This is a genomic window from Microbacterium sp. MF43 (assembly GCF_012847295.1).
GTDB lineage: Bacteria > Actinomycetota > Actinomycetes > Actinomycetales > Microbacteriaceae > Microbacterium.
Genome location: NZ_JABBDY010000004.1, coordinates 57672 through 113084, shown reverse-complemented (window position 1 = coordinate 113084; position 55413 = coordinate 57672). Strand labels below are relative to the sequence as shown.

55 protein-coding genes and 3 tRNA genes (2 of these 58 running past the window's edge) are annotated in these 55413 nt (G+C 68.7%); 32 read left to right on the top strand and 26 right to left on the bottom strand.

Annotated features, from left to right (window positions below; all coding sequences use genetic code 11):
- Positions 1-90: the 5' end (the start) of a cold-shock protein gene (locus HF323_RS12565; protein ID WP_135062416.1), read on the bottom strand. Its footprint begins 117 nt before the window's first position; the window shows 90 of its 207 coding nt (coding positions 1-90); its start codon is at positions 88-90; its stop codon lies beyond the left edge, outside the window.
- A 367-nt stretch (positions 91-457) separates the two neighbouring features.
- Between HF323_RS12565 and HF323_RS15640 the strand changes: the two genes are divergently transcribed.
- Together HF323_RS15640 and HF323_RS12555 are read left to right on the top strand one after the other, a co-directional pair.
- The gene (locus HF323_RS15640; RefSeq protein ID WP_169582951.1) at positions 458-1096 is read left to right on the top strand and encodes a GntR family transcriptional regulator; all 639 of its coding nucleotides are present in this window, start codon (positions 458-460) and stop codon (positions 1094-1096) included.
- Positions 1097-1143: 47 nt separating this feature from the next.
- Positions 1144-1635, top strand: a complete 492-nt coding sequence (locus tag HF323_RS12555) for a GNAT family N-acetyltransferase (protein WP_169582950.1) — start codon at positions 1144-1146, stop codon at positions 1633-1635.
- Positions 1636-1691: 56 nt separating this feature from the next.
- Here HF323_RS12555 and HF323_RS12550 read toward each other — a convergent pair.
- Positions 1692-1775 (bottom strand) — tRNA-Leu (locus HF323_RS12550).
- A 156-nt stretch (positions 1776-1931) separates the two neighbouring features.
- Between HF323_RS12550 and HF323_RS12545 the strand changes: the two genes are divergently transcribed.
- The 7 genes from HF323_RS12545 to pknB all read left to right on the top strand — a co-directional run bounded on the left by HF323_RS12545 (position 1932) and on the right by pknB (position 10836).
- Positions 1932-2678 carry a DUF3662 and FHA domain-containing protein gene (locus HF323_RS12545; protein ID WP_169582949.1) on the top strand — a complete coding sequence of 249 codons (747 nt, stop codon included), beginning with the start codon at positions 1932-1934 and terminating at the stop codon, positions 2676-2678.
- On the top strand, positions 2675-3208 hold the full coding sequence (locus HF323_RS12540; RefSeq protein ID WP_169582948.1) for an FHA domain-containing protein: 534 nt from the start codon (positions 2675-2677) through the stop codon (positions 3206-3208). Before HF323_RS12545 ends, HF323_RS12540 begins: the two co-directional genes overlap by 4 nt.
- An 18-nt stretch (positions 3209-3226) precedes the next feature.
- Positions 3227-4465, top strand: a complete 1239-nt coding sequence (locus HF323_RS12535) for a PP2C family serine/threonine-protein phosphatase (protein WP_169582947.1) — start codon at positions 3227-3229, stop codon at positions 4463-4465.
- Complete coding sequence (locus HF323_RS12530) at positions 4462-5862, top strand: FtsW/RodA/SpoVE family cell cycle protein (protein WP_169582946.1); 1401 nt, start codon at positions 4462-4464, stop codon at positions 5860-5862. Before HF323_RS12535 ends, HF323_RS12530 begins: the two co-directional genes overlap by 4 nt.
- Before the next feature lie 3 nt (positions 5863-5865).
- Entirely contained in the window at positions 5866-7323 is a 1458-nt protein-coding gene (locus HF323_RS12525; protein WP_169582945.1) for a penicillin-binding transpeptidase domain-containing protein, read from the top strand.
- Positions 7320-9059 (top strand): serine/threonine-protein kinase, encoded by a 1740-nt coding sequence (locus tag HF323_RS12520; RefSeq protein ID WP_169582944.1) that lies wholly within the window; start codon positions 7320-7322, stop codon positions 9057-9059. Before HF323_RS12525 ends, HF323_RS12520 begins: the two co-directional genes overlap by 4 nt.
- Positions 9060-9141: 82 nt before the next feature.
- A complete protein-coding gene (gene pknB, locus HF323_RS12515; RefSeq protein ID WP_169582943.1) occupies positions 9142-10836 on the top strand; it encodes a Stk1 family PASTA domain-containing Ser/Thr kinase in 1695 nt (564 codons plus the stop codon).
- A 16-nt stretch (positions 10837-10852) separates the two neighbouring features.
- On the opposite strand, the gene HF323_RS12510 is transcribed toward pknB, so the two are convergent.
- The 3 genes from HF323_RS12510 to HF323_RS12500 are packed head-to-tail and all read right to left on the bottom strand — an operon-like array spanning position 10853 to position 12430.
- Entirely contained in the window at positions 10853-11482 is a 630-nt protein-coding gene (locus HF323_RS12510; protein WP_169582942.1) for a gamma-glutamyl-gamma-aminobutyrate hydrolase family protein, read from the bottom strand.
- Positions 11483-11492: 10 nt separating this feature from the next.
- Complete coding sequence (locus HF323_RS12505) at positions 11493-11648, bottom strand: hypothetical protein (RefSeq protein ID WP_169582941.1); 156 nt, start codon at positions 11646-11648, stop codon at positions 11493-11495.
- The gene (locus HF323_RS12500; RefSeq protein ID WP_169582940.1) at positions 11648-12430 is read right to left on the bottom strand and encodes a class E sortase; all 783 of its coding nucleotides are present in this window, start codon (positions 12428-12430) and stop codon (positions 11648-11650) included. Before HF323_RS12500 ends, HF323_RS12505 begins: the two co-directional genes overlap by 1 nt.
- A gap of 54 nt (positions 12431-12484) precedes the next feature.
- Between HF323_RS12500 and HF323_RS12495 the strand changes: the two genes are divergently transcribed.
- On the top strand, positions 12485-12724 hold the full coding sequence (locus HF323_RS12495) for a cell division protein CrgA (protein ID WP_169582939.1): 240 nt from the start codon (positions 12485-12487) through the stop codon (positions 12722-12724).
- 141 nt (positions 12725-12865) lie between these two features.
- Here HF323_RS12495 and HF323_RS12490 read toward each other — a convergent pair whose 3' ends face one another.
- Together HF323_RS12490 and HF323_RS12485 are read right to left on the bottom strand one after the other, a co-directional pair.
- Positions 12866-13756 carry a rhomboid family intramembrane serine protease gene (locus HF323_RS12490; RefSeq protein WP_169582938.1) on the bottom strand — a complete coding sequence of 297 codons (891 nt, stop codon included), beginning with the start codon at positions 13754-13756 and terminating at the stop codon, positions 12866-12868.
- Positions 13757-13769: 13 nt separating this feature from the next.
- Positions 13770-14342 (bottom strand): peptidylprolyl isomerase, encoded by a 573-nt coding sequence (locus HF323_RS12485; RefSeq protein ID WP_169582937.1) that lies wholly within the window; start codon positions 14340-14342, stop codon positions 13770-13772.
- A gap of 97 nt (positions 14343-14439) precedes the next feature.
- Between HF323_RS12485 and HF323_RS12480 the strand changes: the two genes are divergently transcribed.
- Together HF323_RS12480 and HF323_RS12475 are read left to right on the top strand one after the other, a co-directional pair.
- Positions 14440-14952: a DNA helicase gene (locus HF323_RS12480; protein ID WP_169582936.1), complete on the top strand. Its 513-nt coding sequence runs from the start codon at positions 14440-14442 to the stop codon at positions 14950-14952.
- Positions 14953-14954: 2 nt separating this feature from the next.
- Positions 14955-15437, top strand: coding sequence for a YbaK/EbsC family protein (locus HF323_RS12475; protein WP_169582935.1), 483 nt, complete (start codon positions 14955-14957; stop codon positions 15435-15437).
- A 10-nt stretch (positions 15438-15447) separates the two neighbouring features.
- Here HF323_RS12475 and HF323_RS12470 read toward each other — a convergent pair whose 3' ends face one another.
- Both HF323_RS12470 and HF323_RS12465 read right to left on the bottom strand, forming a co-directional pair.
- A complete protein-coding gene (locus tag HF323_RS12470; protein WP_169582934.1) occupies positions 15448-15873 on the bottom strand; it encodes an NUDIX hydrolase in 426 nt (141 codons plus the stop codon).
- Positions 15874-15931: 58 nt separating this feature from the next.
- Positions 15932-16651 (bottom strand): Pr6Pr family membrane protein, encoded by a 720-nt coding sequence (locus tag HF323_RS12465; RefSeq protein ID WP_169582933.1) that lies wholly within the window; start codon positions 16649-16651, stop codon positions 15932-15934.
- A gap of 159 nt (positions 16652-16810) precedes the next feature.
- Between HF323_RS12465 and HF323_RS12460 the strand changes: the two genes are divergently transcribed.
- Entirely contained in the window at positions 16811-17371 is a 561-nt protein-coding gene (locus HF323_RS12460; protein ID WP_169582932.1) for a hypothetical protein, read from the top strand.
- 537 nt (positions 17372-17908) lie between these two features.
- On the opposite strand, the gene HF323_RS12455 is transcribed toward HF323_RS12460, so the two are convergent.
- Together HF323_RS12455 and HF323_RS12450 are read right to left on the bottom strand one after the other, a co-directional pair.
- Positions 17909-17981 (bottom strand) — tRNA-Ala (locus HF323_RS12455).
- An 11-nt stretch (positions 17982-17992) separates the two neighbouring features.
- Positions 17993-18066: transfer RNA gene (locus tag HF323_RS12450), tRNA-Ile, on the bottom strand.
- Between the two features lie 151 nt (positions 18067-18217).
- Between HF323_RS12450 and HF323_RS12445 the strand changes: the two genes are divergently transcribed.
- On the top strand, positions 18218-18931 hold the full coding sequence (locus HF323_RS12445; protein WP_169582931.1) for a VIT family protein: 714 nt from the start codon (positions 18218-18220) through the stop codon (positions 18929-18931).
- A gap of 26 nt (positions 18932-18957) precedes the next feature.
- Here HF323_RS12445 and HF323_RS12440 read toward each other — a convergent pair whose 3' ends face one another.
- From HF323_RS12440 to dnaA, 7 genes are all read right to left on the bottom strand, one after another.
- Positions 18958-19362 carry a DUF3566 domain-containing protein gene (locus tag HF323_RS12440; RefSeq protein ID WP_169582930.1) on the bottom strand — a complete coding sequence of 135 codons (405 nt, stop codon included), beginning with the start codon at positions 19360-19362 and terminating at the stop codon, positions 18958-18960.
- Positions 19359-21914: a DNA gyrase subunit A gene (gene gyrA, locus HF323_RS12435; RefSeq protein ID WP_169582929.1), complete on the bottom strand. Its 2556-nt coding sequence runs from the start codon at positions 21912-21914 to the stop codon at positions 19359-19361. Before gyrA ends, HF323_RS12440 begins: the two co-directional genes overlap by 4 nt.
- Positions 21915-21987: 73 nt before the next feature.
- The gene (gene gyrB, locus HF323_RS12430; protein WP_169582928.1) at positions 21988-24027 is read right to left on the bottom strand and encodes a DNA topoisomerase (ATP-hydrolyzing) subunit B; all 2040 of its coding nucleotides are present in this window, start codon (positions 24025-24027) and stop codon (positions 21988-21990) included.
- 123 nt (positions 24028-24150) lie between these two features.
- Positions 24151-24669, bottom strand: coding sequence for a DciA family protein (locus HF323_RS12425; RefSeq protein ID WP_169582927.1), 519 nt, complete (start codon positions 24667-24669; stop codon positions 24151-24153).
- The gene (gene recF, locus HF323_RS12420) at positions 24662-25819 is read right to left on the bottom strand and encodes a DNA replication/repair protein RecF (RefSeq protein WP_169582926.1); all 1158 of its coding nucleotides are present in this window, start codon (positions 25817-25819) and stop codon (positions 24662-24664) included. The genes HF323_RS12425 and recF overlap by 8 nt, the downstream gene beginning before the upstream one ends.
- A gap of 39 nt (positions 25820-25858) precedes the next feature.
- Positions 25859-27010 carry a DNA polymerase III subunit beta gene (gene dnaN, locus HF323_RS12415; RefSeq protein WP_169582925.1) on the bottom strand — a complete coding sequence of 384 codons (1152 nt, stop codon included), beginning with the start codon at positions 27008-27010 and terminating at the stop codon, positions 25859-25861.
- A gap of 429 nt (positions 27011-27439) precedes the next feature.
- Complete coding sequence (gene dnaA, locus HF323_RS12410) at positions 27440-28876, bottom strand: chromosomal replication initiator protein DnaA (RefSeq protein WP_169582924.1); 1437 nt, start codon at positions 28874-28876, stop codon at positions 27440-27442.
- A gap of 311 nt (positions 28877-29187) precedes the next feature.
- Here dnaA and rpmH point away from each other — a divergent pair, with 311 nt between their 5' ends.
- From rpmH to HF323_RS12365, 9 genes are all read left to right on the top strand, one after another.
- The gene (gene rpmH / locus HF323_RS12405) at positions 29188-29325 is read left to right on the top strand and encodes a 50S ribosomal protein L34 (RefSeq protein ID WP_036304730.1); all 138 of its coding nucleotides are present in this window, start codon (positions 29188-29190) and stop codon (positions 29323-29325) included.
- Positions 29326-29335: 10 nt separating this feature from the next.
- Positions 29336-29674 carry a ribonuclease P protein component gene (rnpA, locus tag HF323_RS12400; protein WP_169582923.1) on the top strand — a complete coding sequence of 113 codons (339 nt, stop codon included), beginning with the start codon at positions 29336-29338 and terminating at the stop codon, positions 29672-29674.
- Entirely contained in the window at positions 29671-30027 is a 357-nt protein-coding gene (gene yidD / locus HF323_RS12395; protein WP_169582922.1) for a membrane protein insertion efficiency factor YidD, read from the top strand. Before rnpA ends, yidD begins: the two co-directional genes overlap by 4 nt.
- Before the next feature lie 8 nt (positions 30028-30035).
- Positions 30036-31139 (top strand): membrane protein insertase YidC, encoded by a 1104-nt coding sequence (yidC, locus tag HF323_RS12390; protein WP_169582921.1) that lies wholly within the window; start codon positions 30036-30038, stop codon positions 31137-31139.
- 33 nt (positions 31140-31172) lie between these two features.
- Entirely contained in the window at positions 31173-31691 is a 519-nt protein-coding gene (locus HF323_RS12385; RefSeq protein WP_169582920.1) for a R3H domain-containing nucleic acid-binding protein, read from the top strand.
- Between the two features lie 24 nt (positions 31692-31715).
- The gene (gene rsmG / locus HF323_RS12380; RefSeq protein ID WP_169582919.1) at positions 31716-32342 is read left to right on the top strand and encodes a 16S rRNA (guanine(527)-N(7))-methyltransferase RsmG; all 627 of its coding nucleotides are present in this window, start codon (positions 31716-31718) and stop codon (positions 32340-32342) included.
- A 506-nt stretch (positions 32343-32848) separates the two neighbouring features.
- Positions 32849-33172, top strand: a complete 324-nt coding sequence (locus HF323_RS12375) for a GIY-YIG nuclease family protein (protein ID WP_169582918.1) — start codon at positions 32849-32851, stop codon at positions 33170-33172.
- Positions 33173-33809: 637 nt separating this feature from the next.
- Positions 33810-34772 (top strand): ParA family protein, encoded by a 963-nt coding sequence (locus HF323_RS12370; protein WP_188241717.1) that lies wholly within the window; start codon positions 33810-33812, stop codon positions 34770-34772.
- Positions 34772-35761, top strand: coding sequence for a ParB/RepB/Spo0J family partition protein (locus HF323_RS12365; protein WP_169582916.1), 990 nt, complete (start codon positions 34772-34774; stop codon positions 35759-35761). The genes HF323_RS12370 and HF323_RS12365 overlap by 1 nt, the downstream gene beginning before the upstream one ends.
- Here the strand turns inward: HF323_RS12365 and HF323_RS12360 are convergent.
- Positions 35746-37017, bottom strand: a complete 1272-nt coding sequence (locus HF323_RS12360; protein WP_169582915.1) for a sigma-70 family RNA polymerase sigma factor — start codon at positions 37015-37017, stop codon at positions 35746-35748. The two genes, HF323_RS12365 and HF323_RS12360, sit on opposite strands and share 16 nt — an antisense overlap.
- Positions 37018-37088: 71 nt before the next feature.
- Between HF323_RS12360 and HF323_RS12355 the strand changes: the two genes are divergently transcribed.
- Positions 37089-37436: a tryptophan synthase subunit alpha gene (locus HF323_RS12355; protein ID WP_169582914.1), complete on the top strand. Its 348-nt coding sequence runs from the start codon at positions 37089-37091 to the stop codon at positions 37434-37436.
- A gap of 10 nt (positions 37437-37446) precedes the next feature.
- Here the strand turns inward: HF323_RS12355 and HF323_RS12350 are convergent, their stop codons facing one another.
- From HF323_RS12350 to HF323_RS12330, 5 genes are all read right to left on the bottom strand, one after another.
- Positions 37447-37863, bottom strand: coding sequence for a YciI family protein (locus HF323_RS12350; RefSeq protein WP_169582913.1), 417 nt, complete (start codon positions 37861-37863; stop codon positions 37447-37449).
- A gap of 194 nt (positions 37864-38057) precedes the next feature.
- Complete coding sequence (gene trxA, locus HF323_RS12345; RefSeq protein WP_169582912.1) at positions 38058-38381, bottom strand: thioredoxin; 324 nt, start codon at positions 38379-38381, stop codon at positions 38058-38060.
- A 78-nt stretch (positions 38382-38459) separates the two neighbouring features.
- Positions 38460-39446, bottom strand: coding sequence for a thioredoxin-disulfide reductase (gene trxB, locus HF323_RS12340; protein WP_169582911.1), 987 nt, complete (start codon positions 39444-39446; stop codon positions 38460-38462).
- Positions 39447-39578: 132 nt separating this feature from the next.
- Complete coding sequence (murJ, locus tag HF323_RS12335) at positions 39579-41189, bottom strand: murein biosynthesis integral membrane protein MurJ (protein ID WP_169582910.1); 1611 nt, start codon at positions 41187-41189, stop codon at positions 39579-39581.
- Complete coding sequence (locus HF323_RS12330; protein WP_169582909.1) at positions 41186-43408, bottom strand: DUF6049 family protein; 2223 nt, start codon at positions 43406-43408, stop codon at positions 41186-41188. Before HF323_RS12330 ends, murJ begins: the two co-directional genes overlap by 4 nt.
- 115 nt (positions 43409-43523) lie before the next feature.
- Here HF323_RS12330 and HF323_RS12325 point away from each other — a divergent pair, with 115 nt between their 5' ends.
- A complete protein-coding gene (locus HF323_RS12325) occupies positions 43524-45044 on the top strand; it encodes a methyltransferase (protein WP_169582908.1) in 1521 nt (506 codons plus the stop codon).
- Positions 45045-45075: 31 nt separating this feature from the next.
- Positions 45076-46503: a CCA tRNA nucleotidyltransferase gene (locus tag HF323_RS12320; RefSeq protein WP_169582907.1), complete on the top strand. Its 1428-nt coding sequence runs from the start codon at positions 45076-45078 to the stop codon at positions 46501-46503.
- 2 nt (positions 46504-46505) lie between these two features.
- Here the strand turns inward: HF323_RS12320 and HF323_RS12315 are convergent, their stop codons facing one another.
- Positions 46506-47558, bottom strand: a complete 1053-nt coding sequence (locus tag HF323_RS12315; RefSeq protein WP_169583290.1) for an NAD(P)-dependent alcohol dehydrogenase — start codon at positions 47556-47558, stop codon at positions 46506-46508.
- 134 nt (positions 47559-47692) lie between these two features.
- Here HF323_RS12315 and HF323_RS12310 point away from each other — a divergent pair, with 134 nt between their 5' ends.
- The 3 genes from HF323_RS12310 to HF323_RS12300 all read left to right on the top strand — a co-directional run bounded on the left by HF323_RS12310 (position 47693) and on the right by HF323_RS12300 (position 51123).
- A complete protein-coding gene (locus HF323_RS12310; RefSeq protein WP_169582906.1) occupies positions 47693-49024 on the top strand; it encodes a GAF domain-containing protein in 1332 nt (443 codons plus the stop codon).
- Between the two features lie 91 nt (positions 49025-49115).
- On the top strand, positions 49116-50666 hold the full coding sequence (locus tag HF323_RS12305; RefSeq protein WP_169582905.1) for an aldehyde dehydrogenase family protein: 1551 nt from the start codon (positions 49116-49118) through the stop codon (positions 50664-50666).
- Between the two features lie 64 nt (positions 50667-50730).
- Entirely contained in the window at positions 50731-51123 is a 393-nt protein-coding gene (locus HF323_RS12300; RefSeq protein WP_169582904.1) for a DUF779 domain-containing protein, read from the top strand.
- Between the two features lie 15 nt (positions 51124-51138).
- Here HF323_RS12300 and HF323_RS12295 read toward each other — a convergent pair whose 3' ends face one another.
- A complete protein-coding gene (locus HF323_RS12295) occupies positions 51139-52335 on the bottom strand; it encodes a hypothetical protein (RefSeq protein ID WP_169582903.1) in 1197 nt (398 codons plus the stop codon).
- A gap of 462 nt (positions 52336-52797) precedes the next feature.
- Between HF323_RS12295 and HF323_RS12290 the strand changes: the two genes are divergently transcribed.
- The 3 genes from HF323_RS12290 to rpsF all read left to right on the top strand — a co-directional run.
- Entirely contained in the window at positions 52798-53991 is a 1194-nt protein-coding gene (locus HF323_RS12290) for an acyl-CoA dehydrogenase family protein (protein WP_169582902.1), read from the top strand.
- A gap of 67 nt (positions 53992-54058) precedes the next feature.
- Positions 54059-55246: a CoA transferase gene (locus HF323_RS12285; RefSeq protein WP_169582901.1), complete on the top strand. Its 1188-nt coding sequence runs from the start codon at positions 54059-54061 to the stop codon at positions 55244-55246.
- Positions 55247-55375: 129 nt separating this feature from the next.
- Positions 55376-55413, top strand: partial view of a 30S ribosomal protein S6 gene (gene rpsF / locus HF323_RS12280; protein ID WP_169582900.1) — the start only. It continues 346 nt past the right edge of the window; only the first 38 of its 384 coding nucleotides appear in the window; it begins with the start codon at positions 55376-55378; the stop codon falls past the right edge of the window.

Here is a 55413-nt window from a genome sequence, read left to right as displayed (position 1 = left end):
CGCGAAAACGTCCGCGCCACCCTCATCCGGAGCGATGAAGCCGAAGCCCTTCTCCGAGTTGAACCACTTGACGGTGCCCTGCGTGCTCATTACTTGCCGTTCTTTGGGGATGCCCGCGCTCATGCCACGAGTCCAGTCCAAAGTAACGGTCCGCGCGCTCGACGGCGAGAGTCGATTCTGATGGTGACAGAAATGTTGCACGGCGCTCGCGCGCGATCCCATCGGACGCCCGGGCTGAGCTGAAGCTCGAAGCCCGGGCGTCGACGGATCCCCCCGGATAGGCCACGCAGAAGCGTGACACGCTCATGGTACCGATATATCGGCCCTACCGGGAGGCTCCCGCGCTGTCCGATCCGGCCTCCCGTCGCACCGATGACACGCGCGAATCCGCCGTTCTCCACCGCGAGATGAGAAGCCTGCATGCGTCTGAATCGGCCGTCGTACACTTGTCGCACCCATGACGACCCCCCTCGCTCCCCTCGTCCCCAGCGGTGCGGTCCTCGGCGACGAGGTGTACACCCGCCTGGGTGAGGCGATCCTCGACGGCACGCTCGCGCCCGGCGCACGCCTGCGCGACCACGAGCTCGCCGAGTGGCTCGGGGTGTCGCGGACTCCGGTGCGCGAGGCCCTGCAGCGGCTCGAGCGCGTGGGGCTGGTCGAGGTGTCGCCTCACCGCTATACCCGTGTCTCGATCCCGAACGACAAGGCGCAGTCCGACACGCTCGAGTTCGTCGCCTATCTCATGGGCAATGCGGCGCGAATGGCGGTGAGGGATGCCTCGGACGAGCAGCTCCACGACGCCCTGGCCGAGCTCGAGGCCGTCATCGCCGCGTCGCGCGCCGACGACTACGCCGCGCTGCTGCGCACGAGCCACGTCTTCTTCGCGAAGCTGACACGCGCCACCGGGAACGTCGCGATCATCCGCTTCATGCGCGAGGCGGAGCTGGCGATCCGCCGCAACATCTCGACGTGGCGTCCGCTGATCGAGTGCCCGCTGGGTCGAACCGCCGCGTACGAGGACTTCCGCGACGCGATGCGCGAGCGCGACGGCGTGCGCGCCGAGGCCCGGCTGCGCGAATTGCACGGGCTCTCCTGACACGCAAGACCCGCTTCTCAGTCCGCCGCGCTCGCTACGGTGGTCGTGTGAGCCACATCGAGCTGCGGGACATCGACGAGGACGACTTCGACGCGATCTTCGACATGATGCGCGACCCTGAGGGCGTCGCCCTGGCGGCGTTCACCGCCGACGACCCCGACGATCGTGCCGCCTTCGACGCGTGGATCGCGCGCGAGCACTCCGCCGAAGGAGTGCTCTACCAGGTGGTCACCGAGAACGGCGGCTTCGCCGGCACCGCCGCCGCGTTCAACGTCGGCGGCGACCGCGAGGTGAGCGTCTGGATCACCCGCAATGCGTGGGGCCGCGGCGTCGCGACCGCCGCGCTGCGTCAGCTCGTCTCGCGTGAGCCGATCCGCCCGCTGTACGCCCGGGTCGCCGCCCACAACGAGGCCGCGATCGCGGTGCTCAAGAGCTCCGGCTTCACCGAGGTGTCGCGCAACCGGGTGTTCGCGCCGGGTGTGGGCCGCGACGTCGACGAGCTCGTCTTCACGATGGTGCCCGCGCTCGACGGGATGTAGACCCGCCGGACACGAAGAAGGCCCCCGATCGCTCGGGGGCCTTCTTCTTCTGTCTGTGCGCGAGGGGGGAGTTGAACCCCCACGCCCTTTCGGGCACTGGCACCTGAAGCCAGCGCGTCTGCCTATTCCGCCACTCGCGCGAGTCGAGGCATCCGGAGACACCACGAACTCAACTTCCCGAGGATATCACGGGCGACCAGAAGCCCCGAACCGGAGCGAACCCGACCGCATGTCCATGGGCAACCCAGGGTGTGCAACTAGCATGTACCAACCGGAACCCCCGTCCGAGGAGCCCCGTGGGACTACTTGACAGCTTCGAGAAAGGTCTCGAGCGCGCCGTGAACAGCGCGTTCGCCAAGACCTTCCGCAGCGGCATCCAGCCCGTCGAGATCGCCTCCGCCTTGCGCAGCGAGCTCGACAAGAAGGCTGCCGTCGTGAGTCGCGACCGCATCCTCGCGCCCAACACGTTCAGCGTGCGGCTCTCTGCCGCCGACGACGAGCGCATGAGCGCGCTCGGCGGCGCGCTCGTGCACGAGCTCGACACCCTCGTTCACAAGCACGCGAAGGCGCAGGGCTACTCGTTCGCGGGCCCCGTCACGATCACGCTCGAGCGCGATGAGCAGCTCACGACGGGAACGCTGCGGATCGACTCGTCCACCGCCCAGGGTGGACGAGTGTCGTGGCGCGGGGTCGTCGACATCGCGGGCAAGAGGCATCCGCTGGTGAAGGGGCGCACCGTCATCGGGCGCGGCAGCGACGCCGACATCACCATCGCCGACGCGGGCACGAGCCGCAAGCACGTCGAGATCCTGTGGGACGGCGAGCGCGCGATGGTCCGCGACATGAACTCCACCAACGGCACGCTGCTCAACGGGCAGAAGGTGAAAGAGGCGGCCCTGCCCCCGGACTCGACCGTGACCATCGGCCGCACCGACATCGTCTTCCACGTCGTCGCTCAGGCCGCGCCGCCGCCTCGACCCCGCGTGTCGGCCGAGGACGCCACCCGCGCCTACGACGTCCGTGACGGAGGTCCGCTGGCATGAGCGAACTGACTCTGCTGCTCCTGCGCATCGGCTTCCTCGTGCTGATGTGGGGGTTCGTCTTCGCCGTCGTGTACTCGCTGCGCGCCGACCTCTTCGGCGTGAAGGTGCGCCGCATGCCCGAGGCTGCGCCTGCGGGCGCGGCACCGGTGGGCGCGGCATCCCGATCCGGCGCCACCGCGCCCGTCGCATCCGCTCCCGCGGCGCCCTCCGGGCCGAAGGGCGGACGTGCCACCGCCGGCGCGGTGTCGCGCATCGTGATCACCAGCGGCCCGAAGGCGGGCATCGAGCTGCCGCTCGGCAACGAGCCCCTCACGATCGGCCGCTCGAGCGAGTCGGCCCTCGTCATCCGCGACGACTACACCTCGAGCCACCACGCGCGACTCGTGCTGTGGGGCGACCAGTGGATGATCCAGGATCTCGACTCGACCAACGGCACCTGGCACGACGGCGTCCGCGTGACCTCCCCGGCACCCGTGACGGTGGGCGCTCCCATCAAGGTCGGCGCGACGACCTTCGAGCTGCGGAAGTAGCGGGCGGAACCACCACCTATGGTCTTCCAGGGCTCGAGCGCCGCCATCTCGCACACCGGCAAGGTGCGCTCCAACAACCAGGACTCCGGCTACGCCGGCTCGAACCTGTTCGTCGTCGCCGACGGCATGGGCGGCCACGCCGGCGGTGATGTCGCGTCGAGCCTCGCGATCGCCCGCCTGGAGAGCCTCGACCGGCCGTACCAGTCGACGGCCGAGGCCGAGCGCGAGCTGAGGAATGCGATCTCGGATGCCGCGACTCAGCTCATCGACACGGTGAACGAGCGACCGGAGCTGGCCGGCATGGGCACCACCGTGAGCGCGCTCGTCATGGTCGACGACTACGCGGTCATCGCCCACATCGGGGACTCCCGGATCTACCTGTTCCGCGACGGCGCCCTCACGCAGATCACGACGGACCACACGTTCGTCCAGCGCCTGGTGGACTCGGGCCGCATCACGCCGGAGGAAGCGCGCTACCACCCGCGTCGCTCCGTGCTCATGCGCGTGCTCGGCGACATGGATCCCGACCCCGAGCTCGACACGTTCATCATGCCGACCCAGCCGGGCGACCGCTGGCTGCTCTGCTCGGACGGGCTGTCCGGCGTCGTCGACGATGCCCACACCTCGAAGGCCCTCGCGATGGGTCTCGCGCCGGGCCGCACCGCCGACAACCTGCTCAAGCAGGCCCTCGACGGCGGCGCCCCCGACAACGTCACCATCGTGCTCGTGGACGTCGGCGGGCAGCATCCGCTCTTCTCCGGCACTCCGACCGTCGTCGGTTCGGCCTCGAACCCCGTCGGCGTGGAAGTGCCGGCGGCCCGGCCGGGGCGGACGAGCTGGCTGCACCCCAACCGCCAGGCAGCGAACGAGCCGACGCACTTCGAGCCCGCACCCGAGTTCCTCGAGGAGCTCATCGAAGAGGACCGCCGTCGCGTGCGGCGACGGCGCATCGGATGGTTCGTCGGCGCCGTGCTGGTGCTGGCGATCATCGCGGGCGCGCTGTGGATCGGGTACCAGTGGACGCAGACGCGCTACTACGTCGGCGCCGATGAGGACACCGTCGTGATCTTCCAGGGGGTCCAGCAGGGGATCGGGCCGATCTCCCTCTCGACTCCGTACGAAGACACGGAGATCCCGCTCGACTCGCTGCCCGAGTTCGCGCGCGCCACCGTGGAGCAGACCATCTCGGCAAGCTCCCTCTCAGACGCGCGCCGTATCGTGGCGACCATCCTGGAGACCTCGGGAGGAGGCGGATGAGCGGCTCGACGAGCACGGCGACCGAGGCCGTCTCCACCGACACCGCGGTCGTGCGGGCGCTCAAGCGCATCCGCGTGCCGCAGACGCAGCGCAACCGCGAGCTCGCGCTGCTCGTCTTCGCATTCGCGATCAACGGGTCGGCCGTCGCGCTCGTGCAGCTCGGCGCGATCGGCGCCATCGACTGGACCTTCCTCGTCTACTGCGGCGGCCTGACCGCACTCGTGGTGGCGCTGCACATCGTCCTGCGCCTTCGGGCGCGGGATGCCGATCCCTTCGTCGTGCCGATCGCCACGCTCCTCACGGGGCTGGGGCTGGCCATGATCTACCGCATCGACATCGCGCGGGACCGCCACGGCTGGGAGGCGTTCTCCACTCGGCAGCTGGCGTGGGCCGCGATCGCGATCGTCGGAGCCGTCACCGTGGTGCTGCTCCTGCGCAACTACCGCGTGCTGTTCCGCTACACCTACATCTTCGGCTTCGCCGGCATCGGCCTGCTCGTCCTGCCGATCATCCCCGGTCTGGGAACCGACGCGAACGCCGACGTGTGGGTGTCGCTGGGCTTCTTCAGCTTCCAGCCCGGCGAGCTGGCCAAGATCGCGCTGGGCATCTTCTTCGCCGGGTACCTGGTCCGCACGCGGGAGAGCCTCACGTCGGTGGGAACGAGGTTCCTCGGCATGACGTGGCCTCGGGCCCGTGAGCTGGGACCGCTCCTCGTTATCTGGCTGATCTCGCTGGGGATCATCGTCATGCAGCGAGACCTCGGAACGGGTCTGCTGATCTTCGGAATGTTCGTCGCCATGCTCTATGTGGCGACCGGCAAGACCAGCTGGGTGCTCATCGGTGTCACTCTCGCGGCGGCCGGCGCCCTGATCGCCTCGCAGGTGCTCTCCTATGTGAACGGCCGATTCACCAACTGGCTCGACGCGTTCAACCCCGAGGTCATCGACGCGGACGGCGGCAGCTACCAGCTCGTGCAGGGCCTCTTCGGCCTGGCGCAGGGCGGACTCATCGGCACGGGCCTGGGGCAAGGTCGCCCGCACCTGACCCCCGTCGCCGAGAGCGACTACATCCTGCCGGCGCTCGGCGAGGAGCTCGGGCTCGTCGGCGTGTTCGCGATCCTCTGCCTCTACATGGTCTTCACCAGCCGGGGCATCCGGATCGGCCTCGCCGGCCAGGACGACTTCGGCAAGCTCCTCGCGACCGGCCTGTCCTTCACGATCGCCCTGCAGGTCTTCATCATGGTCGGCGGCGTCACACGCGTGATCCCGCTGACCGGTCTCACGACGCCGTTCCTCGCCGCCGGCGGGTCGTCGCTCGTGGCCAACTGGATCATCGTCGCCCTGCTGTTGCGGATATCGGATGCCGTTCGCAGCCGACCCCGGGTGGTGATCGGCTAGCCCATGACCAAAGAACTCCGACGTCTGAGCATCCTGATGCTCTTCATGTTCCTGGCGCTGTTCGCGTCGACCAGCTGGATCCAGGTGATCAACGCCGAGCAGCTGGCGCAGAACCCGCGCAACACGCGTGCGCTCTACGACTCGTACGAGGTGCAGCGCGGTTCGATCATCGCCAGCGGCTCGGCCATCGCCTCCTCGGTGGCCTCGGACGACGTGTACAGCTGGCAGCGCGTCTACACCGACGCCGACATGTGGGCACCGGTGACGGGGTACATCAACCCGGCGCTCGGCTCGGCCACCGGCATCGAGCAGGCGATGAACTCGTACCTGAGCGGCACCGCCGGGTCGCAGTTCCTGTCGCGCCTCGAGCGCATCTTCACGGGTCAGCCGCCGCGCGGCTCCAACGTCGCGCTGACCCTCGACGCTTCGGTGCAGCGCGCCGCGTACGAGGCCCTCGGAGACCTCGAGGGCGGCGTGCTCGCGATCGAGCCCTCCACGGGGCGGGTGCTCGCGATGGTCACGAGCCCGAGCTACGACACCAACCTGCTGGCGGCCCACAACACGACCGAGGTGAACGCGACCTACGACACGCTCGTGGCCGACCCGCTCCAGCCGCTCTCCAACCGCGCCATCGGCGGCGACCTCAACCCTCCGGGATCGACTTTCAAGCTCGTGATCGCATCGGCGGCGCTCGCGTCGGGCGAGTACACCCCCGAGTCGACGCTCCCCAACCCGGCGACCTACACGCTGCCGCAGTCGAGCGCCGTGATCTACAACGACACCAGGGGCACGTGCGGTCCCGGCGCGACGGTCACCATCGCGGACGCGCTGCGGCTCAGCTGCAACATCCCGATGGCCGAGCTGGCTGTCGAGCTCGGTGATGACGCGATCCGCGAGGAGGCCGAGAGGTACGGCTTCAACCGCTCCTTCGAACTCCCCCTCGTCTCGACGCCGTCGAGCTATCCGCGTGCGCTCGACGACGCGCAGACCGCCCTCACCGGATTCGGACAGGGTCAGGTCACGGCGACGCCGCTGCAGATGGCGATGGTGTCGGCGGGGATCGCGAACGGCGGCGTGGTGATGAGCCCGAGGATGGTCGATCGTGTCATCGCCCCGGATCTCTCGGTGCAGGAGACGTACGACGACGTCGAGTTCGGCCGGGCGCTCGATGAGGAACTCGCCGATCAGATGGTTGCGATGATGGTCGCCAATGTCAGTGAGGGAATCGCGACGGGTGCAAGAATAGACGGCGTCGACGTCGCCGGTAAGACCGGCACCGCCGAGAACGGTCCTGATCAGCCGTACACCCTCTGGTTCACAGGGTTCGCGCCCGCCGAGAATCCCGAGGTCGCCGTCGCGGTCGTCGTCGAGAACGGCGGCGGTCAAGGGCAATCGGGCAGCAGCAATCTGATTGCGGCGCCCATCGCAAAGAAGGTCATGGAGGCGGTGCTGAACAGATGAGACCGACGCAGGGAGTGACCTTCGGCGGCCGTTACGAGCTGGACTCGCGGATCGCGATCGGCGGCATGGGCGAGGTGTGGGAGGCCACCGATCACGTCATCGGCCGGACCGTCGCCATCAAGATCCTCAAAGACGAGTACATGGGCGACCCCGGTTTCCTGGAGCGCTTCCGAGCCGAGGCGCGGCACGCCGCACTCGTCAACCACGAAGGCATCGCGAGCGTCTTCGACTACGGCGAGGAGAACGGCAGCGCCTTCCTCGTGATGGAGCTCGTCCCCGGCGAGGCCCTCTCGACCATCCTCGAGCGCGACGGCTCATTGTCGACCGATAAGACCCTCGACGTCGTCGCGCAGACCTCGGCCGCTCTGCAGGCCGCCCACGCTGCGGGTCTCGTGCATCGCGATATCAAGCCAGGAAACCTGCTCATCACGCCCGACGGCCGCGTCAAGATCACCGACTTCGGCATCGCGCGCATCGCCGACCAGGTGCCGCTCACCGCGACCGGCCAGGTCATGGGAACGGTGCAGTACCTGTCTCCCGAGCAGGCGTCCGGCCACCCGGCGTCGCCGGCCACCGACACCTACTCGCTGGGCATCGTCGCTTACGAGAGCCTCGCGGGCAAGCGCCCGTTCACGGGAGAGTCGCAGGTCGCCATCGCGATGGCGCAGATCAACGAGCAACCGCCGCCGCTCCCGCCGACGGTCGCCGTTCCGGTGCAGAACCTCGTCATGGCGATGATCGCCAAGAAGCCCGAGGATCGCCCGGCCTCCGCGGCCGCGGTCGCCCGGGCCGCCACCGCACTTCGCCGGGGCGATGTGGCTGCGGCCGCCGCGGCGGTGCCCGCCGTCGCCGGCACCGCCGACGAGGCGACGCAGCTTCTCACGACGGGTGCCGACACGTCTGCCGCGACGCGCGTGCTGCCCGCCGCGGGAGTCGTCACGACCGAAGAGGTCGTCGAGGACGAACCCGAGAAGAAGAAGCGCAGCCCGTGGACGTGGCCGCTCATCGCGCTCATCGTCCTGCTCCTCCTGGTGCTCGGCGGCACGATCTGGGCTCTCCTCGCCAACCAGGGCGACCCCGACGCCGGCCCGACGACGCCATCGACGTCCGCGAGCATCACGCCCTCCAGCACTCCGACGCCGTCGGAGACGCTGATCTCGATCGACGCCCTCGGCCTCGTCGGCATGAACTGCGACGATGCGCTCGTGACGGCGACGGAGGCCGGCCTCCGCCCGACGCGCGCCAACGGATCCGCTGCGCCCTCGGCCGGCCAGGTCGGAACGGTCGAGTCGACGGCTCCTTCGTCGGGCAACGCGGAGGAGGGTTCGGCAATCACCGTCACGTGTTTCGGCGACCAGACCTCGATCCCGGCTCCCGGCAGCGGCCCGGTCATCAACGGCGGTGCGCAGCCGGTGCAGGGGACGACGGTGAACCTCACCTGGCAGACGGCCGCGTGCCCGCCGGGTACCGGCTCGCTCAGCGGATTCACCGTGACGATCAGCGGCGCGACGTTCGTCGCCGGCGGCTCGACGACGCGCGACTTCGCCGCCAACGAGCTCTCCGCCGACATCTCCGTCACCAATCAGCCCAACGCCCAGGTGACGGCCAACTACACCTACACCTGCGCCGCCGATGGCGGGTCGCGACCGTCTGCGCCGTCCCCGACGTCGAGCACGACGACGCTGGCCACTCCGGCGCCGGAGCCGACGCCCACCGACGGGGGCACCACGCCGTGACCCGTGCCGGAACGGGTCGCGGGAGATCGGCGACTCGTTCCGGCTCGGATAGTCTGGCCGTTGGTCCACGCAGGGAGTGACTGTGACAGCTGAGCCGCGCGTGCTTTCGGGGCGCTATCGCATCGACGAGCCGATCGGTCGCGGTGGCATGGCCAGCGTCTACCGCGGCTACGACCTCACGCTGGGTCGTGCCGTGGCGATCAAGATCCTCGACCGCCAGCTCGCCGGCGACAACGCATTCCGCACGCGCTTCCGCCTCGAGGCGCAGGCGGCGTCGCGCATGGCGCATCCGACGATCGTCCGCGTCTTCGACGCCGGAGAAGACACCGAGACGAACCCAGACGGCACCACGAGGCCGGTCCCGTTCATCATCATGGAGCTCGTCAAGGGCGCGCTTCTGAAAGACATCATCTCGCGCGGCCCGGTGCCGGTGACGGATGCCGTGCGATACGTCGACGGCATCCTCGAGGCGCTCGAGTACTCGCACCGCGCCGGCGTCGTCCACCGCGACATCAAGCCCGGCAACGTCATGGTCACGGATGCCGGACAGGTGAAGGTGATGGACTTCGGCATCGCCCGGGCGGTGTCGGACTCATCGTCGACCGTGGCTGAGACCACGGCGATTCTCGGGACCGCGGCGTACTTCTCCCCCGAACAGGCGAAGGGCGAGCCGGTCGACGCCCGGGCCGATCTCTACTCCGCCGGGGTCGTGCTGTACGAACTGCTCGCCGGCCGCACGCCGTTTCGCGGCGAGACGCCGGTCGCCGTCGCCTATCAGCACGTGAGCGAGGCCCCGCTGCCTCCCTCCGAGGTGAACGAGACGGTGCCGCGCTCGCTCGACGCGGTGGCTCTGCGCGCCCTCGCGAAGGACCCGTTCCAGCGCTACCAGGACGCCGCGAGCTTCCGGGAGGCGCTCGACGCCACCATCGACGGGCGCTCTCCGTCGAAGAAGCAGGTGGGCGCGCTCACGAGCGAGCTCTACGGCCCGAACCCGAGGCAGGCCGCCGACACGGCGCGGTCGCTCCGGCAGCTCAGCACCGACACCACGATGAAGCGCACACAGGCGGGCCCCCCGGTCGCCTGGATCTGGGCCGGCGTCGGCGTGATCGCCGTGCTCCTCATCTCGATCCTCTTCTGGGTGCTCCGCATCGACCCGCAAGACAATGTGCCGGCGAACGCGCGACTCGTTCCGGACCTCTCCGGGATGACCTACGAGCGGGCGAATCAGGAGCTGCTCGAGGCGGACCTGCTGGCGATCCGCGTCGATGAGGAGAACCCCGACGTCGCCGAGGGCGTCGTGATCCGCAGCGAGCCCGATGCGGGCACGTCGGTGAACCAGGGTCAGCGGATCAACGTCTACGTGTCGCTCGGCGCCGAGATGGCCGCGGTCCCGGTGCTGGAGGGACTCGGGCAGGATGCCGCGGCCGCCGCGCTCACGCAGGCGGGCCTGAAGCTCGGGACGGTGACGCAGCGCAACGATCCGGCCCTCGCGGGCGGGACGGTGATCTCCTCCGATCAGGCCGCCGAATCCGAGGTTCCGGTGGGCACCGTCGTGAACCTCGTCGTGGCATCCGGCAAGGTCACGATCAACGACGTCCGCGGCTACACCGTGGAGGCGGCCAAGCGCGAACTCGAGGCGCTCGAGCTCACGGTCACCACAGCGGAGGACGCGTCCTGCGCGGCGACCTCCCCGCAGACGGTGACGACGCAGTCGCTGGCGCCCGGCGACGTGCCGATCCACTCCGAGATCGTGCTCGGTTACTGCACGGGGGGCTGACGCTGCGGGCTCGCCGTCAGCGACGCGGGCTCAGCGCGGCGCCTCGGACCGAGGCATCCGCGAATCCAGCGCTTTCGAGCCAGTTGCCCAAGAGCCTATGCCCGCCTTCGGTCAGCACGCTCTCGGGGTGGAACTGCACGCCGACGATGGGAAGTGCGCGGTGGGCGACGCCCATCACCACTCCCTCGGCAGTGCGGCTGGTCACGGTCAGTCCCTCGGGAATCGTCTCGGGCACGATGGCCAGCGAGTGATACCGGGTGGCCACGAACGGATCCGGCAGTCCCGCGTACAGCGGTCCACCATCGTGATGCACCAGCGAGGTCATTCCGTGCATGAGCTCTGGCGCCGTCGCGACCGTGGCGCCGAACGCCTCGCCGATCGCCTGATGACCGAGGCAGACGCCGAGCAGAGGCATCCGGAGCCGTGCCGCCGCGTGGACGACGTCGATCGACGCACCCGCGCGGGCCGGTGTGCCCGGTCCGGGTGAGACGAGGACCGCGCGGTACGGCGCGATCAGCGCGTCGGGGTCGTCGATCGAGTCCGCCTCGATCAGATCGGTGCGGACTCCGAGCTCGTGGAGGTAGCCCTCCAGGGTGTGGACGAAGCTGTCGTGGTTGTCGACCACCAGGACGGGAGCGACGCTCATCGGCGCCGTCTCACCCGACGGTGACGTCGAGCGGGTTGACGAACTGGCTCACCCACGGGAAGACGTAGAACAGCAGCCCGTACAGCACGGCGGCGGCGAGGACGAGAAGGATGAGCACGCGGATCCACCACGGGCCGGGAAGGACCCGCCACAGTGCGCCATACATCAGGCGACTCCCTCGGTGAGCGAAGCCGGCGGACCTTCGGAGCGCGGTGTGAAGGACTCGAACACGCCGTACGCGATGATGCGCTCCCACATCCAGTGGATGGGGCTGCAGCTGGTCATGGTGATGTAGCGCGTGCCGGCCGGGACTTCGGGCGCCTGCGGGACCGGGAGGAGCACATCGGTCTGGGAGGGCTTGACGTACTCGAGGGTGCGGAAGCGGTAGGTGAACCAGCCGTCCTTGGTCTCGACGACGATCGCGTCGTTGAGACGGAGTTCGGCGATGCGGCGGAAGGGCTCGGCCCACGAGGTGCGGTGCGCCGCGACGGCGAAGTTGCCCGCCTCGCCCGGCATGCTCGTTCCCATGTAGTGGCCGATGCCGATGGGGTTGAGCGTGCGCTCGCGGCTGACACCGCCCGCCATGGGCACGGCATAGTCCGCCCCGAAACGGGGGATGTGCATCACGCCGAACTTCTCGCCGTCCGCCGGCTCGGGGAGGATGATCGGGTCAGCCGTCGCGGGCTCCGCGTCGGGAGCGGGCTCGGGCTCGTTCGTGCCCCCGTAGGCCTCGGCCCATTCCTGCGAGAGCCGGTCGCCCTCGGTGTTCGCCTCCACGCCGTAGATGGTGGGACCGACCCACAGCTGCCACACGACGTACAGCAGCACGATGACGCCCGCGGTGATGAGCAGTTCCCCGATGACGCCGAGCACCGAGGCGCCGCGACGGCGCGAAGGGACCGGTCGCGCCCGGCCTCCTCCGCTCGGAGCGGCGAGAGCTTCATCCACAGCCGCATTGTAGTCTCCGCGCGCTGGAGGGCGGCTGGCAGTTAGACTTCTGGCATGGCACGACCCGGCAAAGAAGACGACTCGCTCGTCGAGCGCGCAGAAGGCGAAGCTGCACCCAACCCGGTGTGGTTCAAGCCGATCATGATCGGCCTCATGCTGATCGGTCTCGTGTGGGTGCTGGTGTTCTACCTCAGCGGCATGCAGTACCCGATTCCCGGCATCGCCGGATGGAACCTCGTGATCGGCTTCGGCATCGCCTTCCTCGGCTTCCTCATGACCACGCGCTGGCGATAGCGCCAATTCCCCTTCGAACCGAGAGCCCCGGCCTGACCGGGGCTTTCTCATGTTCGGGGGTTGTTAACAATGTTGTTAACACCTGTGAATTACACGGATGTGATTCATCCCCATGTGTGGATGAACCTGTGGATAACTCCGTCAGCGAAGCACCAGTTGGGGAACCAGGACGGGAACGAGCAGGAGTGCGATGAGCCCGACCCCGACCGCGACGAGCAGCGCGATCTGCAGGCCGCGCTGACGTGAGGAGCGAGTACGCGTGAAGATGAAGCCGACCAGGAGACCGACCACGAGGCCGCCGATGTGGGCCTGCCACGACACGTTGAAGTTCGGCACGAAGCCGATGACCAGGTTGATCCCCAGAACGATCGCGATGCCCGCGATGTTCGCCCCGATGTGCCGCCCGATCACGAGCAGCGCGCCGAAGAGCCCGAAGATCGCTCCGGATGCCCCGACCACCGGCGTGAGGAACGACAGCAGCGCCACTGCCACCGATCCCCCCAGCGCGCTCAGCAGATAGAGCGTGAGGAATCGGGCCTTGCCCAGCAGCGGCTCGAGACTGCTGCCGATCATGAACAGCGCGAGCATGTTGAGCGCGAGGTGGAAGAACCCGCCGTGGACCAGGGCCGTGGTCAGCAGCCGCCAGGGCTCGAACCTGCCGGTGAGCTCAGGGTAGATCGTGGGAGCGAAGAAGAGCAGGGTGTCCTGGATGCTGGTGCCGATCCCCGGGATCAGGGTGAGCAGGTACACGAATGCCGTGAGGGCGATGATGACGTAGGTCACGATCGGTCGCGACCCGCTCACCGTGAGGGCCCGTGGTCGTGACCACCGACGCTCGGCCTTCCGCTGCGCGGGCGAGGCCGCCTTCTGCTGGTCGCGCAGGCACTCCGGGCAGATCACGCCGACGGCGGCCGGGGTCTGGCACTCGGGGCAGATCGTGCGCAGGCACCGCTGGCAGAGCACGAAGCTCTGCCGGTCGGGATGCCGGTAGCAGAAGTTGTCGCTGTTGCGACGCAGATCGTCGGCGGTCACGAAAGGCGGATGCCTAGACCGATGCGATCTCGACCGACTGCAGCACCACGGGCTCGATCGGGCGGTCGCCGGCAGCCGTCGGGACTTCGCTGATCGTGTCGACGACGGCCTTCGAGGCATCGTCGGCCACCTCGCCGAAGATCGTGTGCTTGCCCTGCAGCCACTCCGGACCGCGACCGCCCTGGCCGGGGACCGTGATGAAGAACTGCGAGCCGTTGGTGCCCTCGGCCTGACCGGTGATGGCGTTGCGGCGCAGGCCGGCGTTCGCCATCGCGAGCTTGTACGGCTCGGTGAAGGTGAGCTCGGGGCTGATCTCGTCGTTGAAGGTGTAGCCCGGACCGCCCACGCCCTGACCGAGCGGGTCGCCGCCCTGGATCATGAAGCCCGAGATGATGCGGTGGAAGACCACGTCCTTGTACAGCGGGCCCTCGCCGGGCTTGCCGGTGGCGGGGTGCGTCCACGACCCGGTGCCGTCGGCGAGGCCGATGAAGTTCTGGACCGTACGCGGAGCGTGGTCTCCGAAGAGGTTGACGACGATGTCGCCGTAGTTGGTGTGGAAAGTGGCGACAGCGGTGGGAATCGGCATTGCTACATTCTTCCAGAGTTCTGTGCAACCCCTCCCGCCCCAGCACACGTCTGGCAAGATGGGTCGAACCAGATCTCCGCTCGATCAGGAGGGCACCGTGAGCCTCAGCCGCAAGCGCAAGAAGGAACTCCGCAAGCTCCAGTCGCAGGCCAGCAACCTGTGGGAGTCGCAGCAGGTGCTGGTCGGTGAAGCCGCCCACGTCGCGCGTGAAGCGAGTCGCCAGCTCGGCCACCTCGGCCGCGAACAGGTTCGCCCTCGCATCCAGGCGGGCTACGAGACCTACGCCGCGCCGTACGTCGCGAAGGGCAAGGACGTCGTCAACCACACGATCGTGCCGGCCGCCGGCGCCGTCGTCGGCTCGGCGATGTCGGTGTGGGATGCCGCGAACGACACTCGCTCGCGCCTCGCGTCGGGCCGCGGTCTCGACCTCTCCGCCTTCCGCAAACCGGCCCCCGCGCCGGTGAAGAAGGGGATCGGCGCAGGTGGCGTCATCGCCATCATCCTGGGCGTCGCCGCCGCACTCGGTGTGCTCTATGCCGCGTGGCAGACGCTCCGCGCTGACGACGAGCTCTGGGTGGCCGACGACCCGCTGCGCGCGCCGGACGCCTGAGCGTGACCGAGGGCGCTTCGGGCGTCGAACGCGTCAAGGAAGCGGCATCCGCTCGAAACCTCGACATCGAGATCCGCGAGCGTCCCGCCGCGAAGAGCCTGCCCGAAGCAGCCGCGCTGCTGGGAATCGACCCTGCGGGAATCGTGAAGACCCTCGTCGTCAAGCGCAGCGACGACACCTTCCTCTTCGCGCTGATCCCGGGCGATCGAGCGATCTCATGGCCGAAGCTCCGTGCCGTCGTGGGCGTGAACAAGCTGCAGCTGCCCGATCCCGATCGCGCGTTCGAGGCGACGGGATACGAGCGCGGCACCATCGTTCCGCTCGGGAGCACCAACGACTGGCCGGTGTACGCCGATGAGCAGATCGTGGGCAAGCGGATCGCGATGGGCGCGGGGGCGCACGGCTACAGCCTGTTCGTCGACGCCGACGACCTCATCGCCGCTTACGGCGCGACGATCGCCGATATCTCGCAGCCGACGGGCTGAGGCATCCGCTTCACGCGTTCTTGGCCATCTCGAGCGCGATGTCGACCAGCTTGACCCGCTGCAGTGAGGGCACTGCGCTCAGCGGGAACCACTCCGCCTTGTCGGTGGACCCGTCGGTTTCGTTGCGGAGCCGGCCACCGACCACGTGGGCCCGGTAGATGATGCGGAGCGTGTGCAGCGGCTCGGTCACGCCCGGGGTCAGGCGCCTCCCCGGCGGGATCACGCGGGAGTGGATGCCGAGGAGCTCGTCGATCTCGACCCTGTAGCCGGTCTCCTCGCGCACCTCGCGACGCGCCGCGACCTCGGGATCCTCCCCCGGCTCCAGGCCTCCGCCGGGCATCGTCCAGGCTGCGCGGCGGCCTTCGTTCCAGTGCGCCAGGAGAAGGCGGTCGTCGGCGTCGACGATGACGGCGTAGGCCGCGACGCGCAGATCCATGCTTCACCATAACCGCGGCCCGCCCCCGGATCGGGGACGGACCGCGGTGTTCGGCTCGTCAGTGATGGACGGCGGCCAGTGCCGCAGGCTGCGTTCGACGCACGGCGCGCCGCTCCCGGTAGCGCCCGATCGCGACGATCGCTGCCCCGATCGCGACGAACGCCGCGAAGATGGCCGCGATGTACATCAGCGCCGAGCCCCACCCTCCGGCGCCGTGCGGGTCGAGGAACGGGTACGGGTACCACCAGTCCGCCACCCCCGACGGGTCGGCCACGAGCTCACCCCGCGTCATCGTGTACATCAGCCACAGCAGCGGGTACACGAGCAGGACCGGCAGGCCCCACCACGGCAGGCCCCGGCGGCGCGTGGCGAAGAGAAGGTCGGCGAGGAAGTACAGCGGCAGCACCACGTGCAGCACCTCGATCGCGTACGCGTCGAGCATCGCGATACCGGGCGAGTCCGCCGCCGCCACCTCGGAGGGCACACCCCGCAGCAGCGCGTTGTAGACGACGCCGAGCAGCAGCATCGGGCCGGTGACGACCGCGAGCGCGAGGGCGATTCCCAACGGTTCGCGGGTGCGCTCGGGGTGCATCCGCGTCCACGTCGCCGCGGCGAACAGTGCGCCGGCGCTCAAGAGCGTCGACACGATGGTGAACATGCTGAAGTAGTTCGCCAGCACGAGCGCGAGGCTCTGTCCTTGCCTCGTAGCGCGGTCCACATTCACGATGTAGCCCGCGGCCACCGCTGACACCCCCATGCCTGCGGCAGCGGATCTCATCCATGACCAATGCATGATCTCCCCTTCCCAGTGTGATCGACACCCCCAACGGTGTCGGTGAGGAAGGTTTAGCGCGGCGACTGCCGGGACCGCCGAGATCATGTCGCCGAAGAATGGCGAACGAATGCGTGCGGCCGCGGTCCTTTGTAGGATACATACATGCTGTCCACCAGATGGGGGACGAACTCTACAAGCGCTTGCACCGGACGCTCCGTTGAGATCGGCAATGGCGCGACCTCGCTGAAGCTGAACACGGATGGTACTGTCGCTGTCTTGAACGAGAAGGGCACTCAGGTCAACTTCCTCCGCAAGCCTTGGGCCACGGACGCCAACGGTAAGGAGCTCGCGACGCACTACACCATCAAGGGCAACGTCGTCACTCAGCACGTCGACTTGGAGGGCGCCGCCTACCCCGTGACAGCCGACCCCACCTTCGGATGCGGGCTGAACTGGTGCTCGATGTATTTCAACCGCAGCGAGACCAAGACGATCAAAAGCGGCGGCCCTGCGGCCATGGCCATCATAGCCGCGGCTTGTGGTGGGCTCGGCTGGGGCGGAGTCGCCGTGTGCACCGCGGCATCGGGCGCGATCGTCGGTATGGCGGAGATCGCCTACAACCATGGCAACTGCGTCGGTGTCGTGGGTTGGTGGGTACCACCGCTGCCCGCGCCCGGCTGGAACCCGTTCATCGAGAAGAGGGGCACCGTGCACTGTCGATGACTGCAACGCCTTCCGCTAGCCTGCCAGGCATGACCAAGCGCACGTATCTCTACGGGCTAGGGCTGCTGATCCTCCTAGGACTGGTCCTGGTCTGGATGGTCTTGGCCAACGTAGTGCCGTCCTGGACGGGCTGGATCCTGTTCAGTGTCGTACTCGCTTGGGTCGGTCAGTACGAGTGGTCCAAGCGAAGACCTCCCGGCACACGACGACAGACATGAACAGCCGAACGGCCGCTGGCATCAGTCAGCGGCCGTCTCGGTGCATGGAGATCAGTTCCGGTTCGACCCGTGCATTCGCGTGTCCAGGGCAGTCTTGTAGTGACTGTCAGCCGCATCGATCCGTGGAGTGGGCGTCGCCGGGTCGAAGACGCGTAGCAGCGACCACCGCGCCGGGCTCGCTCCGCTCGGTCCAGATCTATTCTGGCAGTTGGAGGGGCCAGTTAATGGCACATGGATGGCACGTCGGGCTTTTGGACCGGGCCGTTGGCCAGCAGGTCGGAGCAACAGAACCGGCGCTGACCGGGGATTTATAGATTTGTGGAGCCTAGGAGATTCGAACTCCTGACATCCTGCTTGCAAAGCAGGCGCTCTACCAACTGAGCTAAGGCCCCGGGGCTGTGTGTGGGGCTACCAGGACTTGAACCTGGGACCTCTTCATTATCAGTGAAGCGCTCTAACCGCCTGAGCTATAGCCCCGTCGTTGCGACGCTGACGCGCCGTTCAACCTCCAAGACTTTACCTGACGCCCGCGGTTTTCACGAATCCGGGATGCCGGGGCATCCGTCCCTCCCCGACTGTTTCGCCGCGCCTGTCGCGGGCGGCCCGCTCAAAGGAGTTGACTGTCGCCATGGCGGAAAGCACACATGCCGGCGAGCCGCACGGCAATGGCGTGGGTCAACGGCTCAACTGGCTCCGCGCCGGAGTGCTCGGTGCGAACGACGGCATCGTGTCGGTGGCAGCGCTCGTCGTCGGTGTCGCCGGTGCGACCACCGACACGGCTGCGCTCTTCCTCGCCGGCATCGCCGGTCTCGTCGGCGGGGCGATCTCGATGGCGCTGGGCGAATACGTGTCGGTCAGCAGTCAGCGCGACAGTGAGCGTGCGCTCATCGCGAAGGAGACGCGCGAGCTGCGGGAGATGCCCGAGCAGGAGCTCGATGAGCTGACGGGGCTCTATCGGGCCCGCGGTCTCTCGGAGACGACGGCACGCCGCGTCGCTGAGGAGCTCACCGCCCACGACGCGCTCGCGGCACACCTCGAGGTCGAGCTGCACATCGACCAGGAGGACCTCGCCAATCCCTGGCACGCCGCGATCTCGTCGGCGATCGCGTTCACCCTCGGGGCGATCCTGCCGCTGCTCGCGATCCTGCTTCCGCCGCCCGACTGGCGCGTGCCGGTGACGTTCGTCGCGGTGCTCGTCGCCCTCGCCGTGACGGGGAGCTTGTCGGCCTATCTCGGTGGATCTTCGAAAGCGCGCGCAACCGTCCGGCTCGTCCTCGGCGGCGCGCTCGCCCTCGGTGTGACGTGGGCGATCGGCACCCTGCTGGGGACGACGGTCGTCTGAGATGCCGGCGGTGCCGGCATCCGGAATCAGTTCGAGGTGAAACCGACCAGGAGGCCGCCGGTCACCTTGACCGCCAGGTTGTAGATGCCCGCGAGCACCGCACCGAGAACGGTGACGACGACCAGGTTCAGGATGGCGACGACGGCTGCGAACGCGAGGACCTGCGGGAGGCTCACGAACTGCGACAGCAGGATGCTGCCGTCGGTGAAGTTGCCGAAGAACTCGTCAGCGCGCGCGATGAGCCCGGTCGCCTGAACGACGAGGTACACCAGCACGAACGCGACGACCGTGACGACGGCGAGAGCGATGGCGGCGAGGAAGGACAGCTTCACGGCCGACCAGAAGTCGACGTAGACCAGACGCAGGCGCACCTGCTTGGCGCTGGTCTTGTGGCTGGACTTCTTGGCGAGCTTGTCGGCTACGGTGCTCATGCGTCAGTACTCTCTTCGGGGGTCTCGGGAGAGGCGTCTTCGGGGGTGCCGTTCTCTTCGGCGGCCTCTGCGTCATCGGCGAGCCCTCGCTCTCCGTTCCGCGCGATCGCGATGATGCGATCCTCGTCTGCGGCCCGGGCGAACACGACACCCATGGTGTCGCGGCCCTTGGCGGGGACCTCGGCCACGGCAGAGCGTACCACCTTGCCGCTGGCAAGAACCACCAAGACGTCGTCGTCCTCGCCGACGATCAGACCGCCCGCGAGATCGCCGCGATCCTCGCTGAGACGGGCCACCTTGATGCCCAAACCGCCACGGCTCTGACCCCGGTACTGGCCGACCGCGGTCCGCTTGGCGTACCCGCCCTCGGTGACCACGAAGACGTATCCGTCGTCCTTCACGACCGACGCCGACAGCAGACTGTCGCGTCCGCGGAACGACATGCCCTTCACGCCCTCGGTGGCACGCCCCATCGGACGCAGCGCCTCGTCGGTGGCGGTGAAGCGCAACGACATGCCGTGCCGGCTGATGAGGAGCAGATCGTCGCCCTCGTCGACGAGCAGCGCGCTGACGACCTCGTCGTCCTCGCGGAGTCGGATCGCGATGACGCCGCCCTGGCGGTTCGTGTCGTAGTCGGTGAGGCGCGTCTTCTTCACCAGGCCACCGCGGGTGGCCAGCACGAGGTACGTCGCGACGCTGTAGTCGCGGATGTCGAGGATCTGCGCGATCTCCTCGTCGGGCTGCAGGGCGAGCAGGTTCGCGACGTGCTGACCCTTGGCGTCGCGGCCGGCCTCGGGCACCTCGTAGGCCTTCGAACGATAGACCCGGCCCTTGTCCGTGAAGAACAGCAGCCAGTGATGCGTGGTCGTGACGAAGAAGTGCTCGACGACGTCATCGGCACGCAGCTGGGCGCCCTTCACGCCCTTGCCGCCGCGGTGCTGCGAGCGGTAGTTGTCGCTCCGGGTGCGCTTGATGTATCCGTCGCGCGTGACGGTGACGACCATCTCCTCCTCGGGGATGAGGTCTTCGATCGACATGTCGCCATCGAAGCCCTGCAGGATCTGCGTGCGGCGATCGTCGCCGAAGCGCTCGACGATGCCCGTGAGCTCGTCGCGGATGATGGTGCGCTGGCGCTCGGGCTTGACGAGGATGTCGTTGAGGTCGGCGATCTGCGCCTCGAGCTCGTTGGCCTCGTCGATGATCTTCTGGCGCTCGAGCGCGGCGAGTCGGCGAAGCTGCATGGCGAGGATCGCGTCGGCCTGCACATCGTCGATCTCGAGCAGGTCCTTCAGACCCTCGCGCGCGTCGTCGACCGTCGGGGAGCGGCGGATGAGCGCGATGACGTCGTCGAGTGCATCGAGCGCCTTGAGGTAGCCGCGCAGGATGTGCATGCGCTCTTCGGCCTTGCGCAGGCGGTAGCGCGTACGCCGGACGATGACCTCGATCTGATGCTCGATCCAGTACGAGATGAACCCGTCGAGTGGCAGCGTCCGCGGCACGCCGTCGACGATCGCGAGCATGTTCGCGCCGAAGTTCTCCTGCAGCTGGGTGTGCTTGTAGAGGTTGTTCAGCACGACCTTCGCCACGGCGTCGCGCTTGAGCACGATCACCAGGCGCTGGCCGGTCCGGCCCGACGTCTCGTCGCGGATGTCGGCGATCCCGGTGATCTTGCCATCGCGGGCCAGGTCGCTGATCTTCACCGCGACGTTGTCGGGGTTGACCTGGTACGGCAGCTCGGTGATCACGAGGCACGTGCGGCCCTGGATCTCCTCGACGTTGACCACCGCGCGCATGGTGATCGACCCGCGCCCTGTGCGGTAGGCCTCCTTGATGCCTCGGGTGCCGAGGATCTGAGCAGACGTGGGGAAGTCGGGGCCGGGGATGCGCTCCATGAGCGCTTCGAGCAGCTCCTCGCGCGAGGCATCCGGGTGTTCGAGAGCCCAGAGGGCACCCGACGACACCTCCCGCAGGTTGTGCGGCGGGATGTTGGTGGCCATTCCGACCGCGATGCCGACCGACCCGTTGACGAGAAGGTTCGGGAAGCGCGCCGGCAGGACCGTTGGCTCCTGCGTCTGGCCGTCGTAGTTGTCCTGGAAGTCGACGGTCTCCTCTTCGATGTCGCGCACCATCTCGAGCGCGAGGGGAGCCATCTTGGTCTCGGTGTACCGGGGGGCGGCCGCGCCCTGGTTGCCGGGAGAGCCGAAGTTGCCCTGGCCCAGGGCCAGCGGGTAGCGCAGCGCCCACGGCTGGACCAGACGCACGAGAGCGTCGTAGATCGGGGCGTCACCGTGCGGGTGATAGTGGCCCATGACCTCGCCGACGACACGCGCGCACTTCGAGAACGACTTGTCGGGGCGAAACCCGCCGTCGTACATGCCGTAGATCACGCGGCGGTGGACGGGCTTGAGTCCGTCACGCACGTCGGGCAGCGCGCGCCCGACGATCACGCTCATCGCGTAGTCGAGGTAACTGCGCTGCATCTCGAGCTGCAGGTCGACCTGATCGATCTTGCCGTGCTCGTGGTACGGGGCGGGGCGTTCTTCGTCAGCCATTCGCGTGTCTTTCTCCGTGTCGTTTCGTCTCGCTTCGCTCGCTCAGCGGCCGCCGGCCGCCGAGACGAAACGGCTAGATGTCGAGGAAGCGCACGTCTTTGGCGTTGCGCTGGATGAACCCGCGGCGGGATTCGACATCCTCACCCATGAGGATCGTGAAGATCTCGTCGGCCGCCGCGGCATCGTCGATCGTGACCTGACGCAGCGTACGGGTCTGCGGGTCCATCGTCGTCTCCCACAGCTCGTGGTCGTTCATCTCACCGAGACCCTTGTACCGCTGGATGCCGTTGTCCTTCGGGATGCGGCGCCCCTGGGCGATGCCCTCCGCGATCAGGGCGTCTCGCTCACGGTCGGAGTAGGCGTACTCGTGCGGCGAGTTGGACCACTTCAGCCGGTACAGCGGGGGCTGAGCGAGGTAGACGAAGCCGGCCTCGATGAGCCCGCGCATATAGCGGAAGAGCAGCGTCAGCAGCAGCGTCGTGATGTGCTGACCGTCGACATCGGCATCGGCCATCAGCACGATCTTGTGATATCGGGCCTTGTCGATGTCGAAGTCCTCGCCGATGCCCGTGCCGAAGGCCTGGATCATCGCCTGGACCTCCTTGTTGCCCAGCGCACGGTCCAGTCGTGCCCGCTCCACGTTGAGGATCTTGCCGCGGAGGGCGAGGATCGCCTGCGTGTGCGGGTCGCGGCCCTGGACGGCCGAACCGCCGGCGGAGTCTCCCTCGACGAGGAAGATCTCGCTGATCGACGGGTCCTTGCTCGTGCAGTCCTTGAGCTTGTCGGGCATGGCCGCCGACTCGAAGACGCTCTTGCGACGTGCGGTCTCGCGCGCCTTGCGAGCCGCGAGGCGTGCGGTCGCGGCGTCGATCGCCTTGCGGATGACGTTCTTCGCCTGCACCGGGTTGCGGTCGAGCCAGTCGGCGAGCTGATCGCCGACGACCTTCTGGACGAAGGCCTTCGCCTCGGTGTTGCCGAGCTTCGTCTTGGTCTGGCCTTCGAACTGCGGTTCGGAGAGCTTGACCGAGATCACCGCGGTGAGACCCTCGCGGATGTCCTCACCCGTGAGGTTCTCGTCCTTCTCCTTCAGGAGGTTCTGCGCTCGCGCGTACGCGTTGATGCGCGTGGTCAGTGCCGCACGGAACCCTTCTTCGTGGGTGCCGCCCTCGTGGGTGTTGATGGTGTTCGCGAACGTGAAGACGTTCTCGGTGTAGCTCGTGGTCCACTGCATCGCCAGCTCGAGTGAGATGTGGCGGACGGTGTCTTCCGCCTCGATCTCGATGATCTCGTCGTTGACGACCTCGGCCTTGCGCACCTTGTTGAGGTATTCGACGTAGTCGACGAGCCCGCGCTCGTAGTAGAAGTCGTCGTGCGGCCGGCGCTCTTCGCTGCCGCCGCCCTCGGTGTCGACCACGTACGCGGAGTCAGGACGCTCGTCGCTGAGGGTGATGCGCAGCCCCTTGTTGAGGAACGCCGTCTGCTGGAAGCGCGTGCGCAGCGTGTCGTAGTCGAAGTGGACGGTCTCGAAGATGGTGTCGTCGGGCCAGAACTCGATCGTCGTGCCGGTCTCTTCGGTCGCCTCTTCCTGTGCGAGGGGTGCCTGCGGCATACCGCCGTCGCGATAGGACTGCCGCCATGCATACCCTTGACGCTTCACCTCGACGTCGAGGCGCGTCGAGAGGGCGTTGACGACCGACGAGCCCACGCCGTGGAGTCCGCCCGAGACTGCATAGCCGCCGCCACCGAACTTGCCACCGGCATGCAGCACCGTGAGGACGACCTCGACGGTGGACTTGCCCTCGGTGCGGTGCATGTCGACCGGGATGCCTCGGCCGTTGTCGACGACACGGATGGCGCCATCGGGCCGGATGGTGACGTTGATGGTGTCGCAGTACCCTGCCAGAGCCTCGTCGACGGAGTTGTCGACGATCTCGTAGACCAGGTGGTGGAGGCCGCGCTCACCGGTCGAGCCGATGTACATGCCCGGGCGCTTGCGAACGGCCTCGAGGCCCTCGAGCACCTGGATGTCGTCTGCCCCGTACTCGTTCGGAACCGTTTCTGCGGGAGTTGCTTCGGGTTCTTCGGGAACGCTGTCGGGGTTCACGGACGTCATAGGTCAGAGCGCTCCAGATCGTACGGCGGGGGGCACCGACAGTCTATCAAGCGCGCGCATGCTCACGCGGGTTATACGCCGCTGTGGCGAACGGAAATCGTTCCCGACGCTATCTGACGTGCCTCAGCCGTAGGTATCGCGCGGGCCACGGCCTGGAATCGTTCTGGGACCCCATTTCCAAGAGGGGACGTCCGGCCCGATGAAGCGGATCGCGTCGATGCCCGCGTCGGGAAAGCGGCGAACGATTTCCGAGAGGATGTGGGCGCGCATCAGCTGGAGCTGCTTCGCCCATGCCGTCGAGTCGGCCTGAACCGTCAGCGTGCCCTCCGAGAAGGCGACGGGCCGCGTGTGCTGCGCCGTGTTGTCGCCTGCCACGTCCGACCATGCCCGCACGACGTCTTCTCGCGCCAGCTCCTTGTCCCACCCGGCTTCTCGGGTCAGCTGCGCGAGCACGTCGCCCATGCCCCGGGGGTCGCGGCCCGGGGTGAACGGCACGTTCTCGTCGTCCTCGGTGCGCCGGCGCTTCTTTCGGAAGCTGCGTGCGGACGGCTCGAGTCCCCGCAGTCGCAGATACGTGGCGACGGTCTCGGGAACGGCGGGGACGGATGCCTCGCCCCCCGGGCCGGCGCTGGGCTCAGGCATCCGTCGACTCCAGAATCGTGCCGGCCTCGACACGCACGATCCGCGCGCGCAGCGCAGCTGGCACATCTTCTTCGACGGCCGCCGTCACGACGACCTGCTCGTAGCCGCCGGCGAGCTGGGCCAGACGGGCGCGCCGGTCGCTATCGAGTTCGGCGAAGACGTCATCGAGGATCAGCACCGGATCGCCGAGACGGGACTCCGCCCGCAGCAGCTCGGCCGATGCCAGTCGCAGCGCGAGGGCGACGGACCAGGACTCGCCGTGCGAGGCGTAGCCCTTGACCGGAAGGCCGCGCACGCGAAGCACCAGATCGTCGCGGTGAGGCCCCACGAGCGTCAGACCGCGCTCGAGCTCCGCGGACCGTCGTGCCGCCAGCGCCTGGCGGAACTGGTCCGCGATGCGAGAACCGGATGCCTCGGCCGTCGGCGCCTCGGCGCCGTCTTCGGGATCAGCGCCCGAGACCGACAGCGCCCACTCGGCCTCGGGGTGGTGATCCGCCCCCGCGATGGCGGAGTAGGCGGCGGCGAGCGGCGTCGCGAGGTCGGCGGCGAGGGCAAGGCGAGCCTCGATCACTTCGGTGCCGAGCGCCACGAGCTTGTCGTCCCAGACATCGAGGGTCGTCAGCGCATCGCCGCGGACCCCACGCGCCTTCGCCGACTTGAGCAGAGCAGTGCGCTGCTTGAGCACCCGCTCGTAGTCGCCGAGCACTCCGGCCATGCGCGGTGCCCGCTGCACGAGAAGCTGGTCGGCGAAACGCCGCCGGGCCGACGGGTCGCCGCGGACGATCTGCAGATCTTCGGGCGCGAAGAGCACGACCTGCGCGTAGCGCGGCAATTCGGCCGGCTTCACCGGTGCGCCGTTCACGCGGGCCTTGTTCGACCCCTGACGGTTGAGCTGCGCCTCCAGCAGCACCCGTCGCTCCCCGTGAGCCAGACGCGCACGGATGATCGCGGCATCCGCTCCGTCCCGCACCATCGGTGCGTCGTTGGAGACCCGGTGCGAGCCCAGGGTGGCGAAGAAGCCGATCGCCTCGGCGAGATTCGTCTTGCCCTGCCCATTGCGTCCGACGAACACGTTCGGACCGGGTGCGAGGGTCACGTCGGCGGCCGCGTAGTTGCGGAAGTCCACGAGACTCAGCTGCTCCACGATCACCGGACAAGCCTAATGATCGCGGGCGACAGCGCGCGTCGGTCAGCGAAGGAGGAGGTTCGGCTGCAGCAGGTAGCGGAACGAGTCCGCGCCGGCCTTGTCGACGGACGTCTGCGGCGTGATCAGGACCGGGCTCAGCTTGTTGGCGTTCTCGCTCGATGTGAACGTGATGCGCACGAATTCACTCTTGACGGCGCTCAGCGACTCCAGCAGGTACTGCGGGTTGAGTCCGAGGGTGACGTCCTCGCCCACGAGGTTCGCGTCGACCGACTCGGTGGCCCGGGCCTGCTCGGTGCCCGAGGCATCCATCGACACGCTGTCGGTCGTGAACGTGAAACGCAGCGGCGCGGACCGGTCGAGCACGAGCGACACACGGCGAACGGCCTCGGCGAGCTCGGCGGTGTTGACGACGGCGTGGTGCTCGGTGGCCTCGGGGAAGAGACGGCGCACCGGCGGGAAGTTGCCCTTGATGAGGAGCGACGTCACGGTCTTGTTGCCGGCGGTGAACGCGATGATCTCGCGGTCGCCCGATCCCGAGAAGGCGATCGAGATGTCGCCGCCGTGAGCGAAGGTCTTGCCGACCTCGGTCAGGGTGCGAGCCGGCACGAGAGCCGTCGTCGCGTCGTCGGAAGCGACACCACCGCCGTCGAACGGGATCTCGCGCAGCGCGACCCGGTAGCGGTCCGTGGCCACGAGGCTGAGGGCGTTGCCCGACACCTCGAGCTGCACGCCGGTGAGGACGGGCGTCACGTCATCGCGCGATGCCGCGAACGCGACCTGCGCGATGGCGGTCGCGAAGTCCTCGGACGGGACCAGCCCGGAGTCGCCGGAGACCTCGGGGATCGCCGGATACTCCTGCACCGGCATGGACGCCAGCGTGAAGCGAGCGGAGCCGCACGTGAGCAGGATCCCGCCGTCTTCGTCGACCTCGACCTGGATCGGCGCGTTGGGGAGCCGGCTGGCGATCTCGGACAGCAGGCGCCCGTGCACGAGGATCGTGCCCGGCTCGTCGACGGTGGCTTCGATCGTGGTGCGCGCGGACGCCTCGTAGTCGAACGCGGCGAGCGAGAGTCCGGCATCGGATGCCTCGATCAGCACGCCCGCGAGGATCGGCTGCGGATTCCTCTGCGGCAGGAGCTTGACGACGAATGACACGGCTTCGCTGAACACATCGCGATTGACGTGGAACTTCACGAATGCTCCCTCGAGTGCGGGCTGGGGGTTCTCATGCTAGTGCCAGGGCGCTCCGATGCTAGTGCCGATCGGCCGAGGCATCCGTCCACCGGCTTCTCCACCGTCAAGGTGATCGGAGCCTTCTTCATATGGAACTTCTTGTCATGGTGTTAACGGCTGTGGAAACTGTGGACAACTCGGGCGATGCCAAGCGGGAGACCGGAATCACATGCGTGTGAGATGTGGAGCGGCTGCGGATTCGTCGTCGGACAGTTCCGGCGGCGTCGACCGTGACCACACATTCATCCACAGGCACTCGACCGTCGTTCACAGAGTTTCCGCAGGGCTGTGGAGTTATCCACAGGTTTTCCACACTGGGGAGAACGCAAATGATGGCGTTCTCATCTTTGTCTGTCAAGCACTTCTTGCGGCATATGACCGCTCGCGCCGTCAGCGACCGTTTCGACCCAGCTGAGTGGTGATCTCGGAGACCTGGTTGTAGATCGAGCGGCGCTCTTTCATGAGGTCGCTGATCTTCTTGTACGCGTACATCACCGTGGTGTGGTCGCGGTTTCCGAACAACTGGCCGATCTTGGGCAGCGACAGGCTCGTGCGCTCGCGACAGAGGTACATCGCGATCTGCCGCGCGGTCGCGACGGACTGCGACCGGCTCGATCCGTACAGGTCGTCGACGGTGAGCTTGAAGTACTGCGCGGTCGCCGTGATGATGTCGGTCGGAGAGATCACGTTGGCGTCGTCCTGGTCGACGATGTCGCGCAGCACGGTCTGCGCGAGCGACATGTCGAGGGTGGATCTGTTGAGGCTCGCGAACGCCGAGACCCGGATGAGGGCACCCTCGAGCTCGCGGATGTTGCTCGAGACGACGGTGGCGATGTACTCGAGCACCTCGTCGGGGATGTGGAGGCGCTCGGACTGCGCCTTCTTGCGGAGGATCGCGATGCGGGTCTCGAGGTCGGGCGCCTGGACGTCGGTGATGAGACCCCACTCGAAGCGACTGCGCATGCGGTCCTCGAAGCCGGTGAGGTGCTTCGGCGGGACATCGCTCGTGATCACGACCTGCTTGTCGTGATCGTGCAGCGTGTTGAACGTGTGGAAGAACGCCTCCTGGGTCTCGGCGCGACCCTGCAGGAACTGGATGTCATCGATGAGGAGGATGTCGACGTCGCGATACCGCGCCTGGAATGCCGAGCCGCGGTTGTTGGCGATCGAGTTGATGAAGTCGTTCGTGAACTCCTCACTCGACACATACCGCACGCGGATGCCGGCATACAGGCTCAGCGCGTAGTCGCCGATGGCGTGAAGCAGGTGAGTCTTGCCGAGGCCCGAGTCGCCGTAGATGAAGAGCGGGTTGTACGCCTTGGCGGGCGCCTCGGCGACGGCCACGGCGGCCGCGTGGGCGAAGCGGTTGGACTGGCCGATGACGAAGTTGTCGAACGTGTACTTCGGGTTGAGTCGCGTATCGCTTCGCGAGACGGATGCCGCGGCATCCGGTGTCTCTTCGCGCGGCGGGCGCACGACGGCAGCCGGCGCAAGGGCTGCCGTGGGCTCGACATGCGTCGGGATCGGCGCCGTCAGGTGCGCGTCGGCGAGGTCGGGGTTCACCACCACGCGGAACGTGTTCGCCGGCTGGGCGTCTTCCTGCTCGACGCGAGAGAGCGCCTCCATGATCGGTGTGCGCATCCGCTTCGTGAACTGCGCAGCGGTGAGGTCGTTGGGCACGTCGAGGTAGAGCGTGCCGCTCATGACGCCCTGTGCGACGGCGAGATTCAGGAACCCGTGGAGCTGCGGAGTGATGCGCTCGTCGCGGCCCAGTTCGTCGAGCACGGCTGACCAGACCGGGACATCTGGAAGTTCGTGCGGTGACATGGCCCCCCCGGGTTGTTGATGAATCCACCCGAGACCGCGGAAAGTTCGCGCCGGGGCCTGTGGATAACTGCGGGAGCCACGCTAGTCAGCGGGCGTCTCCTGAGCAAACTCCACTGTAGATCGGTCGGGTGTGTCGTTGCCAGGAGGGAAGCGTGCTCGCGTGGATAATGCCCGCAGCCGCCGACTCAGTTTGAGTTCTCAGGCGGCTCGGCGTACCCTAAATCGGTTGACTTATGCCCTCGCGGCAGTCCCTTTGTACGAAGCGTCTCCGGTCTCAGAGTCCCGGTGACACCTGATCCGGAAGTGATCCCATGAGCAAGCGCACCTTCCAGCCCAACAACCGCCGCCGCGCCAAGAAGCACGGCTTCCGTGCCCGCATGCGCACCCGCGCCGGCCGCGCCATCCTCTCGGCTCGTCGCGGCAAGGGCCGCACCGAGCTCTCGGCCTGACCCCCGAGCGGTGCTGGCGCGGCCGAACCGACTCACCCGCGGAGCGGAGTACAAGGCCGTTGTCCGTCGGGGCCGTCGGTGCGCCGGTGCGCACACCGTGACCTATGTGAAACCCGCCGTGGCCGAAGGCCCGGCGCGTTTCGGTTTCATCGTCAGTCGTCAGGTCGGCGGCGCCGTGGTGCGCAACACCGTCCGCCGTCGGCTCAAAGCACTGTGCGCCGAGGCGCTGCCCGGGCTCCGTCCCGGGAGCGACATCGTGATCCGCGCCCTTCCCAGTGCGGCGACGGCGCCCTTCGGCGAGTTGCGCGCCGACGTCTCTCGTTGCCTGGCACGGGAGGCGTCGTCATGAGCGTGCTGCCCGCGTACGCCCTCGGAGACGCGCAGTTCGAGGCATCCGATCTGCTGCGCTCCGTCCCCCTGATGCCGCGCAATGCCGTCCTCGCTCTGCTGCACGGCTACCGGGCGACCATCTCGCACACGTACGGCGACGTCTGCAAGTACTACCCGTCGTGCTCGGCCTACGCCGTCGGCGCGGTGCAGCAGCATGGCGCGCTCAAGGGCGCGGCGCTCACAGCGGCCCGACTCGCTCGTTGTCACCCCTGGGCCGTGGGCGGCGTCGATGACGTCCCCGCGCACTCGCACTTCCGGCACGCTCTGACCCGTCACGGGTACGTCGTGCCAGCCCCCACCGGAAAGGACTGATCCTCCGCATGGATCTCTTGCTGGCCTCCACCCCGACTCCCGCACCGTCATCCGGTGGGTTCGACCTGATCGGCACCATCCTCTGGCCGCTCAAGTGGGCCGTCGAGGCTGTGCTCGTGGCGTGGCACTGGTTCTTCACCGCCATCGGTCTTCCGCCGGCCGACGGCATCACGTGGGTGCTGTCGATCGTCGGCCTCGTGATCGTGGTGCGCTCTGCGCTCATCCCGCTCTTCGTCCGGCAGATCAAGAGCCAGCGCAAGATGATGGAAATCGCCCCTGAACTGCGAAAAGTTCAGGAGAAGTACAAGGGCAAGCGAGATCAGCTCTCTCGTGAGGCGATGAGTCGCGAGACCATGGCGCTCTACAAGAAGCACGGCACCACCCCCGTCTCCAGCTGCCTTCCCCTGCTCGTTCAGATGCCGATCTTCTTCGCGCTCTTCAGTGTGCTGAACGACGTGACGAAGCACTACAACGAAGGCGTCGGCGGTGTGGGGCTGCTCAACGCGACGCTCACCGCGGAGTTCTACAACGCGAAGCTCTTCGGTGTCGCGTCGCTGCACGAAACCCTCATCGACGCGGTGAACACCGGCAACACCGCGGCGATCGCCATCCTCGCCACGCTCGTGGTGCTGATGATCGCGTCGCAGTTCTTCACCCAGCTGCAGATCATCTCGAAGAACCTCTCCCCCGAGGCCAAGACCGGCCAGGCCTACCAGATGCAGAAGATCATGCTCTGGGTGCTCCCGTTCGCGTTTGTGTTCTCGGGTGTCTTCTTCCCCCTCGGCGTCGTCATCTACTGGTTCGTCTCCAACCTCTGGACGATGGGCCAGCAGTTCCTCGTCATCCGCGAGATGCCCACCCCCGGGTCCGAGGCGGCCAAGGAGCGCGAGGAGCGTCTTGCGCGCAAGGGCAAGGCGATCGACGCCAACGGCAAGGTCGTCCCCATGGAGAAGTACCTCGCCGAGCAGCAGCGTCTGTATGAAGAGGCCGAGAAGGCCCGCGCCGCGCAGCCCAAGCGTCAGCAGCCGGTGAGCAAGCAGCGTGCGAAGAAGCAGGCGCAGAAGCAGAAGCCCGGTGAGGGCGCGGCCGGTCCGACCGGCGCAGCCTCCTGACCAATCCGCCGTGTTCCGATACCTGAGGACAGCATGACCAGCACACCCGAGTACGCCACCGCCGACGTCCGCCCCGAGCGTGAGCCGGCGACCGACGAGCAGCTCGAGCAGGAAGGCGACATCGCTGCCGACTTCCTCGAAGGCCTCCTCGACATCGCCGACATCGACGGCGACCTCGACCTCGACGTGCGCGCCGGCCGCGCGTACGTCTCGGTTGAGGCCCCGGAGGGTGGGTCGGTGTCGCTGATCGCGGATCCCGACACGGTGCAGGCGCTGCAGGAACTCACGCGCATTGCAGTGCAGAACCGCACCGGTCGCTTCTCACGGCTGATCCTGGATGTCGGTGGTTCCCGCAACACACGTCAGCAGCAGTTGGCGACGCTGGTGGAGCGCGCGATCGAAAAGCTCGAGGACGGTGCGTCGCAGGCATCCCTCCCCCCGATGTCGAGCTACGAGCGCAAGCTCGTGCACGACATCGTTTCGGAGCGAGGCTTCACATCGGAGTCCTATGGTGAGGGCGCCGAACGTCACACAGTGATTCGTCGCGGCTGAGCAAGCGTTTCACGTGAAACATTCATGATCGACATCGAGCCCGAACCGTTCACAGCGGCGGACATCTTCGGGGACCGGATCGAACTCGCGCGACAGTTCACCGCTGCGCTCGGTGAGCACGGCGAAGAACGCGGTCTGATCGGGCCACTCGAGCCGCCGCGCCTGTGGTCGCGTCACGTGCTGAACAGCGCAATCATCGCTCCCCTGTTCCCGGTCGGCCGGGTAGGCGACGTGGGATCCGGTGCCGGCCTGCCCGGCGTCGTCCTGGCGATCGCCAGACCGGATGTCGAGTGGGTACTCATCGAGCCGATGGAGCGCCGCGTCGCGTGGCTGAACGAGCAAGTAGCCGCTCTTGGCCTGGATAACGTCGATGTGGTGCGCGCCCGGGCGGAGGAATGGAAGGGCGGAGCCGTTCTCGACGCCGTGACCGCACGCGCCGTGAGTGCGCTTCGCACGCTGGTCCCGCTCACCGCTCCCCTGGTTCGCGACGGTGGCGAGCTCATCCTGTTGAAGGGTGCGAGCGCCGCGAATGAGATCGGCGCGGCCGAGAAGGTTCTGCGCAAGTATCGCGTTTCGGGCGCGCGTGTCGAGATCGTCGGCGAAGGCGTGCTCGATGAGCCGTCGCGCGTGATCCGCGCCACCGTCCGCTGACCCCCGGCCGATCGAGTAAGCCCGCGGAGCGGCGGTCCCGTGGATCGCGTGTTCTGCTGGGCGGTGGTCCCGCGGATCGGGTGTTCCGCTGGGCGGTGGTCCCGCGGATCGGGTGTTCCGCGGGCCGGTGGTCCCGCCGATCGAGTAGCCCGCGGAGCGGGCGTATCGAGATCCCCGGTGTTGCGGGGCCTGGTCTTGATTGGGCGGCTGGGGCCTGGGCGGGTCGGGTGTTCCGCTGAGTGCCAGTCCCGCCGATCGAGTAGCCCGCGCAGTGGGCGTATCGAGATCCCCGGGTTGCGGGGCCGGTCGCGATACGGCCGCTGCGCCGCCTATTCGACCGGCGGCATTGAGTCGCCGCGGGTGGGGTGTATCGAGAGAATGCCCGGATCCTTGATGTTTCACGTGAAACACCCCCGCTCCTCCCCGGGGTGCGTGATGTCGGCTGTCCTCCACAGCGCGAAGGGGTGTGGAGCTGGCCGAGGCGATTTGTACCGGAACATGATCCGATGCCCTACATGTACATCCTCGAATGCTCTGACCGCAGTCTCTATGTCGGAAGCGCGCGGAACCTAGAGCACAGACTCGCGCGGCACGGCGATGGTGATGGTGCCGCCTACACGCGTACTCGACTCCCCGTGCGACTCATCTACTTCGAGAGGTTCGACCGCATTGACGACGCCTACCGGAGGGAAAAGCAGGTGCAGGGCTGGAGTCGCTCGAAGCGACTCGCTTTGGTGAAGGGCCAGCTGGACAAGCTGCCTCCGTTGAGCCGGAAGGACTTCAGTCGGAGCCGAGGAAACGATGACGATGTTTCACGTGAAACGGAGTAGCTACTCCTTGCTCGACCGCCGCAGGTAAGGGTTGATTGCGTGAGCGGCGTACCGGACATCCCGAGAATTTTCTTGGCTCTCGAAACGGCAGCAAGCCGCCAATTCGACCGGCAGGGGTCATCGAGTGCGCGTGTATTGCGATGTCGCGAGGTCTCGATACGGCGGCTCTGCCGCCCACTCGACCGGCGACCTGCCGCGACTCGGGCGAGACGGGGTGGCCGGACGCGCCGCCTCCTCAACCGGCGCTTCTTCCTACTCGACCGGCGGCCTGCGGCGAGCTGACCGGCAGGGGGTGATCGAATGCCCGCAGGCGGGTGTCCCGAGGCCTTGCGGGGTCTCGATACGGCGGCTTTGCCGCCTACTCGACCGGCGGCTACGACGGCGGGTGACCTAGTGTCTGCGTAGCGGGGGTATTGGGATGTCGCGGGGTCTCGATACGGCGGCTTTGCCGCCTCCTCGACCGGCGGTTGCCGCTGCTCGCCGGCGCGGGTGACCTAGTGTCTGCGTAGCGGGGGTATTGGGATGGCGCGAGGTTTCGACCGGCGGTTGCCGCCTACTCGACCGGCGGCTACGACGGCGGGTGACCGAGGGGCGGGATAGAGTGGGAGGCGTTGTTGATCGGCTCGCGAAAGGGAGAGTGTTTCACGTGAAACAGCCCGACGAGACGGATGCCGAGGCACCCATTTCGTTCGACGACACCCCTCTCGCTCGTGAAATCGCCGACTTGTCCGCGCGACGACGTGCTCTCGAGGCGGCAGACGTGACGCTCACCGGGCGGACCCGCGTTCTGACGATCTCCAACCAGAAGGGCGGCGTCGGAAAGACGACCACCACCGTCAACATCGCTGCCGCCCTGGCCGCCGTCGGTGCGCGGGTGCTCGTCATCGACCTCGACCCGCAGGGCAACGCCTCGACCGCTCTCGGCGTGCCGCACACCGCCGACATCCCGAGCATCTACGACGTCCTCATCGACGAGTTCCCGCTCGCCGACATCGTTCAGACCAGCCCCGAGTCCCCCCATCTCTTCTGCGCGCCCAGCACCATCCACCTCGCCGGCGCGGAGATCGAGCTGGTTTCGCAGGTCGCTCGCGAGCACCGCCTTCGGACGGCTCTCGAGGAGTACCTCGCCGACCCGACAAACCGGCTCGACTTCGTGCTGATCGACTGCCCTCCCTCGCTGGGACTTCTCACGATCAACGCCTTCACGGCCGCCGGTGAACTTCTCATCCCGATCCAGTGCGAGTACTACGCGCTTGAGGGACTGAGCCAGCTCCTCGGCACGGTGCGCATGATCCAGAAGCACCTGAATCCCCGACTCACACTGTCCACGATCCTCCTCACGATGTACGACGGCCGAACTCGCCTCGCGCAGCAGGTCGCCGACGAAGTGCGTGAGCACTTCTCCCGCGAAGTCCTCGACACCGTGATACCGCGGTCGGTGCGGGTTTCCGAAGCACCCAGCTTCGGGCAGACCGTCATCGCTTACGATGGGCAGTCGGCCGGCGCCATCGCCTACCGCGAGGCCGCCGTCGAGCTCATCCGTCGCGACGGCGATGCCGCCGAAGCACACGCCGAGACGAATACCGAAGGGAAAGCTTGATGGCCAAGCGCACAGGCCTGGGACGTGGCATCGGGGCGTTGATCCCCACGACCGAGGCGACCGAGGAGCGGCCCTCCGACGTCTTCTTCCCCCGGGTCGCGTCCCACGGAGATGCCCCCGACGACGCGGCGGCAGAGACCGAAACCGCGACCGCGACCGCGACCGAGGAGCTTCTTCAGGTGCCCGGTGCGCGGCTCGCGCACATCGACCCGCATTCGATCGTGCCCAACCCGCGTCAGCCCCGGACGCATTTCGACCAGGAGGATCTCGCCGAGCTGGTCCACAGCGTTCGCGAGTTCGGCGTCCTGCAGCCCGTTGTCGTGCGCGCCAACGAAGACGGCCAGTACGAGCTCATCATGGGCGAGCGCCGCACCCGCGCGGCTCGCGAAGCGGGTCTCACCACGATCCCCGCAGTCATCCGCGACACCGCCGACGAGCACCTCCTTCGCGACGCCCTGCTCGAGAACCTCCATCGATCCGAGCTCAATCCTCTGGAAGAGGCGTCGGCCTACCAGCAGCTGCTCGAGGACTTCGGGATCACCCAGGAAGAACTCGCGAGCCGCATCGGCCGCTCACGGCCGCAGATCAGCAACACCATCCGGCTGCTGAAGCTCCCCGTGCCCGTACAGCAGCGGGTCGCCGCCGGCGTGCTCACGGCTGGGCACGCACGCGCAATTCTGTCGCTCGACACACCGGAGGCGATGCAGCGCCTCGCTGACAAGATCGTGAACGAAGACCTGTCGGTGCGCGCTGCGGAGGCCGCCGCCAAGGGACCGGATGCCTCGGACCGCCGCGCTCCCAAGCCCCAGGCCGGCTCGCGCCGAGCGCACCTCGATGAGGTCGCGGAACGACTGGGTGACCGACTGAACACCCGCGTCCGGATTGCTCTGACCGCAAGAAAAGGCCAGATCAGCATCGACTTCGCCAGCATCCAGGATCTCAACCGCATCCTGGAGGAGATCGGCGAGACGGGTTACGGCGCCGCCTGACCGCCGAGTGCGGCGGCGCGTCTGCGAAGCAGCGTGCCCTCCGCGTCGTTCCCGGGCAGCTCGGCGGCGAGGAGGAACTCGGATGCCGCGGCATCCGTCCTCCCGATCTTCTCGAGCAGCTCGGCACGAACCGCGTGAAACGGCCGGAACTCGGCCAGGTCGCGCTCGAGGGCCTCGACCAGCGACAGCGCCTCGGACGGCCCGCGCGCCATCGACACGGCGACGGCACGATTGAGCCGGACGACGGCGGTGGGTGAAAGCTCGGCGAGGGCGTCGTAGAGGCGAACGATGCGCTCCCAGTCGGTCTCGTCGAAGGACGGCGCGACGGCATGACACTGGGCGATCGCCGCTTGCAGTCCGTAGTAGCCGATGCCGCGGGATGAAGCATCCACCGCGCTCATCGCGTCATTGCCACGCGCGATGGCGGAGCGATCCCACCGGCGGCGATCCTGTTCCGCCAGCGTCAACGGAAGTCCCGAGGCATCCGTGCGCGTGGCGAACCGCGACGACTGGAACTCCATCAGTGCGATGAGCGCCGACACCTCGGTCTCGCGCGGCATGAGCGCCCGCAATTGCCTCGCCAGCCGGACGGCCTCACGCGCGACGTCCGGACGGACCGACTCCTCCCCTGCTGCGGCAGCGTAACCCTCGGTGAAGAGCAGATAGATCACCTGCAGGACGCTCGCCAACCGCGCCGGCCGTTCGGCGCGATCGGGGACCTCGAAGGGGACAGCCGCATCGGCGAGTGCGCGCTTCGCTCTCACGATGCGCTGCTGCACCGTCGGCACGGTCATGAGCAGGACCCGGGCGATCTGCTCGGTCGTCAGTCCCGCGACCGTCCGCAGCGTGAGCGCCAACCTCGCCTGGGGCGTCAGTACCGGGTGGCACGCGACGAAGATCAGGCGAAGAACGTCGTCGTCGATGTGGTCGGGGTCGGCGAGCTCCGGCACACTGTCTCGTCGCTCCGCGTCGATGATGTCGGTGCCGAGGAGCGGTTCACGGACCGCCAATCGCTCGCGACGGCGCCAGCCGTCGATCGCGCGGCGCTTGGCGACGGCGAGCAGCCACGCCCCGGGCTTGTCGGGGATGCCGGTGCCCGGCCAGCTCGCGAGAGCCTCGACGAGGGCGTCCTGCGCGAGTTCCTCCGCCCAGCCGAAGTCGCCGGTATGCCGCGTGAGCGCGGCCACGATGCGCGCCGACTGGTCGCGCCACACCGCTTCGACGGCGCGCCGCGCGTGCGAGTCGTCGTCGGTCATGCTGTCAGCGTAGGCCGCCGGATCGCCGACGGAACGGCGCACATGTCGGGCAGTCGTCGTACCCTGGATTGGTGCCGGCAGAAGACCAGACCCCGCGGCGACGGGCCAGTCTCGAGCTTCTGCGTGCCGAGGCATCCGACGAACTCGCTGTGATCATCGCGGAGCGCCTGCGCGGCGGCGAGGACCCGTGGGATTTCATGGAGGACCTGCCCAGCGTCGACGAACTGGTCGTGTTCACGCTGCGCGCCGAGAACATCGCGGCCAATGGTGGCGCCCGCCCGAACGCCGCACGACACTACCGCGTCCTCCGGCAGATCGCGCTCGACTACCCGCAGCTCACAACGGCGGTCTGGCGACTGCTGGGAGAAGCCAACACGCACCGCCGCTGGGATGCGACGGTGCGCGCAGACGCCTCCTGACGGCGCCGGCTCAGGAATTGGCAGCGCGCCACTCCTGTTCCTTGGCGATCCACTCGTTGTCGGGGATCTCGAAGTCGGTGAGCTCGTTGACGCGGCGCACCTCGAGCGCCGTTCCCGGCCCGAGCGGGCACTTGCGGGCCCAGTGCTCCGCCTCCTCGCGGCTGGCGACCTCGAGGATCCAGAACCCCGTGAAGACCTCACGAGCCTCCGCGTACGGACCGTCGGTGACGACGGGCGGAGCCGACGCGAAGTCGACGCGGAACCCCTCGGACGCATCCGACAGGCCCTCGGCCGACAGGAACACGCCGGCCTTCTGCAGCTCCTCGTTGTAGGCGCCCATCGCGGCGATGACCTCGGCCATGTCGAGCTCTTCCGCCGCCCGCGCCGCAGCCTCGGGCTCCACCTGCATGATCAGCATGTAACGCATCGTCGTCCTCCTTGTTCTGCGAGCCGCCGGCTCGTGGGGCCCGTGCGGCCGCCTCACTTCTTTCGTCGAACGAGGAGGGCCGCGATCGACATCCTGGCGGGAAAATCTCCGCGAATCGAGGACATTCCCTTCCGGGCATGAACGCGAAAAGGCCCCTGACCAGGCATAACCAAGTCAGGGGCCGAGAAACTCGATCAGCCGATGTAGGGCGCGAGGTCCTTCTCGAGGGCGAACTTCGGCTTCGCGCCGATGATCGTCGTCTGAACCTCGCCCTTGTTGAAGACCTTCATCGCCGGGATCGACGTGATCTGGTACTTCATCGCGAGGTCGGGGTTCTCGTCGACGTTCAGCTTCAGGATCGTGATCTTGTCGGGGTGCTCCGACTGGATCTCGTCGAGAACCGGAGCGACCATGCGGCAGGGGCCGCACCACGCAGCCCAGAAGTCCACGAGAACGGGGCCCTCGGCCTGGAGCACGTCCTGCTCCCACGTGGCGGACGTCGTCGCCTTGGCGGTCATGTTGTCTCCTTCGATGGGAAGTTGTTCACACAGTCAAACGCGGAGGGCGGCGGATCTGTTCCACCGCTCAGGCATCGCTCAGGCGGCGTCCGCTTCGGGCAGGCCCTCGATCTGGTCGCCGACGACGTCGGGAACACCGGCTTCGCCGAGCGACGCGAGGAAGTGCTCGACGTCGAGCGCGGCCACCGTTCCGCTGCCGGCAGCCGTCACTGCCTGACGGTACGTCGGGTCGATCACGTCGCCCGCGGCGAAGACGCCGGGAACCGACGTGCGCGACGAACGGCCGTCGACCCAGATCGTGCCCTCGGGTGTGAGGTCGAGCTTGCCGTGCACGAGGTGGGTGCGGGGATCGTTGCCGATGGCGACGAAGAGGCCGTCGAGGGCGAGCTCGCTGCGCGAGCCGTCGACCGTGCTCTCGAGCACCACGCCCGTGACGGCGTCGTCGCCGAGGACGTCGACGACCTCGCTGTTCCACACGAACTCGATCTTCTCGTTGGCGAACGCACGCTGCTGCATGATCTTGGATGCGCGCAGCTCGTCGCGACGGTGGATGACGTACACCTTCGACGCGAACTTGGTGAGGAAGGTCGCCTCCTCCATCGCCGAATCGCCGCCGCCTACGACGGCGATCACGCGCTCGCGGAAGAAGAAGCCGTCGCACGTCGCGCAGTACGAGACGCCGCGGCCCGAGAGTCGCTCCTCGCCTTCGATGCCGATCTTGCGGTGCGCCGAACCGGTCGCGTACACGATCGAGCGCGCCTCGTACTCCGCGCCGCTGCCGAGCTTGACCTTCTTGACGGGGCCGTCGAGCTCGAGCGAGATGACGTCGTCGTACAGCACCTCGGTGCCGAAGCGCTCGGCCTGCTCCTGCATCTTGGTCATGAGGTCGGGGCCCTGAATGCCTTCGGGGAACCCGGGGAAGTTCTCGACATCGGTCGTGGTCATCAGGTCACCGCCGGCCTCGACGGAGCTTGCGACCACGAGCGGCTCGAGGTTGGCGCGTGCCGCGTAGATGGCGGCGGTATAACCCGCGGGACCCGAACCGATGATGATGACGTGACGCACCTGCGCACCCTTCTGTGTCGGGGCGGACGGCCCCGTGCTTCGGGGCAGCGAGCCCCGCATTCCTCAACACATGGTAACCGCGCGGCATTCCGCACAGCGGGTCGGTGACGGCCTGCCGCCGACCCCGCGGAATCAGCGGCGACCGGGAAGGAAGCGTCGCACCAGACGGGCTGCCGTCGAGAGCTCCGGCGCGCGCAGGAGAGCGAGGAAGGCGGCGTAGACGATGAGCACGACGACTCCGATGATGGCCGCTCCGAGCGCGCCGAGGAGCTGGTGGGAGGTTGTCCAGCCGTCCGCTCCGCCGAGAAGCTGGAAGGTCAGCCACCCGGCTGCCGCCGCGGGGATCGCGGCGAGGGCGAAGCGCCCCAGTGACAGCATCCACGATCCGATCGCAAGCCCGCCCATGCGGCGCTGCAGGAGCCAGACAGCCACGACGAGCTGGATGATGCCGGCGAGAGACTGTCCCAGGGCCACCGCCGCCGCGAGCGAAGAGACGGGAAGCAGCCGGGCGCCGACGGCCCAGCTCGCCAGCAGCGCGGTCGCGACCACGAGGAGGCACTGGACCATGGTGAACACGAACGGCGTGCGGGTGTCGTGGTACGCGTAGAACGTCCGCTGGATGACGAAGAGCACGGCGAGAGGGATCAGGCCGACGAGGAAGCAGAGCAGCAGCTGCCCCGCTGCGACCGCCTGCGCCTGGGTGTCGGTGAAGATCCGCGATGCCGGGACGGCAGCGGCGACGAGCGCGGCCGTTGCCGCCACGATGAACAGGCCGATGGTGCGGATGCTCGTGCCGACATCCGCGCGAACCTCCTTGTCGCGGCCGGCTTGGGCGTGCTCGCTCAACTGAGTGAAGTACGGGGTTCCGATCGACAGCACGATGATCGAGTAGGGGAGCATGAACAGGAGCCAGGCGTTCTGCGAGGCGAAGATGCTCGGATCGCCGTCGGGAATCCTGGAGAGCGCTCGTGACTGCACCAGGCCGGCGAGCTGGCTCGCCACCACCATGAGGAACGTCCACCCCGCGAGCCTGCCGATCTGCCCGAGGCCGACGCCCCGCCAGGCGAAGTCGGGACGTACGTGCAAACCCGTCCGGCGCCAGAAGACGAAGAGGATGCCGGTCTGGACGACGATCCCGAGCGTGGCGGTGCCCCCGAGGAGGGCGATCATCTCCGGGGTCCATTCCGAGGGCGCGCCACCCTGTCCGAAGAGCCAGATGAACAACAGGAAACCGGCGATGGAGATCGCATTGTTCGCGATGGGTGCCCACGTGTAGGGCCCGTAGACCCGTCGAGCGTTCAGCGATTCTCCGACGAGCGCGAACAGGCCGTAGAAGAGGATCTGGGGAAGGCACCAGTAGGCGAAGGCGGTCGCAAGCGCCTTGGCCTCCGGGTCGAACTCTGGGGCGTACAGCTGAACGAGCAGCGGCGCAGCGACGGTGGCGAGCGCCGCGGTCGCGACCAGGGCGACGGTGCCCAGTGTGAACAGCTTCGAGACGAAGGCGCGGCCGCCGTCGTCGTGCGCCGCAGCCTTCACGATCTGTGGAACGACGACGGCGCTGATGAGGCCGGTCGAGATGATCGCGTAGATGTTATTGGGCAGCTGGTTCGCGACGGCGAAGGCGTTCCCGGCTTCTGCGAAGGCACCGACCGCCGAAACGAGCACGACCGCACGGAGGAACCCCGTCAGTCGTGAAACGATCGTGCCCGCGCCGATCAGCGCGCTCGCGCGTCCCAGGCTCATTTCTCGACCTCTTCCGCGTCGGCCCGACCCTGCGCCGGCTCGATAGCGGCCGAGGCATCCGTCCCCGTCTTCCGAGCCGTGCCGGCGCGCCGAGATCGCACCCGCAGCACGGTCCGGACGATGCCGAGCAGGAGCAGTCCGCCGACGACCACCCCGAGGGCGATGAGGCCGAACGTCTCCCATTCGGCGCGCACGCTGACCTCGACGGTCTCGGGCGCGCCGATCGCCACGCTCGCGCGGCTGCGCAGCTGCAGCTGCAGGGTGACGTCGCCGTTCCCCACCCGGGCCTGGACCGGCACTTCGACGCGGCTGTTGCTGCCCGGCTGCGCGACCAGCGGATTCGCCCGCTGCACGTCGAGTCGCAGGTCGTCGGGAGAGGCGTACAGCACGAGGTTCACGGGATAGGGCAGGTCGTTGCGGACCCAGAACCGCAGCCCGGCGTTCGCGCCGTACAGGTCGATCGGCGGCGTGGGCACGAGTCCGACGGAGTTCAGCGTGGTGTCGGTCTGGGCGCGATGGGCGGCCACCGCGGCGGTCCAGCCGGTCTCGTTCGGCAGCCAGCCGTTGCCGAGCAGCTGAAGGATCTCGGCACGCTCCGGGCCGGTCAGCACGCTGGTGTCGTCGAGGATCGTCGCGAATCGCGCCAGCTCGGCTTCTTCACGGAGGAGAGCGGATGCCGCGGCCGTCCGCGCGGCCTGCTCCGGGGCGTCCTCGATCTCGACCTCGGTGGCGGCCGAGTTGGCGAGGCCGCCGATCGTATAGGGCGTGACCCCGGGGGCGCCGGAGGCCGCGTCGATCGTCGCCGCCAGCGAGACCCGTGACCGGTCGGCGTCCCGCCCGACGGTGACGAGCAGCGGGGCCCCGCGCGTCTCGGATGTCGCGAAGGAGAGATACGCGGTCGCCTCGGCGAGAGCCGCGCCGCGCAGGGAAGTCTCGTCGAGGCTGGAGGCGCGCTCCAGCGCCTGCGACACATCGGCGTCGAACGCGAGCACGCCGGCGTCTCCCGCGGTCCCGTGCGCGGGGACGGTCGCGCCATCGGCGCCGGCGACGGTCGCCGATGACGGGACGACGGTCAGCGACGCCTGGTCGCCGGTGCGGATGCCTCCGAGCTGTGCCACGACGCCGGGAGTCGCGGTGCCGGCGAGGGGCCAGTAGACGCCGTCCCGCGTATTCACGCCGATGTCGAGCAGCTCTTCGAGAGTCGGGTACACGGGGGCCTGCGGGTCGACGTCTTCGGTCGGTGTCGGCTGGGGCGTGGGCTCGGTGCCCGCGTCCGTGTCGGCTTCGGGCTCCGGCACGAAGTCGTCGGGGTTCATGTAGGCCGTCAGCGACGTGGGCCCCAGCGGGGCCGAGAGCCCGGCTTCCACCTGGGCCGCGACGTCGGCGTCGCCGAACTGGAGGGCGAAACGAGAGTTGGGCAGCTGCTCCAGTCGCGTGAGCCATGTCGTCGCGGTCTCGGGCGCCGCCGTCCCGAGGACCCGGATCGACGCGGGGATCGCCGGATCGATCGCGAGGATCGCAGCGGTGCCCTCGGCGCCGTCCAGCTGAGCGGTGAGCGCGCCGTCCGGCGCGGTGAGCGCCGTGAGCTGGTCGGCCGTCAGCAGCCCCTCGGCCAGCGGTCCGGCGGTGACGGGAACCATCACGCCGATCCCGATCTCCCTCGCGTCGGTCGGCGGAACGACGACGGCGCTCGTCGAGCTGACGTTCCCCGAGGCTCCCCGGTAGGTCGCCACGATCGGGTACACACCGGGGTCGAGACCCGCGAGCGCCGGATCGTCGGCTTCCACGCGCGCCGAGGTGACGGCAGTGGCTCCCGGCGAAACCGGCTCGAGGCTCGCGGTGGCGACGGCCTGCGTCGTGACACCCGAGGTCTCACCGTCCAGCCATTCGGCGAGGGCGGAGCGGTCGGCGACCGGCTCGCGCCCGAGCGAGACGGTCGCGGTGACGGCAGCGGTCGAGACGAGCGTCTCGTTCTGCAGGGTCAGCGACACGACCAGCGGATCGCCGGGCGACACGATGCCGTTCGAGATGGGCGCGAGGGTGAACGCCGTCGTGCCCGAAGGAATGGGCGGCGTGGGTGTCGGGGTGGGACTCGGGGTGACCGTGTCGGCCGTTGCCGGCAGGGCGGGCACGGCCAGCGCCGTCAGGATCGCCAGCAGGGCCGCGGCGGCGCGGGTGGCGCGGCGGCGGGCAGGCTTTCCTGACGGGGTCACGGTCATGCTGAGGTCGCTCCTGTGCGATGTCCGGACCGCACGGTCGAGTCAGATTCTACGGTTGGACCCTCAGAGGATCCGGTACGGGACGCCGCGCGGCGACGCACGGTTGAATGGACGGATGCTTCCCGAACCCGATCCCGCACGGTGCCGCGACCTCGCCGACGACCTGCGCGACGCCGGCTTCACCGCCGAGGCGCTGCGCGCGGCGTGGGGCGACGCGGCCGACGACGTCATCGCGCGAGGCCTGCGCTCGCCGGCCGACCGCGCACTGGCGGGGCGGGACGACGCGCTCGCCGTGCTCGGCCGGCTCCTCGTGCTCGGGATGCCGCAGGCCGAGGCATCCGTCACCCGCGCCCTCCCCCGAGCGGGCGTCGACGGCCTCGTCGCCCTCGGCCTCGCGACCCGCGCCGACGGCGAGGTGCGCCCGCTGGCGGTGGTGCGACCGCAGTCGTACGCCGACGCCGACGGCACCGGCCAGTGGTGGATCGCGAGCGACCTCGACGAAGCCGCCCTCGGCGGGCCGCTTCCCGAAGATCACGTGCTGGGAGTGGGTGGTGCCTCGCTGACGTTGGCGTCGCTGCAGCTGCCGACTCCGGCCGCGCGGGGGCTCGACATCGGGGCGGGCTGCGGCATCCAGGCGCTGCGGGCGCGGCGGAGCGTCGCGCACGTCATCGCCACCGACATCTCGGCGCGAGCGCTCGGTTTCACGCGCCTGAACGCGCTCCTCAACGGGGTGGACGGAATCGACGTGCGGCAGGGCAGCCTGTTCGAGCCGGTCATCGGCGAGCGATTCGACCGGATCGTGTCGAACCCGCCCTTCGTGATCACCCCGCGGGTGGACGGGGTGCCGGCGTACGAGTATCGCGACGGCGGCATGGAGGGCGACGACGTCGTGGCGGCGTTCGTCCGAAGCGTCGGGACGCACCTCGAGCCCGGGGGCGTCGCTCAGCTGCTCGGCAACTGGGAGACCCGCGCGGGAGTCGACGGGCTGGACCGGGTGCGCGCATGGGTGGCGGAATCACCGGTGCCCCTGGACGCCTGGGTCGTCGAGCGGGAGAGCCTCGACCCGCTGTCGTACGCGGAGCTGTGGGTGCGTGACGGCGGGACGCTCGCGGGGACGCCGGGGTTCGTCCGGCTCGTGGATGCCTGGCTCGACGACTTCACGGCGCGCGAGGTCACCGAGGTCGGCTTCGGATACCTGCTGCTGCGACGGCCGGCGTCGGGGGAGCCGACGCTCTCGCGGTTCGAGCGCCTGCATCAGGGGCTGTCGGGCGACAGCCTGGGGACGCATCTGGCCGACGCGCTCGCCGCCCACGACAGGCTGTCGTCCCTCGAGGACGCTGAGGTCGCGGCATCCGTCTTCGTCGTCGCACCCGATGTGACCGAGGCGCGCCACCACGTGCCCGGACAGGAAGACCCCACCGTGATCGAGCTGCGGCAGGGCGGCGGCTTCGGACGAGCGCTCGCGGTCGACCCCGGCCTGGCGGCCCTCGTGGGCGCGTGCGACGGCGAACTGCCGGCCGGGGTGCTGATCGACGCGATCGCGGAGCTGCTCGGGGCGGATGCCTCGGCCCTCCGCGCCGACCTGGTGCCGCGGGTGCGCGAGCTGGCGTTCACCGGGTTCCTCCGGTTGGCGTAGGGCCGCGGAGGCGGCTCGGTAGGCTCGAATCATGCTCAACATGGCCGAGGGCATCGCGCGCCTCGGCGCGCTCGCCGCTTCCCCCGTCGTCGACACGCTCGCCCGCGCGTTCGCGTCGGCCGGCCACGACCTCGCGATCGTCGGCGGTCCGGTGCGCGACGCGCTGCTGGGACGCGCGACGAACGACCTCGACTTCACGACCGACGCGCGCCCCGACGACATCCTGCGGATCGTCAAGCCGATCAGCACCGCTCAGTGGGACATCGGGCGCGCATTCGGCACGATCGGCGCCAAGGTCGCCGGCGAGCACGTCGAGATCACGACGTACCGCGCCGACAGCTACGACGGTCTCACCCGCAAGCCGACCGTGGAGTTCGGCGAGACGCTCGAAGGCGACCTGGTCCGCCGCGACTTCACCGTCAACGCGATGGCGCTGCGCGTGCCCGCCCGCACGCTGGTCGACCCGACCGGCGGCGTCGAAGACCTCGTCGCGCAACGGCTGCGCACCCCGGCTGACCCGGCGGTCAGTTTCGGCGACGATCCGCTGCGCATGCTGCGCGCCGCCCGCTTCTCGTCGCAGCTCGGCTTCGACGTCGACCCGGCGACGGTCGACGCGATGGCGGAGCTGCGGCAGACCCTGTCGATCGTGAGCCCCGAGCGCATCCAGGGCGAGCTCGTGCGACTGCTGTCGACCGCCGACCCGGTGCGAGGCATCCGTCTCCTCGTCGACACCGGACTGATCGGCGAGTTCCTGCCCGAGGTCCCGGCGCTCAAGCTCGAGGTCGACGAGCACCACCACCACAAGGACGTCTACGAGCACTCGCTGACGGTGCTGCGTCAGGCGATCGACCTCGAGCAGTCCAGGAATCCGGATGCCCCGGCCGACGTCCCGCTCCGTCTCGCCGCACTGCTGCACGACATCGGCAAGCCGGCCACGCGGCGGCTCGAGCCCGGCGGCGGCGTCACCTTCTACCATCACGACATCAAGGGCGCGCGGATGGCGCGGAAGCGCCTGAACGCGCTGCGCTTCGACAGCGACACGATCGGGGTCGTCACGCGGCTGATCGAGCTGCACCTGCGGTTCTTCGGCTACGCCGAAGGCGCGTGGACCGACTCGGCCGTCCGTCGTTATGTGCGCGACGCCGGCGCTGAACTCGAGCGGCTGCACATCCTCACCCGTGCCGACGTCACGACCCGCAACGCCAGGAAGGCGGGCCGCCTGGCCCGGGCCTACGACGACATCGAGCGCCGCATCGACGAACTCGCCGCGCAGGAGGAACTCGACGCGATGCGCCCCGAGCTCGACGGGAACCGGATCCAGGAGGTCCTGGGCATCACGCCTGGACGCGAGGTGGGCGAGGCGTATCGCTTCCTGCTCGACCTGCGGCTCGACGAGGGGATCCTCGGCGAGGACGAGGCCGAGCGCCGCCTGCGCGAGTGGTGGGCCGCTCGCGGCTGACGCTACGAGCCCGCCCCCTGCGACGGCACCACGACCGCGCGCCCACGCACGTCACCGTGGTGCAGTCGCGCGTAGGCTTCGGGGGCGTCGTCGATGCCGTATCGCTCGACGTGGACGTTCACCGCGCCGACCCGCGCGAGGTCCAGCACCTCCATGAGCTCGCTGCGCGAGCCCCAGTATGGTGCGCGCACGGCGGCCCCCATGGGGGTCTGGAAGAAGCCGGTCGGCAGGACGCCCCCGCCGATGCCGATGATGTGCACGTAGCCGTCGATCGCGACGACGGCCTTCGACAGGTCGAGCGTCGACTGAACGCCGGCGAAGTCGAACACGGCTTCGGCGCCGTACCCGCCGGTGAGCTCGCGGATCCGCTCGGCGGCATCGGGCCCGGACACCACGGTGTGGTGCGCGCCGACTTCCCCGGCGAGGGCGAGCTTGTCCTCGCTGATGTCGACGGCGATCACCGTCGCGGCGCTGATGGCGCGGAGGATCTGGATCCCGACATGGCCCAGGCCGCCGACGCCGATGACGACCGCGGTCGAACCCGCGTAGAGCTTGTGCTCGGCGGCCCGGATCGCGTGGTACGGCGTGAGGCCGGCATCCGTCAGCGACACGGTCTCGACCGGGTCGAGGTCTCCGAGCGGCACCAGGTGACGGCGATCGTCGACGATGACGTACTCCGCCATGGCGCCGGGCGCTCCCAGACCGGGGGGCGCGATGCCGAGCTCGGCCGCGCGCGGGCAGTAGTTCTCGCGGCCCTCCGCGCACGCATGGCACTGGCCGCAGCCCCAGGGCCCGTAGATCGCGTACGCCTCGCCGATCGAGACGCCCTCCACGCCGTCGCCGAGCTTGTCGACGACGCCGGCGCCCTCGTGCCCCAGGGTCAGCGGGAGTCCGTAGACGTAGTTCTCCTCCGGCAGGTCCATGACGAACCAGTCGGAGTGGCAGAGTCCGGCAGCGGTCACCTTGAGGCGGATCTGGCCGGGTCCGGGCTCGGGCACCTCGATCTCCACGACCTCGGGACCCTTGCCGATCTCGCGATACTGCACAGCCTTCATCGTGTTGTCGGTCATGACTCCAGACTGGCACTGCTGGTGCTGGCGCGCTCCCCCTGCGCCGGGAGAAGTCGAGACGGCGCGATCGGCCCGCCCCTACACTGGACCCACGCTCCACCGCCGTCGATCGGAGCACCGTGTCCTCACTGTGGTCGCAGCGACGCGAAGTGTCGCCCGAGACTTCCCGTCTGCTGATCGAGCGCGCCCACGAGGAGCTGGTGGCAGGTAACACCGCTGATGCTCGCATCGCGGGCGTGCGCGCGCTCGTGCGCGAGTCCTGGCGGCGCTCGCTCGAGAGCTACGTCGGCGCCGAGGCGCTGCCACCTCTCGATCTGACGGCGGACGATCTCGAGGCCTACCGCCGGGGGCACCCCCTGGCCGGGGTGATCGACATGGTGCGCGGGTTGCTCCTCCCGGGCGAGGCGTCCGATTCCGGCGTGGTCGTCGCGGTCGGCGACGCCGCCGGACGGTTGCTGTGGGTCGAGGGCGATCGAAGCGTGCGTGCACTGACGGGCGACATGGGTTTCGTCGAGGGGGCGAACTGGTCGGAGCGGGCGGTTGGAACAGCCGCCCCCGGAACAGCGATCGCCCTGGATCGGTCCGTGCAGATCCACGGCGCCGAGCACTTCAATCGCCTGGTCCAGCTCTGGTCGTGCACCGCGGCCCCCGTGCACGATCCCGAGACGCGCAAGATCCTCGGGGTGATCGACGTGACTGGAGGCTCCGAGGCGGTCACGCCGCAGGCGCAGCTTCTCGTGGATGCCACGGCTCGCGCGATCGAGGCCGAGCTGCTGGTCGCGCGTCTACGCGCCCGCACCGAGCCCGCCCCGCCGCGACGTCCGGCCCGCCGGGTCGAGCCGCGGCGGGCGATCCTCCGCGTGCTCGGGCGGGACCGCGCGCTCCTCGAAGTCGCCGGCGACGGCGCGGACACCGTCTCGGAACTGGGCCCGCGTCATGCCGAGCTGGTCCTCATGCTCGCGGTGCACCGACAGGGCGTATCGGCCGACCGGCTCGCCGAGCTGGTCTACGGCGAGAGGGCCGGAGAGTCCGCGTCGGTCACCTTGCGCGCAGAGATGGTGCGCCTGCGCAAGGTGCTCGAGAAGGCTGCGCCGCGCCTCGTTCCCGAATCGCGCCCGTATCGGCTCGCCGCCGATGTCGAGACGGATGCGCACCAGCTGCTGTCACTCCTCGACCGCGGTGCGCACCGGGTCGCGCTCGCCGCGTACCGCGGCGACGTGCTCCCCGACTCGGTCTCTCCCGGCGTGGAGGAGTTCCGTGAGTCGGTTCGTACGACGCTCCGCGAGGCGCTGATGGCCGAGGCATCCGTCGACGTTCTCCTCGCGTTCGCGGAGACGGATGCCGGCGCCGACGATCTCGAGCTGTTGCAGCTCTGCCTGTCGATGCTTCCACCGCGTTCACCCAAGCGCGCCGGCCTCGTCGCCCGTATCGCGCGCCTCGAGTCACTCTGACGCGGCCCCACGCAACGTTTCGCAACCTCTCCGCCTCTACCTTCGACCACACCAGCGACGGCACCGTCGCGCAGCGTCGAAGGAGACCAGCATGACCATCGTCGAAGAGGGCGTCTCGAGCGTCTACGCCGCCCCCGGGCAGCGCGGCTCGATCGCCGACTACCGTCCCCGCTACGGCCACTACATCGGAGGCGAGTGGGTCGACCCGATCAAGGGCCAGTACTTCGAGAACATCTCGCCCGTCAACGGCAAGCCGTTCACCGAGGTCGGGCGCGGCACCGTCGAGGACATCGATCGGGCGGTCGAAGTCGCGTGGAAGGCGTTCGAGTCGTGGAAGCGCACGACGCCCGCCGAGCGGGCCGTGATCCTCAACAGGATCGCCGACCGCATCGAGCAGAACCTCGAGAAGATCGCTGTCGCCGAGACGTGGGAGAACGGCAAGCCCGTGCGCGAGACGCTCGCCGCCGACATCCCGCTCGCCGTCGACCACTTCCGGTACTTCGCCGGGGTGCTGCGCGCGCAGGAGGGCTCCCTCAGTCAGCTCGACGAAGACACCGTCGCGTACCACTTCAACGAGCCGCTGGGAGTCGTGGGACAGATCATCCCGTGGAACTTCCCGATCCTGATGGCCACGTGGAAGCTCGCTCCCGCGCTCGCCGCCGGCAACTGCGTGGTGCTCAAGCCGGCCGAGCAGACCCCCGCTTCGATCCTGTTCCTGTTCGATATCATCGGTGACCTCTTGCCGGCCGGCGTGGTCAATATCGTGAACGGATTCGGCATCGAGGCCGGTGCTCCGCTCGCGCAGCACAAGCGCATCCGCAAGGTCGCGTTCACCGGCGAGACGACGACGGGTCGCCTCATCATGCAGTACGCGTCGCAGAACCTGATCCCGGTGACGCTGGAGCTCGGCGGCAAGAGCGCCAACGTGTTCTTCGAGGACGTCGCGCGCGACACCGGCGATGCGTACTACGACAAGGCCCTCGAAGGCTTCACCTTCTTCGCACTCAACCAGGGCGAGGTCTGCACATGCCCGTCGCGCGCGCTCATCCAGCGGTCGATCTACGACCGGTTCCTCGGCGACGGCCTCGAGCGCGTCGCGAAGATCGTGCAGGGCAACCCTCTGGACCCCGCGACGATGATCGGCGCGCAGGCGTCGAACGACCAGCTTGAGAAGATCCTGAGCTACATCGACATCGGCAAGCAAGGCGGAGCGAAGCTGCTCGCCGGCGGGGATCGGGTCGATCTCGGCGGTGACCTGAGCGAGGGCTTCTACGTCGCCCCCACGGTCTTCGAGGGCACGAACGACATGCGGATCTTCCAGGAGGAGATCTTCGGTCCCGTGGTGTCGGTGACGAGCTTCGACGACTTCGACGACGCGATCTCGATCGCCAACGACACCCTGTACGGGCTGGGGGCCGGCGTGTGGAGCCGTTCGGGCGATACCGCCTACCGGGCCGGTCGGGCGATCGAGGCCGGACGCGTGTGGACGAACACCTACCACCAGTACCCCGCCCACGCGGCGTTCGGCGGCTACAAGCAGTCGGGCATCGGCCGCGAGAACCACCTGAAGATGCTCGACCACTACCAGCAGACGAAGAACTTGCTCGTGTCGTACGCCGAAGGCGCGATGGGCTTCTTCTGATCCCCACGGCCGTTGAGCGCGCCCGCACGGCTCGCTCAACGGCCGGTGTCCTGAGGAGATCTCGATGGTGACTTCGACGCCCACCCACTCACGCGTGGCGGTGACGGATGCCGCGGCATCCCTTCTCCGTGAGCTCTCGGCCCAGCACGGCGCTCTCATGTTCCATCAGTCGGGTGGTTGCTGTGACGGCAGCGCCCCGATGTGCTACCCGGTGGGGATGTTCATCGTGGGCCCGAGCGATGTTCACCTCGGCGGACTCGGCGTCGGGCTGCCGCGTCCCATAGACGTCTACATCTCGGAGGCGCAGTTCGAGTACTGGAAGTACACGCACCTGACGATCGACGTGGTCCCCGGCCGGGGCGCAGGGTTCTCGGTAGAAGGTCCGACCGGCAATCGCTTCATCATCCGCAGCCGGATGCTCGAGGAGGTCGAGCTCCAGCACTTCGGCCTGCGCTGAGCCGGGGTCGGCAGATCAGCGCGCGAACAGCCCGAAGAATCCGGTGTTGCTGAGGAGCCAGAAGAGCACGAACGCTCCCATCACGATGATCGTCGCCCACGGCACCCCGCGCTGCAGCCGGCGGCCCCGCGGAGCCACGCCCGGGGGCGGGCGCAGGGCGTCGAGCGGCGGTGTGAACGGGACGGCGGATGCCCCGTCCGCCGCTGCTGGGCCGAACGACCCGGCCACGGGGGGCGAGGCATCCGGAACCGCCGCCTCGGCGCGCAGGCGTTCGTCTCGCCAGCGGGCCCACTGTCCGAACTTGTCGAGCAGCGCCCCGACCACTGAGAACAGCCATGCCCAGGTCGCCGGATCGAGCGTCGAGAAGTCCCGCTTGGCGTAGAGGAACAGCCAGTCGTCCACGATCTCGACGTCGAGCGCGGCGGCGTTGTCGATGAAGCGCGCCATGATGTCGGGCGTGAAGAGGTAGAGCGCATCGCGCTCGTAATCGGCGGGGCAGTACAGCGAGAAGTACCGGTCGAAGTCGCCCTCGAGGCTCAAGCGCTGGTCGCGGTCGAACGTCAGTGGCAGGTTGGAGCCGAAGAGTCCGTTGTTCCCGGTGGCGTCGAGCACGATGTGCGGCAGCGGCGCGTCGAGCTTCACCGCGACGTACCCCCACCGGTGGGTCGTCTTGTTCTTCCCCGAGCCGGTCGTGTAGCGGTAGTTCGCGAACTCGACGAACCGCGGGCGGTCGCCGCGCACGACATCGGACGCGAGGCGTGTGTTGCCCACGCCGAAGATCATCCCGGGCAGGGCGTGCGGGCCCAGAGCAGGCAGGTACGACATCCCGTTCGCACGGGCGAAGCGGTCGAGGCGCAGCATCCGCTCGGCACTCCCGCGCTGTGCGGCGACCACGCCGAAGACTCCGACCGCCAGCACGACTCCGAAGATCAGGAACGGCACGATGCCGACCAGCTCGCCGGCGAGCCCGCCGCCCGTGCCCGCGGTCGAGCTCGCGATCGCCGCGAAGATCGAGGCGAATATGGTCACGAACACCGAGCCGAACGCGATGACGACCACGCCCACGATGACGGCGACGATCACGTTGGTCCCGGTGAAGAGCCCCGGCAGCTGAGCGTTCTGCCGCAGTTGCTGCACGAAGGCTCGAGTGGCTCCCGGCTCGACCGGATCCACCAGGGGCCGGGCATCGAACGACGGAGACGGGGCGACCATGGCCCCACGCTACCGGCGGGGGTGGTGGGTGACCGGCGGGGGCGGGGGTGTGCGCACAACTCCTTCTGAACGCCCGGCCGCGCTGGCTGCGGCCGTTGCCGCAGCCCTCGGGGAGGAGTTGTGCTCGCTGCGCGGTGGGGCGGCGGTGCGGTGGGTGGTTCGGTGGGCGGGGGTGGTGGGTGACCGGCGGGGGCGGGGGTGTGCGCACAACTCCTTCTGAACGCCGGGCCGCGCCGGCTGCGGCCGTTGCCGCAGCCTTCTGGAAGGAGTTGTGCTCGCGCGGGCGGGCGGGCGGGCGCGCGGGCGGGCGGCGTGCGCGCGTGCGCGGTGCGGTGGGGCGGAGGCGGGGGTGGTCGGCGGCGGTCCGGGGGCCGGACTCTTCCTCCGGACGGGCGCCGGATCGCCGACAGTGTGCAGCCCGGCGGCCGGGCACAATGGCAGAAGACCCTGAGGAGGCACGCGATGGAGCCGAGGAACCCCGACGATCTCGAGGCGTTGCGCGAGGCATCCGACATTCTCGGCCTCGACGCGCTGCTCACCGGGGATGAGCGCGCGACCCGCGACCGCGTGCGCGCATTCGTCGACGCCGAGATCCGGCCTCACATCGCCGACTGGTTCGATCGTGCGCACTTCCCCGCCGAGCTCGCGCCCGCGTTCGGCGAGCTGGGCGTGCTCGGCATGACGCTGAAGGGGTACGGATGCCCCGGCCGCAGCGCCGTCGAATACGGTCTTGCCGCGCTCGAGCTCGAAGCCGGAGACTCCGGACTGCGCACGTTCGTGTCGGTGCAGGGTTCGCTCGCCATGGGCTCGATCCACCGGTGGGGATCCGAGGCGCAGAAGCAGGAGTGGCTCCCGCGCATGGCCGCCGGCGAGGTGATCGGGGCCTTCGGGCTCACCGAGCCGACGGCGGGGTCGGACCCGTCGAGCATGAGGACCTTCGCGCGCCGCGACGGCGGCGACTGGGTTCTCGACGGCGCCAAGCGGTGGATCGGCTTGGCGACGATCGCCCAGCTCGTCGTGGTGTGGGCGCAGACCGACGAGGGCGTGCGCGGGTTCGTCGTCCCGGCGGATGCCCCGGGCTTCGCGGCCACGGTGCTCGAGCCGAAGGGGTCGATGCGCGCCTCGATCCAGACGGGGCTCACGTTCGATGGCGTGCGGCTGCCGGCATCCGCGGTCCTGCCCGAAGCCCGAGGACTGCGCGGTCCGTTCGCCGCCCTCAACGAGGCGCGCTACGGGATCGTATGGGGGGCGCTCGGCGCGGCGCGGGACAGCTATGAGTCGGCGCTGCGCCACGCGCTGCGGCGAGAGCAGTTCGGACGCCCGATCGCAGGATTCCAGCTCACGCAGCAGAAGCTCGTCGACATGGTGGTCGAGCTGCAGAAGGGGGCGCTGCTGGCTCTGCAGATCGGCCGCGCGAAGGACGCCGGCACGCTACGGCCGGAGCAGGTGTCGCTCGGCAAGCTCAACAACGTGCGCGAGGCGATCGCGATCGCGCGGGAGGCGCGCACGATCCTCGGCGGCGACGGGGTGCTGCTCGAGAACCCGCCGATCCGGCACGCGGCCAACCTCGAGTCGGTGCGCACCTACGAGGGCACCGACGAGGTGCACACGCTGATCCTCGGCCAGCACCTCACCGGCATCGGAGCGTTCCGGTGAGCACAGGAGGAGCGAGCGTTTCGTCTCGCTTCGCTCGCTCGACGAGCGCGGAGAGAGGCGCCGGTCGTTGAGCGAGGAGCGGAGCGGCGAGACGAACCGGCCCGCGACGGGCCCGCTCTCCGGCGTGCTGGTCGCCGATTTCTCTCGCGTGCTCGCCGGGCCGTACTGCACGATGCTGCTCGCCGATCTCGGCGCGACGGTCGTGAAGGTCGAAGGCCCCGACGGGGATGAGACCCGGCACTGGACTCCGCCGGCCCGCGACGGGCAGGCCACCTACTTCCTCTCGGTGAACCGCAACAAGCGCGCGATCACGCTCGACTTCGACGAGACCGACGACCTCGAGACGGCGCGAGCGCTCGCCGCGCGCGCCGATGTCGTCGTCGAGAACTTCAAGCCCGGCGGGCTCGAGCGCTTCGGGCTGGACTACGACGCCGTGCGCTCCTCGAACCCCGGCGTCGTCTACGTCTCGATCACCGGCTTCGGCGCCGACTCCGCCCTGCCCGGTTACGACATCCTGGCCCAGGCGCTGTCGGGACTGATGAGTGTGACGGGGGCGCCGGACGGTCCGCCGACGAAAGCCGGAGTCGCGATCGTCGACGTCGTCACCGGGCTGCACGCCGGGCTGGGGGCGGTGGCGGCGCTGCGCCACCGCGATATCACCGGCGAAGGGCAGCGGGTCGAGGTGAACCTCCTGTCGTCCGCGCTCTCCGCGCTCGTGAACCAGTCCGGCGCCTACGCGTTCGCTGAGGTCGTGCCCGGACGCCGCGGGAACGACCATCCGAGCATCTATCCCTATGGCCCCTTCCCCACCGCGGACGCCGAGCTCGTCGTGGCCGTCGGCAACGATCGCCAGTTCGCACGGCTGTGCCGCGCGCTCGGCATCGGCCCGCTCGCGGATGATGAGCGCTTCCGGCGGGCACCCGACCGGAGCGCGAACCGTGACGATCTCCGCCCGCTCCTCGAGAGCGCATTCGCCGAGCGACCGGCAGCGGAATGGGAGGCGCTGCTCGCCGCGGAGGGGGTGCCGTGTGCACCCGTCCTGGACGTGGGCGAGGCGTTCGAGCGAGCGCGCACCCTCGGGCCCGACCCCGTGGTCACCGCCGCCGATGGGCGGGTGGCCGGGGTGCGGCATCCGATCTCCTTCTCGGCCAGCCCGCCCGCCTATGCGACCGCACCTCCCGGGCCCGATGCCGACAGGGAGTGGGTGCTGCGACTGCTCGCCGACGAGACCCGGATGCCTGGATTCGGCCGGTGACCGGGCATCCGGTACCATAGGAGGGTTGTCCGCCCGCGCCCCTGTGCGCACTCCGCGGATGACGTGCAACACACCCTCCTGCTGCCGGGAAATGCCCGACAGCCGTTCAAGTCCGAAGGAGGTGGGTTAGTGACGCACCAGTACGAACTCATGGTCATCCTGAGCCC

What these genes read in the sequence shown, in the direction of transcription:
- HF323_RS15640 (WP_169582951.1), top strand. Translation starts at nt 458, where the DNA reads ATGACGACCCCCCTCGCTCCCCTCGTCCCCAGCGGTGCGGTCCTCGGC.
- HF323_RS12540 (WP_169582948.1), top strand. Translation starts at nt 2,675, where the DNA reads ATGAGCGAACTGACTCTGCTGCTCCTGCGCATCGGCTTCCTCGTGCTG.
- HF323_RS12535 (WP_169582947.1), top strand. Translation starts at nt 3,227, where the DNA reads ATGGTCTTCCAGGGCTCGAGCGCCGCCATCTCGCACACCGGCAAGGTG.
- HF323_RS12530 (WP_169582946.1), top strand. Translation starts at nt 4,462, where the DNA reads ATGAGCGGCTCGACGAGCACGGCGACCGAGGCCGTCTCCACCGACACC.
- HF323_RS12525 (WP_169582945.1), top strand. Translation starts at nt 5,866, where the DNA reads ATGACCAAAGAACTCCGACGTCTGAGCATCCTGATGCTCTTCATGTTC.
- HF323_RS12520 (WP_169582944.1), top strand. Translation starts at nt 7,320, where the DNA reads ATGAGACCGACGCAGGGAGTGACCTTCGGCGGCCGTTACGAGCTGGAC.
- HF323_RS12510 (WP_169582942.1), bottom strand. Translation starts at nt 11,482, where the DNA reads ATGAGCGTCGCTCCCGTCCTGGTGGTCGACAACCACGACAGCTTCGTC.
- HF323_RS12505 (WP_169582941.1), bottom strand. Translation starts at nt 11,648, where the DNA reads ATGTATGGCGCACTGTGGCGGGTCCTTCCCGGCCCGTGGTGGATCCGC.
- HF323_RS12495 (WP_169582939.1), top strand. Translation starts at nt 12,485, where the DNA reads ATGGCACGACCCGGCAAAGAAGACGACTCGCTCGTCGAGCGCGCAGAA.
- HF323_RS12485 (WP_169582937.1), bottom strand. Translation starts at nt 14,342, where the DNA reads ATGCCGATTCCCACCGCTGTCGCCACTTTCCACACCAACTACGGCGAC.
- HF323_RS12470 (WP_169582934.1), bottom strand. Translation starts at nt 15,873, where the DNA reads ATGGATCTGCGCGTCGCGGCCTACGCCGTCATCGTCGACGCCGACGAC.
- HF323_RS12465 (WP_169582933.1), bottom strand. Translation starts at nt 16,651, where the DNA reads ATGAGATCCGCTGCCGCAGGCATGGGGGTGTCAGCGGTGGCCGCGGGC.
- HF323_RS12460 (WP_169582932.1), top strand. Translation starts at nt 16,811, where the DNA reads ATGCTGTCCACCAGATGGGGGACGAACTCTACAAGCGCTTGCACCGGA.
- HF323_RS12445 (WP_169582931.1), top strand. Translation starts at nt 18,218, where the DNA reads ATGGCGGAAAGCACACATGCCGGCGAGCCGCACGGCAATGGCGTGGGT.
- HF323_RS12440 (WP_169582930.1), bottom strand. Translation starts at nt 19,362, where the DNA reads ATGAGCACCGTAGCCGACAAGCTCGCCAAGAAGTCCAGCCACAAGACC.
- gyrA (WP_169582929.1), bottom strand. Translation starts at nt 21,914, where the DNA reads ATGGCTGACGAAGAACGCCCCGCCCCGTACCACGAGCACGGCAAGATC.
- gyrB (WP_169582928.1), bottom strand. Translation starts at nt 24,027, where the DNA reads ATGACGTCCGTGAACCCCGACAGCGTTCCCGAAGAACCCGAAGCAACT.
- HF323_RS12425 (WP_169582927.1), bottom strand. Translation starts at nt 24,669, where the DNA reads ATGCCTGAGCCCAGCGCCGGCCCGGGGGGCGAGGCATCCGTCCCCGCC.
- dnaA (WP_169582924.1), bottom strand. Translation starts at nt 28,876, where the DNA reads ATGTCACCGCACGAACTTCCAGATGTCCCGGTCTGGTCAGCCGTGCTC.
- rpmH (WP_036304730.1), top strand. Translation starts at nt 29,188, where the DNA reads ATGAGCAAGCGCACCTTCCAGCCCAACAACCGCCGCCGCGCCAAGAAG.
- yidD (WP_169582922.1), top strand. Translation starts at nt 29,671, where the DNA reads ATGAGCGTGCTGCCCGCGTACGCCCTCGGAGACGCGCAGTTCGAGGCA.
- yidC (WP_169582921.1), top strand. Translation starts at nt 30,036, where the DNA reads ATGGATCTCTTGCTGGCCTCCACCCCGACTCCCGCACCGTCATCCGGT.
- HF323_RS12385 (WP_169582920.1), top strand. Translation starts at nt 31,173, where the DNA reads ATGACCAGCACACCCGAGTACGCCACCGCCGACGTCCGCCCCGAGCGT.
- rsmG (WP_169582919.1), top strand. Translation starts at nt 31,716, where the DNA reads ATGATCGACATCGAGCCCGAACCGTTCACAGCGGCGGACATCTTCGGG.
- HF323_RS12375 (WP_169582918.1), top strand. Translation starts at nt 32,849, where the DNA reads ATGCCCTACATGTACATCCTCGAATGCTCTGACCGCAGTCTCTATGTC.
- HF323_RS12365 (WP_169582916.1), top strand. Translation starts at nt 34,772, where the DNA reads ATGGCCAAGCGCACAGGCCTGGGACGTGGCATCGGGGCGTTGATCCCC.
- HF323_RS12360 (WP_169582915.1), bottom strand. Translation starts at nt 37,017, where the DNA reads ATGACCGACGACGACTCGCACGCGCGGCGCGCCGTCGAAGCGGTGTGG.
- HF323_RS12350 (WP_169582913.1), bottom strand. Translation starts at nt 37,863, where the DNA reads ATGCGTTACATGCTGATCATGCAGGTGGAGCCCGAGGCTGCGGCGCGG.
- trxA (WP_169582912.1), bottom strand. Translation starts at nt 38,381, where the DNA reads ATGACCGCCAAGGCGACGACGTCCGCCACGTGGGAGCAGGACGTGCTC.
- murJ (WP_169582910.1), bottom strand. Translation starts at nt 41,189, where the DNA reads ATGAGCCTGGGACGCGCGAGCGCGCTGATCGGCGCGGGCACGATCGTT.
- HF323_RS12330 (WP_169582909.1), bottom strand. Translation starts at nt 43,408, where the DNA reads ATGACCGTGACCCCGTCAGGAAAGCCTGCCCGCCGCCGCGCCACCCGC.
- HF323_RS12325 (WP_169582908.1), top strand. Translation starts at nt 43,524, where the DNA reads ATGCTTCCCGAACCCGATCCCGCACGGTGCCGCGACCTCGCCGACGAC.
- HF323_RS12320 (WP_169582907.1), top strand. Translation starts at nt 45,076, where the DNA reads ATGCTCAACATGGCCGAGGGCATCGCGCGCCTCGGCGCGCTCGCCGCT.
- HF323_RS12315 (WP_169583290.1), bottom strand. Translation starts at nt 47,558, where the DNA reads ATGAAGGCTGTGCAGTATCGCGAGATCGGCAAGGGTCCCGAGGTCGTG.
- HF323_RS12305 (WP_169582905.1), top strand. Translation starts at nt 49,116, where the DNA reads ATGACCATCGTCGAAGAGGGCGTCTCGAGCGTCTACGCCGCCCCCGGG.
- HF323_RS12300 (WP_169582904.1), top strand. Translation starts at nt 50,731, where the DNA reads ATGGTGACTTCGACGCCCACCCACTCACGCGTGGCGGTGACGGATGCC.
- HF323_RS12295 (WP_169582903.1), bottom strand. Translation starts at nt 52,335, where the DNA reads ATGGTCGCCCCGTCTCCGTCGTTCGATGCCCGGCCCCTGGTGGATCCG.
- HF323_RS12290 (WP_169582902.1), top strand. Translation starts at nt 52,798, where the DNA reads ATGGAGCCGAGGAACCCCGACGATCTCGAGGCGTTGCGCGAGGCATCC.